This is a genomic window from Paenibacillus sp. J22P218 (assembly GCF_056269195.1).
Window position 1 is genome coordinate 980,415 of record NZ_JBWDNL010000002.1, and the last position, 57,671, is coordinate 1,038,085.

The following is a 57,671-nucleotide window of genomic DNA, read 5'->3' on the forward strand; positions in this document are numbered from 1 at the left end:
CCTTCGTGAATCCGAAGGATTCAGGCGTTGCCCCCAGGCCATGAACGATGGGATCAATCAACGGGATGCCGACGGCCATCACGATAAGACCGAGAACTAAACTGCTGTAAAAGGCGAATGAAGACACATGCTTAAGATCATCATATTTTTTCTCACCTAATAAACGGGAGATGAATGTGCCGCTTCCCATGCCAATCAAGTTGCCTAGCGCCATAATGATCGCGAATAACGGCAAGGTTAATGCGAGTGCGGTTAACATAGCCGTATTGTGGAGTGTGCCAAGGAAAAAGGCATTCAAGATCGAATAGATGACACTCATTGACGTGCCTAGCATCATCGGTACTGCGAAGTGAGCTACGGCTTTTGCGACCGGTGCTTTTTCAAAGTAATGGAGGTTTTCTGTATCCATGCGGGTCACCACTTTCTTCATTTATTTCGGCGCAATCTAACGGTGTTAGATTGAACCTTACAGTGTTAGATGATATCATGATCTTATGAACCTGTAAAGTACAAACTTACACTGTTAGATAAAAGGGCGGATAACGATGAAAAAGCAGCAGCCTCAGATCTCGGAGGATAAGATTTTAGAAGCTTCGTGGGAGCTTCTAGGGGAGGATGGTATCGAGAAATTCAGCCTGAGAAGATTGGCCGACCGTTTGGGAATTCAGGCTCCCTCTCTTTATTGGTACTTCAAGAGTAAGCAGAATCTTTACTACCGTCTGGCCAATCAGGTATCGAAAATGATCTTGGAGGAGTTCCGCTCCGAAGGGGACTGGAAGGAGCAGATGACGGGTCTTGCGGTAACCGTTCGGAGTGTGCTCACCCGGTATCCCTGCTCCACGCAGCTCATGATGATGACTTTGCCCCATGAACCTGACATTATCCGTTTCACCAACCGAATGCTGCTTTGCGTGGAATCGACGCCGCTTGAGCAAGAGCAGAAATTACAAGCGGTTCTTACGCTTGTGAACTATGTCTTCTACTTCGTTCTGGACGATTATCAGCATCAACGCAATGTCTCCGACATCCTTAAGGAGCAGGGAGTGCCTACAGACGGGGAGATGATGCGCCTTCTGGATTCCATGAGCGAAACGGACGCGGGACTATTCCGCAGGATGTTCAAGAGCGGTCTGTTCGATCTGATGGGAACCGACGGGGCTTTTGAGTTCGGAGTGAAGCTGATTCTTTTGGGGATTGAGCAGGTGATTAAGGAGCAGGAGAAGTAGAATGTAAAACTTCTCCTCGTTAATTAAACTAAATTGACAGATCGCTTTTTACCTGAATTATGATTGACAAGGTAATATTTGGAGGTATATACTTTGACTTGTATTTAAAATGATTTAACTAGAAGGAGTGAGGACAATGAAAAAAATCAAACTAACTATCAACAACTTCATATTGGGTCCTCGCGGTGTTATTTTTTAATTAATTCGCTATGTCGAAATAAGCCCTGAGGATATCTATCCTCAGGGCTTTATATGTGTGAAGAACTACTCTGAAATATAGAGTGATTCCTCGAGCTTAAGCCACTGGTATGTTTGCAGTGGCTTTTTTTGTTTCGATTTCGACACAGTGAGAAAAGGGAAAAGGAGATGGTTGTTTTCAACAGAGTCAGAATTTGGTATCAGAAAGAGATTGAACAACTTAAGCCGTTGGTGCGCGATGCTTATCAAAAAATTTATAGGTACCAGTTTGAAAGGACGTCACGGTTTGAGTTACAGATGCGCGAAGCCATTGCACAAATAACGCCGATATTAGAAGTGTTTATTGAGCATATTCCCGCGTATAAAAGCAGCTATATAAAAGTTCTTGCCGTGCAGGAGCAACTCGCGGCGTCCGATTTGATATTGTGTTTTGACCGGGCAATGTATGAACTGCATTTGTATGCAACCTTAGGCAAAGAAATCGGAAAATACGCCAATGAGGCGCCTTGGAGCAAGGAGCTTCGCGCACTCTTGAACGAAAGACAAGTTATAGAACCTGTAAGTAACAGTACATCTGATGAAGAGTTATTTCTTGCGAGTGGTAAAGTTGCCAGTTCCGGTCATGCCGAAGGAATAGCCGTAGTCATAATGCACAAGGATGAGCTTGTGAACGTAAGGAACGGAGACATTCTAGTGACAACGATGACGACTCCAGATTTCATCGAGGTTGCTCCATTAATATCAGGACTTGTGACGGATCGGGGAGGTATTGTTTGCCATGCTGCCATTTTGGCGAGGGAGTTTAACATTCCATGTATCGTTGGTTGTAGAAATGCAACAGAAGTTGTTAAAAGTGGTGAAAAAATTCGTATAGATGCGATCTCTGGCATCGTTATGGGATGTGGTAATGCATGAAATTAATACATTTATATGAGGCAATCGAAGTTGAGTTATATGGTCGTAAAGCGGTGAATTTGGGTGTGGCGATTAAACACCGTTTGCCGGTGCCTAAGGGCTATGTGCTGCCGGCTACTATCGTTGCGCAATTTGTGCAAGGAGAGCTTAATATTGATGGTGAAATTCGTTCTATGTTAGACTCACTAGGTTCCGTTTCCGTCAGATCGTCCGCTATTCAAGAAGATGGTGAACAGTCCAGTTATGCTGGACTGTTTCATTCTTGCTTAAACGTTACAACCGTAAAGGGTATTGAGCGTGCGATTCGTTGCATTTGGGAGTCGGCACAGTCTAAACGTTTGCAAGGCTACATGAGTCGAGCAGAGGGAGCGACAACGACAAATAACGGCGACCAAACTGTACAAATAGCAGTCATCGTTCAACAAATGATCAATTCCGATGTGTCGGGAATAATGTTTACACGGAACCCTGTTACGTATGAGGATGAAAGAGTAATAGAGGCAACATGGGGACTTGGCGAAGCGGTTGCTTCTGGATATGTAACGCCTGATTACTTCAGAATGAACCGAAATGGGGAAATGAAGGAATCAACAGCTAGTTTGAAGGAGATTGCGGTTCGATTCGGCCAATGTGAAGGTACCATCGAACATAAGCTTGACGACAATACCGTGAACTCACTATGCCTGACCGCTACGCAGTGCAGTCAATTGAACGGTCTCGCTATAAAGTGCGAGCAAACCTTTGGTCCAAACATCGATATTGAATGGACTTTCGCAGACGGCAAGCTATGGCTGCTCCAATGCCGACGGATAACCGGGTTAAAGCTATCTTCTGACTGATGAATCATCTTGAAAAGCAATAAGGTAGAGTCTATATATCAAATGATCTTAAAAGCTGGTGATGTGCATGTCAAAGAACAGTCGCCTTACGAGTTCACAAGCCCTGGCCATTCAGTATATAAAACAGTATGCCAGTAGCCGAGGGGGAGCTGCACAATCATCTATCCGAGAAATTCTCCAGTTGTCGAATATCCCTTTTGGTCTATTTGAGGATGCTGTCTCTAAACTGCGATCACATGCCAGAGTTGCGTTACATTTCCACCCTGACCGTCCACTAGCAGACATGAAAAGTGTGGCACAAGCATTACATGAGCAAGGGATCTATAAGAGTCAGTTTGAAACGCAGATTTCTAATGGCAGCGTGTCTGCATTCCCAGGTGGTGCTCGAGACATTTGGGAGATGGGACTGTTTGGAGGAGTTTATCAGTTGGAGGGAGTCAGCAATATGGAGAGGCCAAAATACGGTGCTTTAGATTTAATGTTACATTCTGATGGTCCGTCACCGAGGTTTGGGTCATGCTATTTCCTTCTTTATCCACAGGTATCCTATCGTAGCACGTATACTTACGGTGGCTCCCAGGATGATCCTGCAGAAAAAGAACTTATGAAGAGGTACTCCAAGAATTAAAATTCATGTGGCACGTACTGGTAAGGTTCGGCAATCCTATTGAATGACAACGGATTATAATAAGGGATCGACGCTACAAAGCGCAAACAGGTGACGATAGTTAAGTTCGATAATAATATGGAGGCAATCGGTCACAACGATCGGCTGCCTATTTTAATTAAAGATGCTATGCCGAATACATAGAAAAGAAGTCGACCAACTCGTTGGGCGACCTCTAAATATTCTATTGCGCGGTCAGGATCCGTGGACCTTCAGACGTAATGGCGATCGTATGCTCGTATTGGGCGGCGAGCTTGTGGTCCAGCGTCCGCGCGGTCCAGTCGTCCGCATCGATTGTCATGTAGTAAGTGCCTTCGGTAATCATGGGCTCGATCGTGAAAACCATGCCTTCTTTGATGCGGAGGCCTTTGCCTGGCTTGCCGACATGCATATAGTTCGGCGCCTCGTGCAGGTCTCGGCCGATGCCATGCGCGAGAAGGTCGCGTACGACGCCGAAACCGTTCGATTCGGCATGCCGCTGAATCGCGCTCGTCACGTCGCCGAGCCGATTGCCAGGCTGCGCCTGTGCGATGCCGAGATCAAGACATTCCTTCGTGACGCGCATCAGTTTCTCGGCTGTCGGCGAGATCTTCCCGACCGCATAGGTCCAGGCCGAATCGCCGAGCCAGCCGTCGAGCTCCGCGACCGTGTCGATCGTCACGATATCACCTTCCTCAAGAGGCTTATCGCTAGGGAATCCATGGGCGATCACATCGTTGACGGAAGCGCAGGTCGCATATTGATAGTCCTTATAGCCCTTCGTGTATGGCTTGGCCCCGTGCTTCAAGATAATGTCCTCGAAGATTCGCTCAATCTCGTTCGTCGTGATGCCCGGTTGGATGAGCGGGGCGATCGTGCGATGGCATTCGGCTACCACTTGACATGCCTTGTGGATGGCCTCGATTTCATGCATGCTTTTTAAGATGACCATGTTCGTATTAGGACTCCTTCGTAATGGCTTTCATCGCGAGCTGGGTGATACGATCGATGTCCAGCTCGGAATTGCCTGCATAGTAGTACAGCCCGCAGCAGCCGACCAGAACGGCAAGCATATGGTCGACGCTGTCGTCTTCGCATTGGGCGATCGATTGGAGCGGTACGTATAGCCGTTCCATGAATTGTCTCTTAGCGGCGTGCCGGTCTTTCTCAGGCAAGCCTGCATAATGCTCCGCCGCCATTTTGTAGACAAGATAGGTGCGGGCGTCCGTCTGCCACAGCCGGAGCAGCGCCTTGCAATACGTCAACAGCTGCCTGTCCTTCGGGGTTACGCCACGGATGTTCGCCCATTCTGCCAGGGCTAGCTCGCATCGCTCGAAGCCGCTGCCCAGCACATCTTCTATCAATAAATGTCGGTTGGGGTAATAATGGTACACCGTGCCGTAACCGAGCTCGGCCTCGCGGGCAACGTCACGAATATCAAAGCTGCCGCCGGTACGGAAGTAGGCGCGCGCGGTGGCGTCAAGGATCTGTTCTCTACGCTGCATGCGGATGAGCTCATTTTGTTCTTTGGTACGGGGGCACATTGGCGTGTGAACCTCCTTTTTATAGACCTGCAAATTTGTCGATATAAAGATTGTAACGTATTTGGCGGGGATATGCAAATTATCTGTTGGTGTATGAGTAAGGATGGTCAGATATTAAAATAGAGGAGGTAAATGGTTATCCAAGCAACATTCAGGACTTTTTGAACTTCGTAGCTGTCGACGTATTAGAGGGATTTGATGTAATATATGTAAATGAAGAGGAGGTGGAAGTGGATGCGAGAAGGTGTAATCATTCTTCTTATCCTTTCGCTTGGAATAAATGGATTTTTGTTTCTGAATGGGAAGTCGAAGCAAAAAGAACTTGAATCTGCAATCCTTATGAATGAGTTTGTTGATAGGGAGAAAGAATTGAGGATCTTCAAAGCATTTATCGATGAAATGACAGACAATGACGATGTTTTCCCTTACTTTAATGAAGAAGAATCTGGTTTATATTGGATACTTGAACAACCCTATTATTCTGTAATGCCAAAAGTGACTCGTGACATAAGGAACGCAGATTTGGAATTGTATAATACCTATTCGGATTTTCTTATCGAATTTGATTCAGCATGTAACAGAATCGTAAAAAGTCTTAAAATTAAATTGCCTCTTATGGATAAAGAGCAGTTAGTAACGCTTTCTAATCGCTTAGATACGATTTACAATTCGTTTACGAATAGTCTAAAGGGGTGGTCGGTCCATTCCAGTGTCAACAAGTTCGATGTTCAATTCGAACCACAAAGAGAACTGCTTGACGACGTACTAAAAGAGTTAGAGGCGGTATTTGAAGAACTCGAGAGGTGAATGGAGTCGTTGGGGATACGAATGACGATAAAATGAAAAGAGATGATGCCACAAAGACATCATCCCTACGTACCATGAAACAAGCAAACTCAAAATTCCTTACTCCTGCGGGATCGCACTTTCATCCATAAAGCCGATTTCCCATTGATGACCGTCTAGGTCTAGGAAGCTTCTCTGATACATGAAGCCGAGATCTTGAGTGTCATTTGCAATATTGCCGCCTGCTGCAATCGCACTGTTCACTAACTTGTCCACTTTTTCGCGGCTCTCGACCATTAATGCAATTAAGACTTCGGTCGTTTTGGATGCATCAGAAATCTCTTTCTTGGTAAAGGTCTTGAAATACTCTTCAACCAACAACATGGAGTAAATGTTTTCTCCGATGACCATACAAGTTGCATTGTCGTCAGTAAAGTTTGGGTTGAATTCAAAGCCTACTGTGGTGAAAAACTCCACAGATTTCTTCAGGTCTTTTACTGGTAAATTAACAAACATACTCTTGGCTGTTTCTGCCATTTCGATCACCTCAAGTATACAGTAGCATTATGATAAATTGGATGTCAAACTACATTGAAGTAGGGCTTTCAAGTTGTATGGGAGCCCAATTACGACAGGAGGTTGAAACACAGTTAATTCGGGGCTACCGATATGAAAATTACATATTTTAGTTTGAGGGGCAACTTGTTGGATTCTATTGCATGGTTACCAGTTAGGCCACGAATTAGTTTTTTAAAAGGAGTCGAGTCTAATGCTTTATATTTTTAGCGGGTTACCAGGCACGGGGAAGTCCACGTTGTCATCAGCTTTGGCTAAAGATTTAAGGGCAACGTATCTCCGCGTCGATGTCGTGGAACAGGCTATGCAGGATGCAGGAACGAAGGTTGACGGACCAGAGGGCTACATGGTGTGTTATGCGATAGCATCGGAAAATCTCCGGTTGGGTCTAGACGTAATTGCAGATACAGTAAATCCTATCCAAGTAACGCGCCAAGCTTGGCGCAACGTGGCGGAATCGCTTGAAGTTCCGTTTGTGGAAATTGAAGTTGTTTGTTCAGATTACCCTGAGCACAGGCAGCGAATCGAAACGCGTACAGCTGATATTCCCGGATTTGTTCTCCCGACGTGGGAACAGGTCAGGAATAGACAGTACGATATTTGGGACCGAGATCCTATCGTCATCGACACTGCTAATCAAACGGTGTCCGAAAGCCTGACGTTATTATACGAAAAATTGAATAGTGAGCGTTGAATGCTCAACGAGGATTGCGTGGAACGTTTCATGCGCTCAAGCGTGATAATATTTAGGGGAGATTATGGTTAAAAATAAGAGAATGCAGGTGAGAGATTGAGCTTTGTTTTCATTAAAAGATTTTTAATAGTAGTAGCAAGTCTTTTCATCTGGTTTCTCATTCACACTACTTTTGTAATAATAGACGGGTTGAATGATGAATTGAAACCTGCTGATGTAGCTGTAGTATTAGGAAATAAAGTAGAAGTTAATGGTCAGCCTTCTAATCGGTTAATGGCAAGATTAGACACGTCTGTAGAACTTTATAATGGGGGCTATTTTACTTTTATTATTGTAAGTGGTGGTATAGGCAAGGAAGGTTTCGATGAGGCAAGAGTTATGAAATCTTATTTAGTAGATAAAGGGATACCGGAAGATAAAATTATAGAGGATAATAATGGGTACAACTCATATATGACCGCCCAAAATACCAGCAAGATTATTGATGATTTAGAATTAGACTCCGTCATGGTTATTACTCAATATTTTCATGTATCTAGGACAAAATTAGCTTTTAGAAAAATGGATATTAAAGAAGTGTACGCAGCTCATGCCAAAATCTTTGAGTTTAGAGATATATACTCAATAATACGAGAATTCCCAGCATATTATAAATATTTCTTTAAATACTGACTCAATAAGACGTTACGGCAGCCGACCTCATGATCGGCTGCCGTTGTTCGTTGGTGAAACGGTTATTTTATTAAGGCTTTACATTTTGCCACAGTAACACATCCGCCTCGCCTACAATATGATGAGTCTAGAAACCTAAAGAGGTGAGCCAATGGCAGTCGTAAAAGCTAGGCAACAGGATATCGATATGTTGGCAAGATTGCTTCGGGCTGAAGCTGAGACCGAAGGCGAAATGGGCATGCTCCTTGTTGGGAATGTCGGCATTAACCGAATAAGAGCGAATTGCTCCGATTTTAAAGATATACGAACAATTCCCCAAATGATCAACCAGCCGCACGCGTTCGAAGCTTTGCAGCATGGTATGTATTATCAAAGTGCAAGAGACAGGGAGCGCCGTCTGGCGCAACGGACTGTGAACGGGGAGCGGAATTGGCCAGCCAAATACTCCCTATGGTACTTCCGTCCAGGATCGTTCGAAAATCCCGGCCCATGTCCGCCAACTTGGTATAACCAACCAATCGCAGGACGATGGAAGAAGCACTGTTTTTATGAACCGACCGCGGAAGAGTGTGAAAATGTATATAATACGTTTTAATTTTTGTGTCGGTTGACAAAAACTTTATCTCACTAAGTGCCGCGTAAATCGCGGCTTTTTTGAGTTTAGTTGATTGTAGAGGTTGTTATAGAAAGGACATGGGGATTGAGCTAACTGGCAGGTTAACTTGAAAAGAAATTGAAAGAGGCTGCTCCGCTTAGGAACAGCCACAGATAATTTATTTTTTAAATTTCTTTAAAATATCCAGTGCTTTGTTATAAACAAATCTTTCCCATCTCGCGAATAAGCTATTTCCATTATCCCCGTTCTCGATATTTGTAGCGTGACGTTTATGAAACTCTGCTACTCTTTGATTATGTTTATTGTGAAATGCGTTGAAACGTTGGTGGCGAAGGTTTGTTTTTGCGTTCATCGTTTATCCCTTCTTTCCATTTTTTTTATTATATCATGCATGATGATTTACCCACAACAAGTTCATCGTTACGCCAAAGGGGAACGTTTTCTGAATAACTACACCGAGGGTAATATAACGGTAGTCTCTTTAAGCTGGAGGGCAGGATTGTTCAATCGTTTCTCGAATACTTTCTGAGTTGGATAATTTTATAAACTTTGTGAATATAACATTATCTGAAAGATACGCAAATCTTATATGTGAGGGTGACTCGTTTGAAGCAAGGAATCATTGTGTTGATGAACGGAACTTCAAGTTCAGGTAAGACTAGTATTTCTAATGAACTGATAAATCAGAAAGAGATTCTTTTTCATCATTTATCAGTAGACGATTTTATCAAGGATTTTTTTAAAAATAAATTTACAGATATTGAACCTACAAGAGAAGTAGATGACCAAACTGTAGCACAAATCATGTTTGATTCCTTAAACTCACTGTACTATTCGACAATTAAGTTGTATTCAGAAATGGGTTTGAATGTAATCGTTGATACCGTAATCGAAAATGACAATTGGTTTAATGAGTGTCTTGATGTATTTTCTGATCAGCCTACATTATTTATAGGTGTAATATGCTCGAAAGAAGAACTCATAAGAAGAGAGCAAACAAGAGGAGATCGAAATATTGGACTAGCAGCTTCACAGTTCAGCAAAGTATATTGCATTGATGAATATGACCTCGAAGTAAATACGGAAGAGATGAATCCAATAGAATGTGCCGAGAAGATATTAAGTTTTATTAAGTCCAATAAGGAATACTCGGTATTTAAGAGATTAAGTAAAAGAAATGTTAGTGTTTCTTAGATGGCGTAACCATCAGATAAAACCATAGTTTAATCAGATCAGGGAGTAGGCGCATTGAGGAGTGTCTCTTTCTATAAATTTTACCGGTTCGAATATGTATTTTACTAATTGTATTTAAACCTGCGGTATTAGTTGGTAAAGGTTGCACTCCAAAAGAAAAAGGAACATCTGTTGTTTTTGATTTAGACGGTAAGTTTCTGAAAAGAAGATTAAGCTAAACAGTGATTTTCCTTAGTCAACCCACCATAATCAATGAGAGGTAATAAGATGAAGATCAACTTGGACGATTTAGAAATGCAAGAGTTTTTAGCCTTTCGGCTAACGAATGAACAGCGGCCTTATTTCGGCTTAGATGCGGTGCGTGACGAGTGGGAAGAGGTGGAAGTTAAACCAGGAACGACCGTTTATTACGATCAAGAGGACATTATACGAAAAGTGATCAAGTTTGATCCGTTTTTTCGGTTTCACTATACTGAGTTCGATACAGTCATGGCTACGAGGAAACGGACCACCATTCTACCGAAAACGGAAAAAGGCAAGGAAAAGAAAATCACGCCGACTAATATTATTGCTCCAACCCCATCTGGATGTACAGTTAACTTCCGTCTGACAAGCGAAAGGTTAGGATCTGGCATACATGTGTATAATCCTAGAAATCACATCAGCCTGCCGATTGATTCGGACGATAATCTTCATAGCCTCGATGAGCTTCGGCATTGGATTACACATTATATTGAAACCTGTCCGCCTGATTATTTCAATAAAGTGGACCGGATGAGATCTATGCCGCATCGAACGATCAAATACAAGGCCGGGGATATCTTCAGATTCGAGATTGATCGCGTGCATTATGGATTCGCTTTAATCATAGGTGAGATGAAGAAATTGTCACCATTATTACCTGCTGGACACAACTGGAACTCTCTGATGACAGTACCGATACTCTTTCGATTCTACGAACTAAAGACGACAGATAAAGATTTAACCATTGAAGAGATTTGCTCTTACCCATTACTGCGTGCAGAATTTATGTCTGATGGTGATATTATTTGGGGAACACATGACATTGTGGGCCATAAGCAGTTGAAAGTGAAAGATATTGATTTTCCCATGCATTTGAGTTTCTTAAGAGAAAATAATGGTCCTCACGTATTGCGCTTCTCATGGGGACTCGGCACAGCAATCGCGGACAAGTCCTTAGATATAGAAGAAGTTAGAACAACTATAGCGGATACGCCGCAGCGCGATTTTAGCAACCGCGGGGTAGCATTAAGTCTTCCAATGTATGAGTTGTTATTGGTGCTTAATAGTAACTCCCAATATGGGGAGTGGCGTGACCTGTTGCACCCAAACAATTTACAGAAGAGACAAAAGGTTTATGAATGGTTTGAATTCCCGGTAGAGATGGACATCGATACTTTTAATCAGCAGCACAATGGCTATACTCGGCAACAATATATCGATTTGGTTGTTGGAAATTACAAGTTGCTTTAGATAGAGGCTTCCTGTGATCCGGAAATAAACCTTGATTGAAACGATAATACGACGGGTATGATACTTTAACTACGACATGACAGCAGCCGGAAAGAACCGAAACGGCTGCTTTTTCGTTGAGCTGTCGGAGGATAGCTTGATTATAAAAGTTCTCTACAATACCAAATTCTGGGTGCAAATGTTATACTAAACTATACCTCGAATTGAACAGGAGTTGTGCACACATGGAATTGCAAATAACTAATGAGACCAATGATAGTGCCAAGTCATATGTCGTAAACAAAATGATTGAGTATAATTTGAGGCATTTCCCAGACGATTTGAAAGGAAGGTATCAAGTCGTTAACCTGTATTTGCAAGACGCCAATGGGAATGTTTACGGTGGGCTAGTGGGAGAAATATGCTGGAATTGGTTAGAGGTACAGTATCTTTTTGTCGATGACGCCTATCGAAAATTAGGATATGGGAAGAAGCTCCTCTCGGAAGCTGAACAAATTGCGAAAGATAAAAACTGTGATTTTATAAAGTTAGATACCTTGAGCTTTCAAGCGGTAGATTTTTACAAGGAACAAGGCTTTGAAGTGTTTGGAGCAATACAAAACGCTGGTAGGTACACTCATTACTATCTGAAAAAAGACATCCATTAAAGCTAGTTTATTAAGCTAATGGAACGGTTAGTTTCATCAATCACTTGTTTTGGTAGAAGGCGAGGAGTTTTTATGTACTATTCACTTAAAGATCTACAACTTGCTTATGAGTCCGGGGAGAAGATTAAGTTTCTTTTCTTCTGGGGCCATACACCTATGAAAGATGGCAATATAAGTGCTAGCTGTTTAAGCCAATGGTGGGACAGCTCATTTAGAGTGGAAGGGGAGCAATACAGCTGCGCCGAGCAGTATATGATGGCTGAAAAGGCAAGGCTTTTTGATGACGAAGAAATGCTTGAGGCAATAATGAAGGCGAAGCACCCGAAAGAAATGAAAAATTACGGACGTGCGGTTAAAGGTTTTGATGTAGAGATTTGGGAAAGTCGTTGCTATGATATCGTGCTTCAAGGAAACCTAGCCAAGTTCGGACAAAACCCAGAACTTTTGAACTTTATGAAGAGTAGTAAAAACCGGGTTTTTGTAGAAGCTAGTCCAGTGGATCGGATTTGGGGGATTGGACTTTCAAAAGATCATCCCGACGTAAATAATCCTTTGTTATGGCAAGGTAAGAATTTACTTGGCTTCGCATTAACCGAAGTTCGTGATCGTTTGAATTTAGCTAAAGTGGAACTATAGCTCAACAGGACATAACGGCAGCCCGCTTCAGAATCGGCTGCCGTTGTTCGTTGAAGTAACTGGCAGGATAGTACCAATATGTGGTATTAAATGTATTGGTGACAAAACTGCAGCCAAATTTGGAGAGAGTCTAAATGTTAGGTGATACGCTCAATAACTCTTGTTGCTCTAATCTTTCCATCTCATCATCATGTATAGCTGCTCGACGCATTAGGAGTTCATATGTCTCGCTCCACTCGTCAGGATATCTTGTCCATTGAATTCGCTTATTTAGCTCTTTAAGGGCATGTTCTACTCTATTTCTAAATTGTTTCCATACCATCTTAGCTTTGTAATATTCACTGTTATTACGAGTAGCATTCATTACATCATAACAAAGTTTGTCTTTTTTGGAAATCTCCATACTGATCTCATCGACTTTAAAAAGAATTTCTTTTTTGAGTTTGGCGTCATTCTCCATAGTTGCGATCATTTCGGACATAATAGATATTATAGTGTGATGATTTTGAGCAGAGTGATTAATACTTTCAGCGAGTTGGATAGTCATAGATTTTTCCCTCCTAGTAACGGGATAGTTTTATAAAAAGCTGATACCATTCAAGTTTTATATAATACTGTTCGTTAGAAGGAACTTTTTTTAGTCACTATGCAAGTAATAAAGAAGTAACTCATTTCTGAATTACGTTGTGTGTAATCAATTAACGAGGAGCGATAGTTCAATAAAAACACGGAAGCAGCCGACCAGAAAGATCGGCTGTTCATTATGCTAACGGGCAGTTTAGCGCGGTAAGATGGAAATTAATCAGTTATAAGTGGAGGGATTGTATGAGCTATAAATTTTCGGTTGTTAACGATAAAGATGATTCAGTATTGGGTTTCTGTCAGGAGACAGAGATATTAGCTTCAAATGATGAAGGTTATTCAGTGTTGACTTTACATGGCTTTAAATTAACAAATGGCGTTAAGGAGACTTCTACATTGGCCATTTCAAACTTGTACCTCAACTTTCTATCTAAGGAAGGAAAGAGTTTAGGTGGATATTTTTTCGTTCCTATTAAGGATATTAAGATAAAAACATTGGAGTTTTCCGAGCAAAGTCCATTTGAAATTATAGGTCATTTCCCTGAAAAACCGTTGCCTTTCGCTTTTGATATTTGGGACAAATTACGTGAGAATTCTAACGAACTTAGCCAATGGACGGATTCCTCTTTAGAAGAAAAACGAGCATGGTTACAGGTTATACGATTAAGGCATGTATCAAGTATGGATAGGAGAGAACAAGTTATCACAATTGATGGAGAGATTATTCATGATATACCATCTTTTTATATTGCAATAGGAGAAGCCATAAATGGCCCTTTCGGTTATTTTGGAGCAAGCCTGGATGGACTTGATAACTGTTTGGATGGTGGCTTCGGATTGATTCCACCGTTCATGTTAGAGTGGAAAGCCTTTAATAAGTCCTTTCTTGAGGGATCAGTAAATCATGATGGATTTGTCCAACAGTTAATTGAAATACTGACAAATAGGAGTTGCGAAATACATTTATCAACTTAAACTAATGGGTAGTTAAGTGCCGAAATATGGTGAAATAATTTCTGCAAGACTAATAATTTTACACGGGCAAACCCAGGTGATTTTCATGAGCTTAACCCACGAATTTTTTCTACTTAACGGCGATTTTGATTTGAATGAAACATATGAATGGTACCGAGCTAATCGTTATACATGGATTGAGAAGTCTGTAGTATCATATGAAATTATTCAATATATGAAGGACTTTTTGAACTGGTTGCCTTCATTTGATCCCGAAACAAAAGAAAGTCAAAGAGGCTTAAACTACTATGGGGTAAGCGTTATTAACAAGCAGGGAGCAGAGAAGTTAATAAAGATATTAGATAAATGGCTTAAACTAATCGAAGAAGCACCTGATACATTTAGTTTAAGAGGAGACACCGTTTGGAAAGAAGAAGAGAATGAAGATGGTTACTGGGAACAAACGAGAAATTGGTTGAAGCGAGAAACAATGCAGAGTGAATTAGAAGTATTAATAAACTTAGCTGTCAAAGCTTCAGGTAAAAACCAACTGATCCTTCATTTTGGAATCTGAATTTATACAGCAAGAAATTGAACTTACGTGGAACGATAGTGTGACCCTGGAGAGGAATGAAGTAGCCTGAAGGACATAGAGGAATTATTACGACTGATTGCAAGCTTACCTAACTGCAGAGTTAATTCGCCATCAGGTTTGCCAAGAACGGATGGGCATAAGCTTCCTCCAGATATTAAAAGGTTTTATGAGCTTTGTGGAGGCGTGCTACTATTTGAAAACAAAGAGTACCACTGCAAGATCGTCCCTCCTAAAGAGTTCGTTTTGGCCAACCCGGTCATCGTGGGAGAACTTATTGATGAAGACATATCCTCTAATTGGTTTATAGTTGGTCATGACGGAAATGCTGACTACATTTCAATTGATTTACATCAAAAGCGATTAGGAAAATGTTACGATAGTTTTTGGGATCGACATGGAGTTGTAGGAGAATGCCCTGTAGTAGCAAGGTCATTTACTGAGTTGCTGAATCAGTTAGTACTAAATAACGGTGAACGATGGTACTGGCTTAAGGAGGATTTTGTATCACTCGGAGATGCTTACGATGATATCAACGATGTATCGTTCAACTAATGGGAGATGTTAGCTGAATAACTACACCAAGGCAGCCGTCCATACGATCGGTTGCCTTTTAGATGAGCTAATGGGTCAGTTACTTGAATAGGTTGAATGAATTGGCGAATAATAGTTGAGTTAAAAATATGATTATTTAGATAATAGTTCTTGGGGGAATGAATCAATGCAAATTCGTGAAATTGAGGAAAAGGACAATCAAACAATAGAGCGAATTATTAAGCGTTCATGGGAATCATTTAATCTAAACATTCCGGGAACGGCCTATTTTGACCCTCAATTGAGCAAGCTGGCACAATATTACAAAGAACAATCAAATGCTAAGTATTGGGTAGCGGTGAATGAACAAAATGAAGTGGTAGGCGGTGTGGGAATTGCATCATTCGGGCAGCAGTCGGGAATTTGCGAGTTGCAAAAGCTATACATTACACCTGAAGCTCAAGGTATGGGTCTGTCGAAAGAGCTTATGAAAGTAGCACTCGAATTCGCGAAGGAACACTATACACATTGTTACTTAGAAACATTGAAGAAACTTGAAGCAGCAAATCTCCTTTACATGAAAATAGGTTTCCAACAACTTGAAAGACCACTAGATGGTTCAGAGCACAATGCTACGGACGCTTGGTTTATAAAAGAATTATCGCTTTAGGAAGAAGGGGTTATTTTATGGAGGTGTGGCTTAATTGTATTTCAATAGGACTAAAACATTGTCGAATTTATTGATTGTCGCAGGAATTTTAATAATTTTTCTTGGGTTATGGCAATACATGCCCAAATCATTTTCATCTGATACTCCAGAAAGCGTGTTTATGTCGATTACTACGAGAAGAGTTATGTTTCCGATATTAGGTCTCATACTTAGTATAATCGGTTACATCTTAAAAAGGTTTGTTCGTGAGGTTGAATATGAAGTACACTCGTTAAGAAATGAAATAAGTCTTTTAGCCAAAAAGCTAGAAGAGAATACCGAGAAGAGTCGTGAAATTTGACTGAAGTTCTACGCTAACGGTCGTAAACAGATAAGGGGAAATATATGCCAAATGATTACGTATGGGGAATTTTCGTTGCAGATGGTTCAACTGGTTTTCCGAATTTCTTTCCAATAGGTATTTACACTACACGTGAGTTAGCCATCAAAGAAGTCGATGCATTGCCTAAAGATTGCAATTATCAAATACTTCGGATGCCACTAAATAATAACTTTGCGTTTTACCATAAAACGAATGGTAAGTTGGTTGGAATGGATTCAATCTATCATGAACATTTTCATTTCAAAGATGAAAGTTAAATCAATGGGTTGTAACGCCAACGGAGCTAGTCGAAACTCCTGAGGACCACCTCGATAGACTAAGACTAGCTTAGTGATAATATACATTCAGTATATTGGACGGTTTATCTGTCGGACGAGGAGCGTTGGCTCATTATGAATATAGCTGAGCTTAAGCGGTTTATCCTATCAATCGAGATTCAAGCCTTGGAGAAAACATTAGTAAATGGAGAGGGGGAGAGTCAGTTCTCCCTATTGATTCGAGACAGAATCGAAAACCTCAAACGAGAAGGAAAGTGGATTCATCAGTTTGATAATGGTATGGCGATATCTCCAACCGCAACGTCTGACATCGTCATTCGGAGAGCAGTCACGGGCGATGTCGATACGATTCGTGACGTGTATCGCCGAGCTTCGCTGACAAACGAAGCCGACCACGACCTAATCGCCGCTCATCCTGAGTGGCTCGCCTGGGATGACGCGATGCTGCCTTTCGCGCTTGTTGCTGTTGTTGACGGGCGGGTCGTCGGCTTCGCATCGGCGCGTCCGGTCGACGACTTCCTCGAACTCGAAGATCTGTTCACTGATCCTAACTGGATGCGGAAAGGCGTTGCGAGTGCACTGATTGCCGACATTGCGCGTCGCGGTTTGCGTATAGAGGTATCCGCCAATCACGCCAAGTCGTTTTACGAATCGGTCGGGTTCGTCGTCATCGGCGTCGCCAACTCACCGGGCGGACCGTTGCTGCGGATGCACCTCGATGTTACGCGTGTTCAACCTTGACGAGATGGATAGGGTCGTCAATATGTAAGTAGGCGGTCATACGATTTAAAATAAGGACCTCAATATTCCACAAGTGCGTGGAGTATGAGGTCCTATCTCTCTATATAAGCTGATTACCTCAGTGCTTCCCGTAAATACCGTCCGGTATGCGAGGCGTCGACTTGGGCCACGTCTTCCGGTGTTCCTTGGGCAATTACTTCGCCGCCTTCATGTCCTCCCTCTGGACCGATGTCGATAATCCAGTCGCATTCTCGGATGACATCGAGATTATGTTCGACGACGATTACGCTGTTGCCTGCGTCGACAAGCTTACCAAGCAGCAGAAGCAACTGCTTCGTATCCCGCGGGTGCAATCCGGTAGATGGTTCGTCGAGCAAGTACAGCGTATGCTGCTTTGACTTGCCGCTAAGTTCCTTCGCCAGTCGAATTCGCTGGCCTTCGCCGCCAGATAACGTCACGATGGATTGACCCCAATGCAAGTAGCCAAGACCGACCTCATTCAAGAGCGAGATCGGCGCATCCATTTTGCCCTGCCCTTCGAGCAACGGCAAGCTTTCTTGAACAGTAAGGTCAAGGAGATCCGAAATGGATAGACCTTTGTAGGTGATGCGAAGCACCTCTTCCTTGAACCGCTTACCGCGGCATACAGGACAACGAACCTCAAGCCCAGGAAGGAAGAACATATCCATCGGTACGGCACCTAGCCCTTGGCAATGCTCGCATCGCCCGCCTGGCGTGTTAAAGGAGAAATGCTTGGATGTAAGTCCCGCTTTCTTCGCCTCGGGCAACCCGGCATATAGGTTGCGCATTGATGTGAATACATCGGTATACGTTGCTACGTTGGAGCGGCTCATCCTGCCAAGAGGCGATTGGTCGACCGTTACGATGTTGCCGATTGCCTCGAAGCCAGTTATGCTGCCACATCCATTACGCTTCAGATCATCACTGCCTCCGGCAGCAACGAGGTCGAACAGCAGCGTTGATTTTCCCGATCCTGACACGCCAGTTAAGGCAACAAGGCGTCCAAGCGGGAACGAAACATCGATATGTTTCAAATTGCGTTCGTAGGCGTCGTGAACCGTAAGCCATTTCCCATTTCCAATACGTCTTGTCATCTTCCCGCTCATCTTGGCGGACTCTCGCAGGAATGAGCCTGTTACCGAATGCTCGTTGTTGATTAGCTGTTCCAATGTGCCTTCGCCAACGACGCTGCCTCCGAAGCTGCCGGCACCTGGCCCCATGTCGATGACATGATCGGCAGCTTTCATCATTTCCACGTCGTGTTCTATGACAAGCACCGTATTACCCAAATCTCGGAGCTGCCCGAGCACCTGAATCAATCCGGCGGTATCCTTCGGATGAAGTCCCGCGGTAGGTTCGTCCAAAATATAGAGCACGCCCGTCAAGCCTGAACCGAGGATAGAAGCGAGCCGAAGCCGCTGAGCTTCACCGCCCGAGAGAGTTACCGACTGTCGATTGAGTGTGAGATAGCCGAGTCCGACGTTAACGATACGTTTGGTCCGAACGGTTAGGTCATGCAGCATCGATTCGACCTGCTCCTTATCATCCGTTCCGAGCTGACTCATCAGCCCATCCAGCCACGACACGGTGTCTTGCAGTGCCCAGCCTGCGATATCGGAGATGGAGGAGCCGCCTACGGTTACGTCCCGAATCTCTTTCTTGAGCTTAGCTCCATGACAGTCGACGCAGAGCTGTTCCCGAAATAAAGCTCCTTCGCCCGATTCGCCGCCTTTCTCCTTGTAGCGGCGCCATATTCCCGTTACAACGCCTTCGAACTTGCCTCCGTTCACCGTCTTTGGCGGCTTCATATCCGGGAAGTGACGAATGAACGCATCGCTCTCGACGCCGTAATACAACAGATCCCGCTGAGCTTCGCTGTATTCTTTTAGGAGCTGCTCTGGATCATAGGGTAATCCATAATGCGTTGCGGCTGCTTTCAGAACGGAAGTATGGTAGTTGGCCAACATCTCGAACCATATCGATACGCCGCCTCCGAGAACGCTTTTCTCCTGATCGAATACGGCATCGAGATCTAAGCTCACCGTATGCCCAAGGCCGCCGCAGGTATCGCAAGCGCCGTCGGGTGTATTATAGGAGAAGTGTCTCCGCGTCCAACGCTCCATCTCTCCTTGGCAATGCGGACATCGAACAGAGGCCATACTTGCCGTCTCATCGTCTTCGTTCTTAGAAGCTTCCGCTTCCGCAGAAGGACGCGGGATGAACCTTGAACCGCAATGTACGCAAGAACGTTCCCCAAGCTTCTCATAAATAATGCGTAAATACGTGTAAATATCAGTTACGGTTCCCACTGTCGATCTCGGGTTTCGATTCGTCACATGCTGCCCGACGCTAATCGAAGGGGAGAGACCTATTATGGCATCGACCTTCGGCTTAGCGAGCGATTCCGAGGTCATCCCCATGGATTCCATATACTGACGTTGGCACTCGCGCTGCAGCGTATCCATGGCGAGCGTTGATTTGCCAGAGCCTGAGGGACCTGTAAGGACGACCAGCTTGTACTTTGGAATTTGAAGCGTAACGTTCTTGAGGTTGTTTTCACGCGCACCTCGTATTTCAATGAAGTCGTTCAAAGCAGTACCTCCATCAGATAGAATAGGATTAAATTAAACTTGCTCCTCCTTCGTTCCTTTGATACCTTAATCTTATAATATTAATGCAAGTGATAAGGTTGAGCTTGATTTCATCTTACTACTCATGCATTCGTGCTTTGAAAGTTTATTATTGCTATTTAAGGTTATAGATGAACCTTCCTTCTTTCAAAATAATCAAACTTGCCCCTCTAGGAGGCGTGCTTTTTATGAGACCGATCGACATTGCCAAGAAATTGAATATTAGTACGAGTGCGCTCAGGCATTACGAATCATGGGGCGTTCTGCCGCCGGTAGAGAGGAGCGACAACGGATACCGGAATTATTCGGAGCTTCATTTCGCTTACTTTGAATGCATCCGCGCAATGGGCGAAGGGTTCGGGATGATGAAAACGGTAGAAGTATTAAAGCTGCTGCTGAACAATAACACCGATGAAGCGTTATGGGTTGTGAACGAGTCGCAAGCATCTTTGCAGCGCGATAAACAGATGGCTGAGAAAACGATCGAAGCATTGGATTCCAAAGAGCTCGATCATCTTGACCAATGGGGAAGACGGAAGTGGATGTCCATTGGCGAAGTTTCGAAAGCCACATCGGTGCCGGCATCGGCGATTCGTCATTGGGAGAAGATGGGCTTAATAACGGTTTCTCGCAATGAAGAGAATGGATACCGCGTGTTCAGGCCGACGCAGATCAGACAAATACTTATAATTGGAACGTTGCGAACGGCTGTATGGTCACTAGATACGATCAGGAAGGTTATTGAAGAGCTTGATCATAACAATATCGAGCAGGCTAGACGTATCGCGAAGGAATCGTTGCAGTTTCTAAACCAAATAAACCGTAACCGAATGAGAGGAATCAAGTATTTGTACCGTTTAATAGAGCAGGAAGAAATGGGAGATCTCAAGCCATAAATACGAGACTGCGGCCGCAGTCTTTTTTTGGTTGTTAGCATTGAAATTTTTTGCGAATAGGTAAAAAATGTAACAATAGTTCACTAAAGTCCGAATTGTACGATTTCCACATCAAAAAGACAGGCCTATAATCAATAATGTAAGCGCTTTACAAATCCAAACCATGAAGGGAGATTTGATGATGTTGGTTGAACGGTTGAACACGCGTAACAAAATGTTTCTGTGTATGCTGTTGCTGGTATTGCTTGCAGGTTCGCTAGGCTTGTCTCAATTCCCAACTGTTGCGGAAGCGGCAAACGTAAATGTGACGAGTGGCGTTCAGTTTACAGACACAAACGGAAATGTCGTACACGCGCATGGCGGCGGCATGCTGAGGCATGGTAACTATTATTATTGGTTAGGCGAAAATCGCGATGGAACAAATCTGGTATCCCTTTATCGCTCGACTGATCTGAAAAACTGGGAATTCCGCGCCCATTTGCTAAGCAAAAGTATGGGTGGAGAGCTCGCCACCGCTAATATTGAGCGACCTAAGCTGCTATACAACAGCTCGACAGGCAAGTTTGTCATGTGGATGCATAAGGAAAATGGAGTGGATTACGGGGAAGGGAGAGTTGCTGTAGCATCATCGTCTTCGATTGAAGGGCCGTATACGTATCACGGCAGCTTCCGTCCTCTCGATAAGGATTCGAGAGATATGACCGTGTACAACGACAATGGTACGGCGTATCTGATCTCTTCCACGAGAGTGAACGCGGATATGAACATTTTCCGATTAACGTCTGACTTCCTTGGCGTAGATGCGCTCGTTCATACGCTTTGGATCGGAGCCTACCGGGAAGCTCCTGCCATCTTCAAGCGCGGCTCGACCTATTTCTTAATTACTTCGGGAGCAACGGGCTGGAACCCGAACCAAGCCAAATACGCTACCGCATCCAGTATCGAAGGGACATGGACGAATCCGGTTAACTTCGGCGATTCCGTCACCTACAGTTCACAATCCACTTACGTCATTCCGGTCGTTGGCAGTCAAACGACGTCATATCTGTTCATGGGCGATCGTTGGGCTGGCGCCTGGGGCGAAGCGGTCAATAATTCGCAATACGTATGGCTGCCGCTTACTTTCCCGACGAGCACAACGCTGCAGATGGATTGGTATCCGAGCGTAGATATCGACGCGGCGACGGGCGTTATCGCAGGGAACACGGGCGGAGGAATCTTCGATCCCGCCAAGAAATATAAGATCGTTAACGTAAGCAGCGGCAGGGTGCTTGATGTAGCAGGGCAGTCAACCGCTAACAACGCAGCAGTCCAGATATACGACAACTGGGGCGGCAACAACCAGAAGTGGAACATTCAGGCCGCGGGAAATTACTTCAAGATTGTGAATGTGAACAGCGGGAAGGCGGCCGATGTAGCCAACGCTTCAACTGCCAATAACGGAACCGTCATTCAATACACGTATTCGGGCGGGAACAATCAGCAATGGACATTCACCTATGTCGGCAACAATTCATACCGGATTATTAACCGCAATAGCGGCAAATCGCTGGATGCAAGCGGTACAGCCAATAATTCGGCGGTCATCCAATACGACTATTGGGGCGGGGCAAATCAGAAGTGGCAGATTATTGAAGTGAATTAAGATGAATCGGAAGAGGGCGGCCAGGAGGGCCGCCCTTTTTTTGCGTTCACGCGATTGATACAATGAATCAAACATATTTACGATTAGGATCGTACAAATGAACCCGACTGTAGTCGATTTGTCCGATATAATGATAGTACTGACAATGAAATTTGACAGGATGAAAGGCTTAGGTGAACCGTTTTGTTGATGAGCTCCAGCATTCAGCGTAAAATGACGCTTCTTATTTTTATATGTGCGCTTATACCGCTCCTTGCCCTTAGTATTCTTTCTTATTCGAAGTCGGCCAATATCGTAAACGATCAGCTCCAGGATTACAATCGGTATGCAATGAAGCAGCTTGTGACCGTTACGGATATGCATTTGAAGGAAATGGATGCGTTGTCGAGAGACATTCAAGGTTATTTGCTCGCTCCCGGCAAAAAAATAATGACAAATCCGAAGTCCTATCACGAATATTTGGAGCTGAACAGCTTCATCGATTTTCTTTCCTTTCACGTATCTCCGATCGTTGAAGGGCTATTCGTCATTACGCCGGACGGCGAAATACTTGGCAGCCGGAATGTGAATTCTGCTTCGTTGCTCACAACAAATTGGTGGAGCGGGTCTCAGCCTCATCAGGCTTGGCAATGGACCGGCTTTCATTCAGGCGGCTATTACAGCTCGCCTCAACCGAACGGACCGCTTATTAGTCTAATCGTACCGCTTCATTTGCAAGCAGCGGCCGTACCAGTGGGCAGCCGAATTCTCGTTGACGTGAATGCGAAGGCGATGACGAGTCTGTTCCAATCCTTCGAGCAGGATACGAGGTCTTATTTACAAATAAGCGACGCCAGCGGCCAGTTGATCTACGAATCGGCGGAAAAACCTGCGTTTTCGGGCAAAGACTATGTATTCACGGAAACATTGGCTATAAATGATTGGACGATAACAGCCAGGCTGCCGCAAAGCGAGATCAATAAGTCTTCCGGAGTCATCCGCAATTACGGTTATTTAATCGGACTTCTGTCTTTGATCGCCGCTTTAATAATGGCTCGCGTATTGTCGGGCAATTTCACGGGGCGGATCGTCTCGCTCCACAAGTCGATGCTGGAGTTCAGCAGAGGGAAGCTCGATGCCGCGGTCGAGGTGAAGGGCATGGACGAGCTGTCCAGGCTTGGCGCTCGCTTCAACTTCATGACAGAGCAAATTCGGTCCTTAATTACCAATATTACGCGGACCGAGAAGCTGAAGAACGAGGCGGAGCTTAGAGCGCTTCATTATCAGATCAATCCGCATCTCATCATCAATACATTAAATGCAATCCAATGGCGGGCGAGGATGGCGGGAAGAAGCGATATCGACCGTATGATCTATCATTTAGCCGCCCTGCTGTCGGAAAATCTCGATATTAGCCATGAGCTTGTTCCGCTAGAGGAAGAGCTGGAGACGATTGGCCACTATATTAAGATCCAATATTATCGATATGGCGATTCATTCACCTATACCGAGGATATAGAGCCGGGATTGGAACGTGCTTGGATTCCGCGCATGACGTTGCAGCCGCTGTACGAAAATATTTTTTATCACGCGTTCGACGACGGTACGGGTTCGATTGCCCTTGAAGTGTACCGCGATCGGCAGCAGATCGTGCTGAGCATCTATGACGACGGCAAAGGGATTGAATCGCCTAGCGACGTCATCAAGCCTGCCCCTCCGCGCAAAGGAAGAGGCGGACTCGGGATGTATAACGTCGACCAGAAGATCAAGCTGCACTTCGGCGAGCAATACGGTATTCGCATACTGCCGAATGCGGAGAAGGGCACGATCATCGAGATCAGATGGCCGTATCAGGAAGAGGAGAATGTACGTGACGAAGATTAGAAAAGTCATTATCGCCGATGACGAACGGCTCGTTCGTGTCGGTCTTATGCATACAGTCGATTGGAAACGCTGGGACATGGAAGTGGTAGGCAACGCGCCGAACGGCGAGATTGCTTGGGAGATGTATGAAGAACTTCAACCTGATCTCGTCATCACCGACATTGTTATGCCGCAGATGGACGGCATTCAGCTTGCAACGAAGATTAAAGCTGCGAACCCCGAAGCCAAAATATTATTTCTCAGCTGCCACTCGGACTTCGCTTATGCGCAGCAAGGGATGGAGCTTGGCGCATCCGGCTATTTGCTTAAGACGGCGATGGACGCCGAAACGGTGGACCGCTATCTGATGAAGATTACAGAGGAATGGAATCGGTCGAGCGCGCCAAGCACAGAAGATACCAATGCCATGTATCGAACCTGGTATACGGAAGGGCGGAATAGCGAGCAGCTTAACGCGTTCATCGGTCAGTATATAGAGAAACACTCGTTTGAAGGAGTTGTTTTGTTTAGTCTGTTCGGTCTTGACGCCAAGGAACGGCTAACCATTGTTCATAGGCTGGAGGAGCAGACTGCTTCAGATATGGACGGTCAGGATCTGCCGGTTGTACACCTTCATGCGGAAGGCGCTCCGCTAATAATCATCACGCCGGCTCGCGATGCAGAACGGCTAAAGCTGCTGTTGCTTGAATGCTCGAATACGGCGGAAACAGATATGACTTGGAAGAAGTCGGATGTTCAGACGAAGCAGTCTGATTTCATGGAAGCGATTAGCCGGACGATGAAGACGGCGGAGCTGGAGAAGCAATACGAGTTCAGAACAGACGCCGTATCGACGCCGATTATGAAGGCTGTTGCCTATATCGATGAACATCTCGATGAACCGATCGTTTCTTCGCAGCTAGCGGAGAGCATCGGGCTTAGCCGCAGCCATTTCAGCACCTTATTCAAGAAGGAGCTTGGTGTTAGCTTTCTTGAATTTCTTCATCGAAGAAGGCTGCGCAAGGCGTCCGAGCTGCTTGTGCAGACGGATTGGCGCATTAACCTAATCGGCGAGAAGGTTGGAATGGAAGACAACAAACATTTCAGCAAGTGGTTCAAGGGTTATACCGGAATGACGCCATCAGAATATCGCGAGAACAAATTAACGACTAAATCAAACAAATAGCAACCTGCCCGCTGCAGCCGAACAAAATAACGACGAAGGTCAAACCGATTTCCGTTTTAAGCCCGGACGATAACCGATATGCTGTTCATGCACACATTAAAAGGAGGGTACACACAAGTATGAAACAGAGATGGAAATCGTCCTTATTTCTGCTTATGGCTGTTATTTTGCTGCTGAGCGCTTGCTCTTCGGGCGGTAATAACAACAATGGCGCAAACGGAGAAAGCAAAGATGAGAAGGTTAAGCTAGTCGTGTGGATTTGGGATGCGGCGAAAATCGGTCTTGACGCTAACATGGAAGCGTTCAAAGCAGAGAACCCGAACATCGAAATTGAATATCAACTCATGGGTCAAACGGACCTTTATCAAAAATACTTGATCGCAGCGAACACAGGCGACAAAGTGCCTGATATTATCGCGGTTGAATCAAGCAACCTGGCTCAAATGGTCAACATCGATTCTTTGTACGATCTTAGCGACAAAGTGGCGCCATACAAAGACAAGATCGTTCCGTTCAAGTGGGAAGACGCAACGAAAGACGGCAAAGTGTACGCGATGCCTTGGGACAGCGGTCCTGTAGTGATGTACTATCGTAAAGATATCTTCGAAGCGGCTGGTTTGCCATCCGATCCTGAAGCGGTTGCTGACCGCATCAAGACGTTCGAGGATTACAAGGAAGTCGGCAACATCATCAAGGAGAAAACAGGAAACTTCATGTTCCAGGATTCGAAGACGCGTTCGAACAACCGTTTCTTCGAAACGATGATGTGGCAGCGCGGTCTATGGTACTTCGATAAGGACGGCAACGTATCGCTAGACGATCCTAAAGTTATTGAAACAGCGGAATTCTATGCAGGCATGGTGAATGACGGCATCGTGAACGACGCCGAAGCTTTCTCCGAAAGCTGGTTGAATGCGTTCGCGGACGGCAAAGTAGCGACGATCGTAGGCGCTGCATGGTACGAAGGTTTGCTTGAAAATATGATCGATCCAGACAGCGCTGGCAAATGGGGCGTAGCACCGATGCCGAAATGGTCGGCTGACGACCAATATGCAAGCGCGAATGACGGCGGTTCGAACCTCGCGATCAACGCGAACTCGAAGCACACGGAAGAGGCTTGGAAGTTCATTGAATTTATGCTTGGCAAAGAAGAATCCCAAGTGACGATGATGAAGGATGCAGGTTCCTTGCCATCGCTTACGACGACTTACGAGGATGCCGTATTCTCCGAACCGGTAGAATACTTCGGCGGTCAACCCGTGAGACAAGTGTATACGCAAGCGCTCGAGCAGATCGCTCCGCAATCGTATACGGTGGATTTCCCAGTTGCCAATCAATTGACGAAGAACGCTTTCGCGGAAGTTTTCCTTAACAAAGCATCGGTAGCCGATACGCTTAAGAAAACAGCGGACGAGCTCCGCAGCCGTACAAGCCGTAAATAGCAAATCAATGACAAGGGCCCGGCGAGGGCCCTTGATTTATGGAGGATGAGGCACTATGGCTTCCAAATGGTGGAGATGGCAGCAGAAATCCGCGCCTTACTTGTTTATATCGCCATTTTTTATCCTGTTCGGCGTATTTCTGTTTTATCCGTTTCTGTACTCTTTCTACTTAAGTATGGTGGAGTGGAACGGCGGCAAAACGAAAACATTTGTCGGCATGGACAATTTCTCGCGTGTCATACAGGACGATGTGTTCTGGCTGACGATCGCGAACGGTTTAATTATTATGGTCATTTACGTGCCGCTCATGCTGCTATTGGCTACGCTCGTAGCGGTCTTGCTTAATTCGAGTTGGGTGAAAGGGAAGGGCTTCTTCCGTATGTCGCTGTTCACCCCGAACATTATGGCGGTCGTTGCCGTCGCGTTCGTATTCTCGATCATGCTGAATGGCGACAACGGCCTTATTAACGTGATTTTGAAGCAATTGGGTCTCATTGACGCGTCGATTTTGTGGCTCGATTCGCCTGTATGGGCGCGCGTGTCGGTAGCGGCAATGGTATTTTACCGCTGGATGGGCTATAACATGATTCTTATTTTGGCTGGTCTGCAGAACATACCGAAAGACATCTATGAATCGGCATACGTCGACGGTGCGACGCCTTTCCAAGTGCTTATTCGCATTACGCTGCCGCTGCTCAAAAAAATTCTCGTTTTTTGCGTCATTTTATCCACGCTCGGTTCGTTCGGCTTGTTCACGGAACCGCTCGTATTGACCAAAGGCGGCCCGCTTAATTCGACGACGACGCCGGTATTGCTCATCTATCAAGAAAGCTTTACGAACTTGAATTTCGGATATGCATCCGCGATTGCCATAATGTTCTTCTTCCTGATGATGATATTTACGTTCATTCAAATGCGCGTAACGAGAGATAACGATTAAGACTTCTGGAGGGGATTCCCTTGTCTTCCGCAACGATAACTGCGACAACATCGCCCAAGAAATCGCTTAAACCACGCGATTTGATCAACAAAGGGCTTGCTTATTTCATGCTGATCATCATAACGTTTGCTTCATTATTCCCATTGCTCTGGATGATCAGCTCCTCGCTGAAGGAGCGAAGAGATATCTTCCTAAATCCGCCGATGTGGATTCCGACCAATCCGCAATGGAATAACTTCACATTGCTGTTCAAGGAACGGGCTTTCGATACCGTCCTTTACAACAGCTTCTTTATCGCCATACTTCATACCGCGCTTGCCCTGTTTTTCTGTACGCTTGCCGGTTATGCGTTTGCGAAGTATACATTCAAATTCCAAGGTATTTTGTTCGGCATCGTACTCGCTTCCATGATGGTGCCTTCGGAGACGACGATTATTCCGATGTTCGAAATTTATCGCGCCTTCGGCTTGATCGACAATCCATGGGGCGTTATCGTAGCCAATGTGGCCAGCGCCTTCGGTATTTTCTTCATGCGTCAGTACAGCTCGGGCATTCATACGGAAATGCTTGAGGCATCCCGAATCGACGGCTGCTCCGAGTTCAGAATATTTACGTCGATCGTGCTGCCGAACCTAAGACCGGCGCTTGCCAGCCTAGGCATTATCACTTTCGTCAATCAATGGAATAACTTCTTGTGGCCGTTAATCGTTCTTCGTTCGCCGAGCGAGCAAACGATATCGCTTGCGATTCGGACGCTGGAATCTGGCGCTAGAACGCCATATGAGCTTATTATGGCAGGTTCGGTCATCAGTATTATTCCGCTGTTGATCATCGTGCTGTTGTTCCAAAAGCAACTGATCGGCGGTTTGATGGACGGCGCGGTCAAAGGTTAAGTTATATCGGTCAAATAAGGAAAGGTGGCGATCGTTCGCCGCCTTTTTTTGTGTTTCCTTTTATCGAGCATTGTTTCATTCGGCTTGAACTAGGGAATAATTTGGAGATATTGGCTAGAGAAAGCGGTGCAGATGTGAAACGGCTGACGACCATGCTTAAGAGACGGATGGCAAACCAACACAACGGTGGCACGGAAGCAGAACGAACCTTATTGACGGAGCAAATGAAAAATAATGTGAATGCGATTCATTCCTTGCTGCATTCGCCGGGCGATTTGATAACGAAGGAAATCGATATCGGTCAATCGGGACGTTATTGCATCATCGTTAACATTGATGGATTGATTGACAAAACCTTGATACATGAACATCTCATGAGACCGCTCATCAACTACAAGCCGAATAAAGCTGAAGCGGCTCTGAAAGAGATGAATGGCGATGAGCTAATCGGCCGGTTGAAAGACGATGTCCTCCCTTTGCAAGAAATTCAGTTGATCGACTGCCTGGACGAGGCCGTATTCTCAATTCTGTCGGGAGATACTTGCTTGTTTATCGACGGTACGCAGCGGGCGCTCATCATTGGAAGCAAGGGCTGGATGAGGAGAGCGATCGAAGAGCCGCAAACGGAATCGCTCATTCGCGGGCCTAAGGATGGATTCACGGAAGACATTCGAACCAACAGTGCCTTGATTCGCAGAAGGTTGCGTGACCCTGGCTTGAGAATGGATTCCTATTTGCTTGGCACAAGGTCGAAGAAGGAAGTTATCGTTACCTATATCGAAGGGATTGCCAATCCGGAGCTCGTGAAGGAGGTCAAGCGGCGCCTGCTGACGATTGAAATGGACGACCCGGAGGGTTCGGGTTATATCGAACAGTGGATATCGGACAGCTTCCTGTCTCCTTTCCCGCAAATTTTGAATACGGAGAGGCCTGACCGTGTGTCCTCCTCGCTGCTGCAAGGGCGCATTGCCATATTAGTAGACGGCACGCCATTTAATCTGATCATGCCGATCACGATAGCCTTCGCCCTTAATTCGCCTGAGGATTATTATCAGCCTTGGCTGCTCTCATCTTTGGTGCGATTTTTGAGGTTTGTTTCGGCCTTTTTGGCAACGTTTCTGCCGGCCTTTTATATTGCGCTTGCGGAATTCCATCATGGCATGATTCCGTCCAACATCGCGTTTTCGATCGCGGCGGCACGGGAAGGGGTTCCTTTTCCGGCGGTGATCGAAGCGCTGTTAATGGAAGTTACACTCGAAATTTTGCGCGAAGCGGGCGTTCGTCTGCCGAAGCCGATCGGCCAAACGATTGGTATCGTAGGCGGTCTCGTTATTGGTGAAGCTGCGGTAGCTGCCGGTATCGTAAGCCCGATTATGGTTATTGTCGTTGCCGTTACGGCGATCGCTTCTTTCACGCTGCCATCGTACTCTTTCGGGATCATTACCCGGATTTTACGTTTTTTCGTCATGCTGGCGGCTTCCGTGTTCGGATTGTTCGGCATCATCCTTGCGTTTCTGTTGATATGCATCCACGTCGTAAATCTGAAGAGCTTCGGTATTCCGTATTCTACGCCGGTATCGCCTATGTTCCTTAAGGATTGGAATGACTTTATTTGGAGGGCACCGGTTTCTTTCTTAAAGGACCGACCACAAATGCTGCGTACCGAAGACAGAAAAAGAATGAAAAAGAAATAGGACATTGGATCATGATCCTAGAACAGGGGGAGGTATACCAGGTGGGAACGAATAACTGGGAATATGGCGATCAACAAATTGATGAGAAGGAACTCATGTTCACGATTGGTTCACTAATCATTGGAGTCGGCATATTAACGCTGCCTCGTTCTGTAGCGAAAGCTACGGGTTCTCCTGATGGATGGCTATCGATATTGATAGCTGGCTGCGCGGCGCTCATCGTAGCTTGGGTGCTGTCGCGGTTAGCGCTGCGTTTCAAAGGAAGACCATTCCTGGAGTATGTAGCATCCACTGCTTCGAAACCTGTAGCCTATTGCGTTGCGATCGTCTATGCGTCGTATTTTCTCCTGTTCACAGCGTATATAACTCGATCAGTGGCTGAGCTATCGAAACAATTTCTGTTCGATAAAACACCGCTAGAAGTCATTTCCTTAGCGTTCCTTCTTGTCGTCATATATGCTGTGTCCGGTTCGAGAACCGGTCTTGTAAGGCTAACGGTCGTTTTCCTGCCGTTCGTTCTGATCGTCACGTCTGGTTTTCTTCTGTTAGGCATCAAAATATTCGATTTCAACAATCTGAAGCCTTTTTTCTACACGAGTCCGGCCAAGTTGATCGATGGCTCGATAGAATCGTTGTTTTCCTTCTTGGGTTTCGAAGCCGTATTGTTCTACAGCAACTTGATGAGGCATCCCGAAAAAGCGCCTAAATATACGGTGTTTGCCGTTCTCATTTCCACCGTCACCTATTTATTGATTTTCATTGCCGTAATCGGCATCTTCTCCGTGGAGGTTACTCAGAACATTTTGTATCCGACGCTTGAGCTGGCTAGGGAAGTAAGTGTACCCGGGGAGTTTTTCGAAAGGCTGGAATCGCTGTTTCTCATCTTTTGGGTGGTTTCCATCTTCACTACGACTTCGATAGCGCTCGATATAACCGTGCAATCATCCAGCTTCTTAATGAAGACGGAGAAAAGGAAGCTGATGTATGTGCTGACGCCAATTATTTTTTTATTGTCGATGGTTCCCGAAAATATTGTTGAGCTCAGCCGACTGGGCATGCTTGTGAGCTATATTGGCATTATGACCTCGTTCGTTATTCCAATCCTATTATTCGCTTTCGTAAAGATGCGGGAGGGGCGAGCAAATGGTTAGAGTTATGGGGCTCATATGCTGTTTGGCGATGTCGACGGTACTAATGACTGGCTGCTGGGATCGAATTGAGTTGGAGCAGCGCGGTTTTGTTGTCGGTGTTGCGATAGATGAATTAACTAACAAACAGGAGGAACAACAAACGCAACCGAACGGCCATCAGGAGTTCAAGATTACGTTCCAAGTCGTCATCCCCGCGGGATTAAAGCAATCCGATCAGATGGGAGCATCGGGAATGGGCAAAGCGTATTTCAATGTACATGTTCACGGAAGAACGATGCAGGACGTGTTAGCCAAGCTCGCCTCACAATTAAGCCGCCAGCCTTTCCTTGAGCATTTGAAGCTCATTATTATTTCGGAGAATGTGGCTAGAACCGAATACGGATTTGCCAACGTACTCGATTATTTTCTTAGGAATAACGATGCTAGGCGCAATGTGTCCGTTATGATTGCCAAGGGAGAAGCATCAAGAGCGATGGAGATTTTACCCAAGGGAGAGCGTACTCCAGTCATATTCATTGATAATATCGCACGTAATGGCAGGGAGCTCATGCGCATCCATAAAGATACGAGAATCGGCGATGTCCACGAATTTCTATTGAGACGCGAGAGCTTCACGCTGCAAAAGCTAACGGTTAGGGATCGCGATGCGTCGCTGATAGGCGCATCGGTCATGGATAGCACGACGAACAGCCTTGTAGGTTTCCTGAACGACCGTGAAACGACAGGACTTAACTATTTGACCGGCAGCAATAGCCGCGGTCTGCTTGAGGTTCAAGTCGGGGATAGTTTGGTCGTATTTGATGTCGAACGCGCTCAGCGGAATATCGTATCAGACGTCACTAATCCGAAACATATTCGCTTTGTTTTCTCCTTGGCGATGGAGGGAAGTATTGCAGAGGCATTCGAGAGGCAAGATTATCTAAACGAAAATACAATCGACAGTTTGCAAAAAAAAGTCGAAGAAGAGATTGTCAAGCTTACCAAAGAAACGATCGCCAAGACGCAAGGCGTCTACAAAAAGGATGTCATCGGGCTCGCCTCCTATCTGAGTGAGAACAAGCCCAAAATCTGGTCGCAAGTAGTCAGCAATTGGGATAGTGGCATTAATTATTTCTCGCGAAGTGAGATAGAGGTAAGGGCAGACGTTAAAATTCGCAGGATCGGATCGGTGAATCAAACCGAAGAGAGAGGGTAGAAGTTATGTTCAATAAACTAGGAAATATTCCATCTGGATTAAGTTTCGTTTGCGCGCTGCTTAGCATTGCCATACCCTATTTGGTTAACAAGGTGAACCAAAAGCTGCATGATATCGGAGATCCGCCATGGAAGAAGAAATAAGCGATCGGGATTCATATGGACATCGAATAAGAAGAAATGGATAATAGAGGTAACCAAAGTTCAGCTAACAACATGGGAGGGGAGCTACGACTTATGTACGAGCCGAAAACGAAAGAAACCGACCACAGTGTCATCGAGTTTATCGAGCAGATTGAAAATATGAAGAAACGTGAAGATGCTTATCGATTACTTGATATTTTTACGGAAACGACGGGGTTCGAAGCGAAAATGTGGGGGCCAAGCATTATTGGATTTGGTTCTTATCACTACAAATATGCGACAGGTCACGAAGGGGATGCACCGCTTGCGGGATTTTCTCCCCGGAAAGCAAAGATAAGCTTATACTTTGAACCAGGGGATCCAGGACGGGAAGAGCTCCTATCACGGTTAGGAAAGCATACATCTGCGAAATCATGTGTCTACGTCAATAAATTGGCAGATATAGATATCGATGTTTTAAAGGTATTAATTAAACAATCTATGGTGATTACGCAAGCAATGTATCCGGATGCGAAATGACTAATCATCCTTTTATTTCGTCATTGCTTAACGGACAAGCTCTAATTCCTGAAGGCTCTAAGCTAGTAATGGCGGAGTGGTCGGCTAGCGGTACTCCGCTAGGCAGCGATCCGGAACGAATTGCACCCCTGCATCTTCATCATCATGATGACGAGGCTTGGTATGTTCTCGCAGGGAAGCTAGGCTTCCAAATCGGAGCCGAAATGACGATTGCTGTCGCTAATCAAGCTGTTATTGTGCCGCGCGGCACACCGCATACGTATTGGAATGCCGGCTCTGTAGAAGCTCGTTATTTGATCATTATGACCTCCACCATCCAATCCTTGATTGAAGCCATTCATGGGACAAATCAACGTGACATGGAGTCGATGAAACTTCTTTTTCAAACCTTTGACTCGGAATTACTGGAATAGTGTGCTGTCTGCTATGTTGGATTTCTGCAGGGCAAAGACTTTCTGTGTTTTGCTCCTTGTATAAAGGTTTGCACATAGCTCCTACAATGGGCGCACTTTCAATTGAAAATTACATAGCTGATCATCTTAATAAATAAGAGCTGTACCGATGCCGACTGTGGCTTCCGGTACAGCTCTTATTCTTATTTCATTCGAAGCATCATGGTCCAAAGATCGGCGCTTTCGTAGCCGAGTCTCCAAGCCGCGACGCCTGCTAGATCGTATTTGGTTGCTAGCGCGACGCGTGCTTTAGTTGTTTCAGTAGTCTCGGCCCAGAACAGGTAGGTGAAGCTGTCCTTCACATACTTGTATTTTATTTGCCCGGACGCAGCATCCGGAACGCCTGTTGCTTTGTTATCCGCGATGAGCGCCGGAATATCTTTCATAAGAACGGCACGATTGCCGACCAGCTTGCCAGCGGCGTCCAGCTTCCACTCGCGTACGTAGAACGGAATGCCTAGCATAAGCTTGCTTCGCGGGATGCCGTAACCGAGAAACTGTTTGATGCCTTCCTCTACCCAGGTAAGACCTGCTACGGATCCCGGCGTATCACTGCCGCTCCAATGCTCGTCGTACGCCATAATGATTATCGTATCTACAATGGCAGATAATGCCGCATGATCGTAGGCGGTAAGATGATTCCAGCTTAAGCTGCCTCTCGGCAAGTCGATGGATACGTTCAAACCCTTGGCATGAGCTGCTTTCGTAAGCTCCTTAACGAAGGCAGTGTAGCTGGCACGATCTGCGCCGGCTACTTCTTCGAAGTCGAGATTAAGGCCAAATGCCTTAATTTCAGATAAACGTCCAACGAGCTTGCTAATGAAAGCCTGCTGTGCTGCCTTATCCTGCAGGAATGCTGTGGTCATCTTCCGGTTGAACTGATTATGGACAAGCGGTGCAACGCGGATGCCTTGCTCCTTAAGCGTCTTCACTAGCTCGGCATCGGATGTATCGTTGATCGATCCATCGGCGGCGGTGAGTTCGAACCAGGTTGGCGAGTCGATCGACAAGCCTTGCGTGTTCGCAACATGGCTTAATACGGTGCCGCTAGATGCGCTGCCATTCCAAGCTAAGTAGACGAGCGACTTCGCGTTGTTCCATACGCTGCGACCGTCTGACGTACGGACATAGGCGTTTGCGTATTTTTTAGCAAAATCGATCGCGCCCGAACGAGTGTTGAACGAACGCAGTTTCTTGTCGCCTTGGAATACAGTAAGATACGGAACACCCGACCACCATACATTGTCTTTGTACATGACCTCGGCATTCGGCGTTTTCTTTGCCAGTGCAACTGCGTCATCGAGGTTAATAAAAGCACCGATAAGCTTGCCGTTCTGAATAACCTCGTAGGCAAGCGCGTTGGAATGGAGCACGATGCCTGTCGCGGTATTTACGACTTCACTTCCTACAATTGCAGACGAACTTTTGATGGCGTCATAGAGGAAGCCGTACAACTTGCCGTTGTTCGCTGGAACACCGTCAACGCTAATTTGATAGACGGCTGCTGCGGCGCGCTGATCCTTCTTCTGGGCGGCGGTTAAGTTGTCCCATACCCAAGCGTTTTTCGTTAAATCGACAATATGTGCGTTACTCCACTTCTTTGCTTCCTGGATCGCTGCCTCAATGGTCGTGAACGTCCATATCGGCTGTGTCTTGTCACCTTGATACAATCTGAACTTGGCGTGATTCGCATACTTCCAGCCAATGTTCTCCAAATCGCGAATATGTACGTTTCTTTGTGTCTTAGCGAATGCCAGCGCCTGCTCATATGTCCGGTATTCCCATGCGCTTGACGAGATGCCGTTTTTGTACACTTTGTAGCGAGGGAGATTGTCCCACACCCAGGTACGTCCAGTAATGGTTTCTACATGGCTGTAGCTGACGTTTTTCGCATAGGCAATCGCTTTGCTCTCTGTCGGGAATTCCCGCAGTGCTTGGTCGTTCTGATAGACGCGGTATTTCGTTACGAGACTTGCAGAAGCCTCAGCAACGCCGCTCCCCGAAGTTCCAGCCAGCAGCGAACTGCTCAGCAGCAGCAACGTAACTGCAGCGATCAGCTTCTTTTTTAACACTCTATTTGCCACACTCCTCTCAGTTGTCCGTTTAGTTAGACGCTGGAAGAGGAGGGGAGTTGCTCCTAATCTATGAAAAGTTTGGCGGTAATTATTGCTAGTTGATCATGAAAGAAAAAAACAGAGCGGATTCGCTCTGTTCTGAATTCAGCTATACCATTACTAATCTGCAATATCGACCCAAAATTCCTCGTCCGCATCCAGTTTTATATCGGATCGGAACACGCGACGATGATATTGCTTATACATGTATTGCTCGATTGCTTCAATAATGTTCGCTTCAAGAATGTATTGGCTTCGGCCCTTGACCCACACCTCGGCTGTAAATCCGTATTGCTCCTCCCATGAGAGCTGAACCTCCACGTCCGTAGGGCTAACCCCTCTGCGATCGGCATAATGGAGGCAGACAGCATTTAAAATCTCGTCCGTATAAAGACGCACGCGCTAGTAACGACTCCTATCGTCAGGCCGCCTGCGATTATGTCGGAAATTGTTCCATATAGCGCGAATAATCATAACGACGGCGATAATCGCGATTACGTTAATGAGCAATCCGAGCAGATTGCCGAAGGCGCCCCAACCGCTGAACAAACTGCCGAACAGCAGTCCGGCAATTCCGCCGACCATTAATCCTCGGAAGAAGCTGCCACCGCTCCAAAATCCCGTTCGCCCCGCTCCGGTCGCAGCTCCGGAACGCGCTCCGTTATTCGTCTGGCTCGTATTGTCCTTTTTCTTTGGGGTCTCCGTATAACTTTGCCTTGGAGATTTGATGCTCCGTCTTGGTTTAGCGTCAGCAGTTGAATGGAAGCCGACTGTCATAACGAGCGACAGGGCCATGAGCATCAGTATTCCTTTTTTCATATCAAGTTCTCCTTAGATGCGATTTTTGGTACGGCGCCAAAGCGACGACGTGAGCAAGTTAAACACGAAGCACATTGCTAACATAAGCAATTACAGCTAATATATACGGAGGTTGCTTGTCATTATTACTGATCGCTTATGCAGGAGGTTCGAATGAATACGATTCCTGATTCCTATGTTTCCTATTTGGTTGAGTTTCATGCAACAAGGGATTATTTTGAATGCCATGAACTGCTAGAAGAGTATTGGAAAGAACACCCGAACGACGGCATGTCGGATATATGGGTCGGCTTAATTCAATTAGCAGTGGGTCTTTACCATGAAAGAAGAGGCAATCGCAAGGGAGCATGGATGATGCTGGAGCAATCCCGTCTGCGATTAGCGGGATCTGATTTGCTTCCGCTTGGTCTAAGTCGCGAGCCGTTGATTGGAATGATTGACGACCGGCTTAGTGGGTTAGGAGAGCAGAGCTTTGTTCATGTCTATGCGGACATGGACTTACCGATTGCGTCGGAAGAGGTAACTAGGCTTTGTGAAGAAGAATGCGCAAAGCGCGGGGTGAGATGGGGAGAACCAAGTCCATTATCGAACGAAGCCCTTATTCATCGCCATAAGCTTCGTGACCGGAGCGAGGTTATTCTAGCCCGGGAGATTTCGCTGCAAGCGAAACAAAAAGAGCGCAGAGGCTAGTCCGTATTGGACAGCCGCTGCGCTCGCTTTTACTCTTTATCTTTCGGCAAGCCTTCCGTTACGAGCTCAAGCGCACCCGTCTCAGGATCGATGATGAGTCCGTGGACGAGTACGGCTCTAGGCATAAGCGGGTGGTTGCGAATAATGTTAACGCTGTTAATGACGCTGTCCTTCACGTTGTCGAAGCCAGTCAGCCAGCGCATGAGGTTAAGACCGGAATGCTTCAGCGTATTGATGGTGTCCATCGGTATCCCGCGGTCAACCATATGCTGAATGATTTCTTCGGGGTTGATGCCTGTCATACCGCAGTTATGATGCCCAATGACGAATACTTCATCGGCTTGCAGCTCGTAGACTGCGACGATGATTGATCGCATAATGTTGCCGAACGGCTGAGTGACGATAGCGCCGGCATTTTTAATGATTTTCGAATCGCCATTTTTCAGATTCATCGACTTAGGCAGCAGCTCGGTCAGTCTAGCGTCCATACAGGTAAGAATAACCATTCTTTTGTCGGGAAAACGGCTCGTCGCGTATTGCTCGTATTCCTTGTTCGCAACGAAGCTGCCGTTAAAATCTAAAATGGATTCGAGCTTATTCATCGTGTTGCCTCCAATTAGCTGTGTATTATGTGCTGCTCTTCAAAAACCGCAGGTTTGTCGTATAAATCTGATTGTCGCTCTTCAAGCTGAAGCTGTCTCGGATCGGGTCGTAATCGACACGCAGCTTCGGCTCGTAGAACACTTCATGGCGAGGCTCGAACCAGTAGGGAAGGGGATCTCCTTGCTCCTGGCGGTCGTCGACACTTGGGCTATCTATGAGCTGGAGGGCCGGTACGCCGCTAACGACGCAGCCGCAGCCTTCCGTATCGTGGAGCAGCTTAAGCTGCTTCGTACCGTCGGATAAATAGGGGCCGAGCTTATCGGCAGCAGACTTCGAGAATGTAATATGCATATGATGACCTCACTTCCTATCTATTGCTTGCATTTTATGTAGGTTTAAGTTGATTATAAAGATAGGAATAAGTAAGATCAAGTTAAGTTCCGATTAATGGAATCCAAGTTCAATATTGGGCAGAGAGGCGGTAATCTGATGTCAATATCAACCAAAGAAGCGCTAACCGGCTTTAAAGAAAGAATTCATAAGCTCAAGAGCTATGAAGAGGCGCTAGGCGTCCTCTACTGGGATTTGCGCACGGGCGCGCCCCGCAAAGGAATGGATACGCGCTCCGAAGTGATTGGCGCATTATCTGGGGATATGTTCAAGCTGGCTACTTCGCCTGAGCTTGGTGAATGGCTGTCTGTACTAGAGCAGAATGAGGCATATGCCGAATTGAATGAGATTGAACAGAAGCTTGTGACGGAGACGCGCAAGGATTACGACCGCAGTGTAAAAATTCCTCCGCAGCTGTATCAGGAATATGTCATTATTTCATCGCAAGCCGAGTCCAAGTGGGAGGAATCGAAAGCGGATAATGATTATGCCGGCTTCCAGCCCTACTTGGAGAAGGTGATTTCGTATACGAATCAATTCATCGATCTATGGGGAGCGAAGGATACTCGGTATGACACGCTGCTGGATCAATACGAGCCCGGCATGACGGTCAAGGAGCTGGATCACGTATTCGGCGGCCTTAGAGAACAGCTCGTACCGCTTGCGGCAGCGATCGCCGCTTCGCCTCATCAGCCTAATACATCGTTCTTGCGTCAGCAGTTCGATAAGTCCGCTCAGAAGTCGTTCAGCCAGTACATATTGAAGCAGATGGGCTTCAGCTTCGAGGCCGGCCGACTCGACGAGAGCGCTCACCCGTTCGCAACGGGTCTTAATCCCGGCGACGTTCGCATCACGACGCGTTACTTAGAGGATGATGTGCTAAGCGCGTTGTTTGGCACGATTCATGAAGGCGGTCATGCGCTCTATGAGCAAAATATTATGCCGGAGCTTATCGGAACGACGCTCTGCACTGGGACGTCGATGGGCATCCATGAATCGCAATCCCGCTTCTGGGAGAACATTATCGGACGCAGCCGGCCGTTCTGGGAACAGAACTTCAACCAGCTGCAGAAGCAGTTCCCTGGACAACTGGATGTGTCGGTAGATGAATTCTACCGCGCTAACAACGTCGTTCAGCCTTCTCTCATAAGGATTGAGGCGGATGAGCTGACGTATAACCTGCATATTATTATCCGCTACGAGATCGAGAAGCTTATCTTCAATGAAGGGGCGAAGGCGGCTGATCTGCCTGCGATCTGGAACGAGAAGTATAAGCAGTATCTCGGCATTACGCCTCCGAGCAATGCCGAAGGTGTGCTGCAGGACGTCCACTGGTCCGGTGGCGCATTCGGTTATTTCCCTTCCTATTCGCTAGGCAATATGTACGCTGCGCAAATCGCCGATACGATGGAGAAGGAGCTGGACGGCTTCTGGTCGCTTGTGGGCAAGGGCGAGCTGCTGCCAATCAAGGAGTGGTTGACCGAGCGAATCTACAAATACGGCAAGCTGCGTACCCCATCGGAGCTCATTCAGAGCGTAACGGGCAAGCCGCTTGATCCGCAGCATCTTGTTCGTTACTTAACGAACAAGTATACGGAAGTCTATAAGCTCTAACGAACACGTTCATATAGAAGACCACAAACAAAGATGGTGGTTCAAGGATAATCTCCTTGGACCGCCATCTTTGTTTAATGTTAGACCGATTCACCGCCCAGAGTATTTCTGCATAGGCTGATGTACATCTACTAACGAGAATGAAGGCGGAGGGATTGGTATGAAGAGACGCATTATAACAGCGCTAATGCTAGCTGTCGTGCTTACGATAACGGCTGTGCTTGCGGGCTGCGGCAAAGGAGATTCGGAGAAAACGAAGGTCCGGATCGGCGAGGTAACGCGGTCGCTGTTCTATGCACCGCAATACGTTGCGGTAGAGAAAGGATATTTCACGGAGGAAGGACTTGATGTTGAGCTTACGACTACGCCAGGCGGCGACAAGACGATGACGGCACTGCTGTCGAATGTCATTGACGTTGCGCTTGTCGGCTCGGAAACGTCGATTTATGTGTATCAGCAAGGAACGGATGATCCGGTCATTAACTTCGCGCAATTGACGCAAACCGACGGCACGTTCCTCGTCGCCCGCGAGGCGGATAGCGCATTCGACTGGAATACATTGAAGGGCAAAACATTCCTCGGCCAGAGGAAGGGCGGAATGCCGCAGATGGCTGGCGAATTCGCTCTGAAGAAGCTGGGAATCGATCCTCAAGCGGATTTAGAGCTGATCCAAAACGTTGATTTTGCCAATATTCCGGCTGCATTCGCTTCGGGAACAGGCGATTATGTCCAGCTCTTCGAGCCAACGGCATCGATCTTCGAGAAGGAAGGCAAAGGTCATGTTGTTGCCTCATTCGGCACGGAAAGCGGGCATCTGCCTTACACCGTGTTCATGGCCAAACAAAGCTATATCAAGAAGAACGAGAAAACGATTCAAGCGTTCACGAATGCAATCCATAAAGCGCAGCTGTGGGTGAAGGACAATAGCGCCGAAGCGATTGCCGATGTTGTATTGCCGTACTTTGAAAATGTCGATCGCGACATCCTCATTAGTTCGATCGATCGCTACAAGCAGCAAGGCTCATTCGCGACCGATCCAATCGTCGACGAATCGGAATGGAACAACTTGCTGGACGTTATTACGACGGCAGGCGAGCTCGAGAAGCGCACGGAGCATGATGTGCTCGTCGATACGAGCTTTGCAGAGAAGTCGATCAAATAACCAAAGTGATGTGGATAGCAGAAAGGAGGGATGTTATATGGCGATAGTTCCCGTATTGGAGCTGCAGCAGCTATCTCATGTTTATGTGAACGCGAAAGGAGCTTCGCTTGCGCTGGAGCAGCTGGATCTTCGTGTCGAGCGAGGCGAGTTCGTCAGCCTCGTCGGACCGAGCGGCTGCGGCAAGACGACCGTGCTGAGCCTGCTGGCCGGATTATTCCCGCCGACGAAGGGGCAAGTGCTGCTTGACGGCGAAGCTGTCGCCGGTCCTTCCCCGAAGGTAGGCTATATGCTGCAGCAGGACTTCCTGTTCCCTTGGCGTACGATTCGCGATAATGCGGCTGTCGGTCTTGAGATCAGCGGCCGCAAGACGCCGCAGGCGATGACGCTCGTCGACGAGCTGTTAGCCGAACTAGGGCTGCCGGACTCTGGGCGGCGCTATCCGCATGAATTGTCCGGCGGCATGCGCCAGCGGGTGGCGCTCGCAAGAACGCTGGCCACCGAGCCGGAGGTGCTGCTGCTCGATGAGCCCTTCTCTGCCCTGGATCTGCACATAAAGCTGCAGCTTGAGGATCTTGTGCACGAAACGCTTACGCGCAGAGGAAAGACGGCGGTGCTTGTCACCCATGATCTTGCTGAGGCTGCCGCGATGAGCGATCGCGTCATCGTGCTTGGCCGTAATCCCGGCCATATCAAATGCGAAGTCGTTATTGACGAGGAGCTTCGCTCGATTAGTCCGATGGCGGCAAGAAGACTGCCGAGCTTTCAAGCAACGTTCGAGCAGCTATGGGCGGAATTGGATGCAGTGGAAGACGAGGGAGGAACTCGGAATGGGTGAGCGCGAAACGCGGCAAGCAAGCGGAGCGAATGAGTCCGCCGACGTTCAGATCGCGGGGGTGAAGGAAGATCGGCTGAGCTGGATGGGCGCTCTGCATGCGAACTATCGCATAAGGATGCGTAAGCTGTCAGCAGCGGTAGCCGTAACGCAGGTCGTGCTGCTTGTCTTATTTGTAGGGTTATGGGAAGCGGCGGGGAAAAACAAATGGATCGATCCTCTTTTGTTCAGTTATCCGTCTAAGATGGCTGCACAACTATGGCGTACGATGTCCGATGGCTCGATATGGCCACACGTCGGCATGACAGTAGGCGAGACGGTTGTCGGGTTCGCGCTTGGCACGCTGCTCGGCACGGCGATGGCTGCGGCTCTATGGTGGTTTCCTTTTCTCTCCCGCGTATTCGATCCGTACCTTGTTGTGCTTAATAGTATGCCGAAGGTGGCATTAGGACCGATCTTCATCGTCGGTTTAGGGCCAGGATTCATGTCGATTGTAGCGGTTACGCTGTCGGTGACGGTTATTATTACGACGCTTAATATTTATAACCGGTTCCGCGAGATCGACGCCGGCTTCATTAAGGTCGTCAGGCTGTTCGGCGCTTCGCGCGGCCAGCTGTTCAGGCTCGTCATTCTGCCTGCGTCGTTTCCCGTTATTATCTCGACGCTCAAGGTGAATGTCGGTCTCGCATGGGTTGGCGTTATCGTTGGCGAATTTCTCGTCGCGAAGCTCGGACTCGGTTATTTGATCATATATGGCTTCCAGGTGTTCAACTTCACGCTCGTATTATCGAGTCTTGTCGTGATCGCTGCGGTTGCCACGGTTATGTATCAGCTTGTTGCCGCGCTGGAGAGAAGGTTGACGGCCGGCTGGCGCGAAAGGTAGGATGGAGTCAACATCTTACTAATCGCGAGGAAGTTTACTATGGGCATACGTGTCGTCAAAACAGCGCTAGCCGCTATCGCAGCTATTTACACTGCCGTCTATTTCGGCCTTGAGCCCCCGCTTGGAGCGGGCATTCTGGCTATTCTCGGCGTCGAAGTTACGAGGATGAAAGGGCTGAAAAGCGCAATCGTCCGATTTATTGCTTCGGTTCTGGGACTTTTTTTGGCATCGCTAATCTTCACGCTGTTCGGTTTCCATATCTGGGCGGTTGCGGTCTTCATCTTGATTACTTTTCCGATTCTGTCACGCTTCCAGCTGAAGGATGGAATCGTAACGAGCTCGGTCATCGTCTTCCATCTGTTTAACAGAGAAGAAGTGACGTCAGCCATTATCGGCAACGAAATTATGCTGTTGTTCGCTGGCCTCGGCTGGGCGACCGTGCTCAACTTCGTCTATATGCCGAAGGATGAGAAGCAGTTGACGAGCAATCGGATGGCAATCGAGGACAATTTCAGCGTTATTTTCACGGAGATGGCCCTGACGCTTCGCAATCCGTCCCATGTATGGGGCGGTGAGGAATTGCTGGCTGCATTCCAGGCAATTGAAGACGGCGCGCAGCGCTCGATTCGCAATCGCGAGAATCGGATATGGGGGCAGGAGCATTATTGGTCGACGTACTTCGAGATGAGGCGACAGCAGCTTGATTCCGTGCAGAAGATGCTAGTCGAGCTGGCCTTCGTCTATGAAAAGTGGCCGCAAGGCGTTCTGATTGCCGAGCTGCTCGAGCGGCTTGCCTCCGATGTGAAGTCGGAGGTGTACGAAGGTTCGGTCGAGACTCGCTTGCAGGAGCTGTCGCTGCGATTTCGAGGGATGGAACTTCCGAGAACGCGCGAGGAATTCGAAGTGAGAGCGGCATTGCTGACGTTGCTGCACGAGTTGCAAAGATATTTGGCCATCGCCAAGCGACTCAAGCGTAAACGGCAGTCGCTAAGCACGAACCGTTAGCTGCGTCTTTGCGCAGCTCGGTTCTGTGCCGTCCTTGGAGGCATAAGCTTTCGTTTCGCGGTGAAATAGAGGCGTAAGGATAAGTGTGAAACTTATACCTTCCTATTTTTCAAAAAAAGAAAAGTCATTTTGTCCGAACAGGCGTCATAGCATATAGAGGGAGAAAATTCGTTGCGAGGATCGCGAAGAAATATAAGCCGTTATATAAGAATATCGCTTATATATATCTTATATTTCCGAAAAAGAAACAGTCACCCTAGACGAATGTCCTGCATACACTTTAAATGAATGATTGTATGGAGGAGGTTAAATCAATGACTATTGCAGATAAACAGCTTCAGTGCAGAGAAATCATTACGAAAGCTGTCTGCGGCAAAGGTCGTAAGTTTTCCACTGTAACCCATACCGTAACGCCGCCTCATCATCCGACCAGTATTCTGGGAGCATGGATTATCAACCATCAGTATGAAGCGGTTCGTTCGGGCGACGGTATTGAGGTAATCGGTACTTACGATATCAACATTTGGTATTCGTACAGCAAAAACTCGCAAACAGACGTAGCTAAAGAATCCGTACATTACGTGGAGCATGTCGCTCTCTCTTATGTAGATCCTAAACATAGGGCGGCGACAGAAGAAGTGTCCGCAGACGTGCTGCAAGAGCCTAACTGCATCGAAGCGAACATTTCATCCAACGGCTCAGGCGTCGTTATCCGGGTTGAACGGGAGTTTTCGGTAGAAATGATTGCCGAGACTAAAGTTTGCGTCGCCGTTATTCCAGGCGGTTGCGACGACCTGGACGGCAAAGATTTGGAATTCAGCCTCGGCGGCGATGAGGACTACGAGGATTTGGATCCAGATTTACTGGACGATGAGCTCTAAGTAAGCGGGTAAGGGCTACTGCTACAGTATCATATGCTGCGCGAGCAGTATGTCGAGGGCGAAAGCCCTCTTTTTTTTGAAAAATTATAGGTAAGCGTGGATTTGGGCGGAATCGTGAGCATCCAACCAACTTCCATCCAACACCAACTAACGTCACAAGCCGGCTAATAACGGGAGCAATTCCTGTTATTTTGTAAGGGTAGGAGCTATAGCGCTGGAGTTATGATCAATTATTTGCGGCAAAGGCGGCGAGACGATGGGCTCGACTTGGATATGGCGCGGCAACTACGACCGAATGGAACGGGTAGATACGACCGGTCAGCTGCATCGCTCAGCTGGAGAGCGTGCAGGGAAGCCGCTGTCGGCTCAGGGGTGGACAGCTGTGAAAGAAGGCGACGCCGTCATTGTCTGGAATGACTCGCGGCCCTTCGACGAAAGCCGCTTCAAGCCTATTTGGGTTCTTAATGCCAAAGCCGCTCAAGCTGCGCATATGGGAGAGGCGGATAGGGAGCGCATATGGAAGCGCGCAGGACTAGTTGGCGGTAAGCCGCTGGAGAGCGTGCGCGTATATTTGGTGCGCGTGTATCATCTTGAGGCGGTATCCGTGGAGCGGCAGGGCAGCGGAGGTAAGGTGATCGGCAGTCAGGTCGCGACTGACGATCCGCTCATTCGGCGGGTGGTACGCGCCGCCGTACAGGGGTTGTACGCCCTCGGCCTCGATATTGGCGAGGCCGAGGTGGCGCTTGGCGGAGACGGGCGCACTGCCGTCCGCGCGGTATGGCCGCAGCTGCGGAATGCGCAGCTGGAGGCAGAGGCAGCGCAGCGCTTCGCCGCGTGGTATGCGGCGGAGAGGGCGGCAGTTACGGATCGGCGGCCGCTGCTGATCGGCGCCGATCCGGAGTTTGTGCTGGTGACGCCGGCAGGGCGGGTGGCGGCGGCGTCGCGCTTCTTCGGCGCGGATACGGGCGGCGCGGCCGGCGCGGACGCGATGCTCGTTGGGCGGCGGCTCGTCTATCCCGTCGCCGAGCTGCGTCCTGAGCCGGCCGCTGACCCGGCCGCGCTCACCGCGGGCGTGCGGCGCTTGCTGCTCCGCGCCGCGCAGCGAATCGGCGACCCATCGCTGCGCTGGGCCGCTGGAGCCATGCCCGTGCCGGGGCTCGCGCTCGGCGGGCACATCCACCTCAGCGGAGCGCCGCTTACAACGCGCTTGCTCCGCCTGCTCGACAGCTTCGCGGCATTCCCGCTCGCTCTCATCGAAGACCCCGCCGGGCGAGGCCGCCGTCCCCGTTACGGAACGCTCGGGGACTATCGCCTGCAGCCGCATGGCGGGTTCGAGTACCGCACGCTGCCGAGTTGGCTCGTCTCGCCGGCAGCGGCCAAGGGCGCCTTCGCGCTTGCGCTGCTGTGCGCGCGCGAGGCGTGGACCTTGTCATACATACCCGCTCTGGAGGAGCGGTATGTCGAAGCGTATTACGCCGGCGACCGCGCAGAGCTTGCCGGCTGCCTGGACGGAATCGCCGCGAGCTTGGCCGCCGCGGCGAGCTGGCGCGAGCTCGCGCCCTATATCGAGCCGCTGCTGGATGCGGCCCGACGCGGCGCGAGCTGGAACGAGAAAGCGGACATACGTTTGAAGTGGCGCATTCCTATTAATTAACGTTATATATTATTAACGCCGTATATAATCCTCCCGAAATCGAGCGACCTCCTTCACAACAACCTGTTGCGAAGGAGGTCGTTTTTTTCTCTATCTTCAATCTCAATCTAATTTTTGCTATTCCTTCCTGTACCGTTTCTCTATGCGCATATGGCGTACATCTGTTCCGCTTGGTATAATAAAAGTCTATTGTTCACGCTACTCGGAGAATGGTTCACATTGCCATTGTCCCGCATTGCCCATGAGGAGGCTCGAAATGTCAACCTATACCCCGATGATTCAACAATATCTTGCTGTTAAGGAGCAAGCGAAGGATGCGTTTTTATTTTTTCGCTTAGGCGACTTTTACGAAATGTTTTTCGACGATGCGATTAACGCATCGCGGGAATTGGAAATAACGTTAACCGGCCGCGAAGGCGGCACGGATCAAAAAATACCGATGTGCGGCGTTCCCCATCATTCCGCGGAAAACTACATAAGCAGGCTGGTCGAGAAAGGGTATAAGGTAGCGGTTTGCGAGCAAGTCGAGGACCCTGCGGTTGCCAAAGGCGTTGTGCGGCGTGAGATTGTTCGGATTATTACGCCGGGAACCGTTATGGAGACGAAGTCGCTGGAGGGCAAGTCGAATAACTTTATCGTTGCCGTCGTGCAGTCGGGCGGAATGCTTGGCTTGTCCGCATGCGACTTGTCAACGGGCGAACTATACGTAACCTCTGTACCCGATCAGCTTGAAGCGCTTATCGACGAAATTAACGTATATCAACCAGCCGAGATTGTCGGCGATGCCGTCTTGATGGACAAGCTGCAAGGCGCGGCGGTATGGAATCGCCAATTGCTGCTAACGGCTCGCGAACCGATGGAGCAGGACAAGCTGCAGCAGCAATTCAAGTCTGGTGAGCTGGACAGTCTCTCGCAAGCGCGATTACTAGCTATCAGCGTCCTAACAGGATACCTTGACGAGACCCAGAAGCGCTCGTTAGGCCATGTTCAGAAGATCAGCTCCTACGAGCCGAACCAATATATGATTTTGGATCATTACACCCGCCGCAATCTAGAGCTTACGGAGACGGTGCGAGACCGCGCAAAGAAAGGGTCGCTTCTCTGGCTGCTGGACCGCACGCAGACTTCGATGGGCGCTCGGATGCTTCGCAGATGGATCGATAAGCCGCTTCTAAGCAAGTCGGCTATCGATGCCAGGCTGGATGCAGTGGAGGAGCTCTATCGCAATTTGATTCTAAGGGAAGATATTCGCACTGAACTGCAGCCGATCTACGACCTTGAACGACTTGTCGGCAGAGTGGCGTTCGGCAGCGCGAACGGCCGCGATCTCAATGCGCTTAAGAGCTCGTTGCGCCGCATACCGGGATTAGCCGCATTATGCGATCAATCCGGTTCTAAGGTGCTGCGCGAGCTCGTCGCAGGCGTAGACGATTGCGGCGATTTGGCAGATATGATCGATACGGTTGTGGTTGAAGATCCGCCTGTAACGATTCGTGAAGGCGGCCTTATCCGTGCCGGCTACGACGACTACTTGGATCAATTGCGCGAAGCGAGCACGAACGGAAAGCGCTGGCTGGCTGAGCTGGAGCGTCAGGAACGTGAAGCTACTGGCATCAAGACGCTGAAGATCGGCTACAACAAAGTTTTCGGTTACTTCCTTGAGGTGTCCAAAGCGAATCTCGCCATGCTGCCGGAAGGACGTTATGAGCGGAAGCAAACGCTTGCCAATGCCGAGCGCTTCGTGACGCCGGAGCTTAAGGAGAAGGAACGTCTGATTCTCGAAGCCGAGGACAAAATGGTCGATTTGGAATACGAGAAGTTCATCGAGCTTCGCGACCATCTTTCTTTGCATCTGCACCGGCTTCAACGTGCGGCTGCGATTATCGCAGAGATTGACGCTTATCAATCGCTGGCTCATGTGAGCGCGGAGCGTCGATACGCAAGGCCGCAAATTAACGAGGCTTATGACCTACAGATCGAAGACGGCCGCCATCCCGTTGTAGAAGCGATGATGGACGGTACGCCTTTTATATCGAACGGCACATCGCTGCGCAAGGAGCAGCAATGGATGCTTCTCATTACCGGTCCGAATATGGCCGGCAAAAGCACGTATATGCGCCAAGTTGCGCTTATCTGCATTATGGCCCAGATCGGCTGCTTCGTCCCTGCCAAGTCTGCGGTTATTCCGCTTATCGACCGGATCTTCACCCGAATCGGGGCGGCTGACGACTTAATCGGCGGTCAAAGCACGTTCATGGTCGAGATGAAGGACATTCAGATTATGACCGAGAAAGCGTCGGCAAGCAGCCTTGTCATCATTGACGAGCTTGGTCGCGGCACTTCTACAGGTGAAGGCATGGCTATCGCACAAGCGGTTATCGAGTATGTGCATCATCATCTCGGCTGTAAAGCGTTAGTCTCGACGCATTTCCATGAGCTTGCGCATTTGGAGGATTCGTTGCCGGCGCTTGCGAACGCGCGTATGGCGGTTGAGGAGAGCGGCGACAACGTCACCTTCCTCCGCAAGCTTATATCCGGAGCGGCGAGCACGAGTTACGGTATTTATTGCGCGCAGCTTGCTGGGTTGCCGCAGTCCATTATCGGCCGCGCCTATGAGCTGCTAGATGATACGGAGCATTCGGTACCTCCGACACCAATACCTGCTGCTGGCAAGCCAGTACCATCAATCGAAGCAATGGCCGAATCTGCTGCCGCTTACGAACCGGCTGTCGTTTCGCCAGTTACGACAGACGTCGTACAGCTGTCAATCTTCGACGAGCCTCCGCCAGCGGCTAAGCGCAAAGCGAGCCCGAAGGCGGAGCAGCTTGCCGAGCAGCTGCGCAAGCTGGATTTATTCAACTTAACGCCCATGCAAGCCATGCAATGGCTGAATGATATGAAGAGCAAGCTGAACGACTAATCGCGAAGCGAAGGGAGGTCAACCTGCGTTATGGGAAAAATCAAAATACTGGATGAGCAGCTTGCCAACCAAATCGCTGCCGGCGAAGTTGTTGAACGGCCTGCTGCCGTCATCAAAGAGCTTGTCGAAAACGCCATTGATGCGGGCAGCACGACGGTCGATATCACGATCGAAGAGGGCGGCCTCACCTTAATGCGTGTCGTTGATAACGGTTATGGTATAGAGGCATCCGACATCTTGACCGCTTTTCAACGCCACGCGACCAGCAAAATATCAACGAGCAGCGATTTGTTCAAAATCGCCAGTCTCGGTTTTCGTGGCGAGGCGCTGCCAAGTATCGCGGCGGTATCGCGTTTATCTTGCACGTCAGCCGATACCGACACGGGGCTTGCTAGACAAATCGTCATAGAGGGCGGCAATATTACCGTCAACGAACCGGCCAATGCGCCGCAAGGCACCGATATGATCGTTCGGGATTTATTTTACAACACGCCTGCACGGCTCAAATATATGAAAGCGATCCAAACCGAGTTAGGTCATATTTCCGACTATGTGAATCGGATCGCATTAGCTCATCCGGGTATCGCCTTTACGTTCAAGCATAATGGCAGCACGCTGCTGCAGACCGTTGGCACAGGCGACAGACTGCAAGTCATAGCGGCTATATACGGTACGAATACGGCCAAGGCGATGCTCGCGGTAGAGGCGGAAAGCTCCGATTACGAGCTTCGAGGCTATATCTCCAAGCCGGAGCTGACGAGAGCGAACCGCAACGGTATTACAGCCATTGTGAACGGCCGTTATATTCGAAGTCATGCCATAAATCAAGCGTTACTGCAGGCTTATCATACGCTGCTGCCGATCAACCGTTATCCGCTTGCCGTTATTGAGCTGGGAATGCATCCAAGCTTACTTGATGTGAACGTTCATCCATCCAAGATGGAGGTTCGGTTCAGTAAGGAGGCCGAGCTGCGCACCCTGCTAGAAGAGGCTGTTCGCAAGGTGCTTGGCAAGCAGCGTTACATTCCCGGTCCTGACGCCGGTAAGCAGGAGCGCTCCAAGCCGCTGTTCGTGCAGGATACGATCTCGTTCCATCGGTCCGAGGAGCAGGTATCGACATCGCTGCCGTCCATTGCCGAGATCGCGGCATCAAGCCAGCGTGAGACCAAATCGGCATATGCCAGCCCGAATCGAATTGAAATTCCCGCGTGGCCTAGACCGCAATCGACGTCTGTATCGCGATCGAACCCAAGCCCGAGCGCGTATTCTGCCCCATATTCGGCAAGCGCGGATAAAGAATATGTACCGCCTGATGCAACGAACCGGCTTTATTCGCCCCAAAATATTGATAAGCAAACGAATACTATCATTCGGGAACAAACAGCGCCATGGCATGAGCCGCCGCCGGTTGTCGAGGCTTCCGAACCGGCTATTGAACAGGAGCAGATTGAAAGTCAGAAGCCTGCTTTTCCTGAGCTGCACTGGATTGGACAGCATCATGGTACGTACATTGTTGCGCAAGCGGAGGACGGGCTGTATCTGATTGATCAGCATGCGGCGCATGAGCGAATTAATTACGAATATTATTACCGCAAGTTCGGCAATCCCGAAGCGGCAAGTCAGCAATTGCTCGTTCCGCTGACGCTGGAGTTCACGCCGGGCGAGGCTTCGCAGTTGCGCGAGCAGCTTCATCTATTCGCGGAAGCAGGGGTAGAGGTAGAGCCTTTCGGCTCACAAACCTTCCTTGTTCGCTCCTATCCGGAGTGGATGCCTAGCGGCGAAGAGAAAGCGATCATCGAGGAAATGGCCGAGCTGCTCATGGCGGAGCGAAAGTCGATCGATATCGCAAAGCTTCGCGAGAAGGCGGCAATTATGTGTTCCTGTAAGGCATCGATCAAAGCCAATGATCGGATGAACCGCGAAGAAGGCGATGCCCTGCTCAGTCGTCTTGGCGCATGTGAGCAGCCTTATACTTGTCCGCACGGGCGACCCATTATCGTGCATCTGTCTACTTATCAGCTGGAAAAAATGTTCAAACGGGTGATGTCATGATTGTCACGACAGCGCCTAAGCCATCTGATCGAGCAGCAGCGCAGGCGCAGCGGCTTGCGTTAGAGTTATCGGCGAAGTATATGCTTCGCAGCAATCTAACGGTTCGCAAGCTGGTCGAGCTGAGCAGCGATGGCAGGCTCATCGTTGTAACGGAGAATGAAGTGCGCTATTATGAGGGGCAAAGCGACTCACCGCTGTACTTCCACCCTAGCATGGCGTTCGTTCGGGTGAAGCGGCTTCGCAAAGGCGAGACTGATCCGCTTATCGAGCTTTCACGCTGCCAAGAGGGCGATTTCGTTGTCGATTGCACAGCGGGTTTCGCCGCCGATTCCCTCGTCTTCTCATACGCCGCAGGAGAGAGTGGAAGCGTAGTCGCAATAGAAAGCGAAGCTGTCCTCTGCGCGATCGTACGGGAAGGCTTAGCCGCTTACCGTACGACATTAGAAGATGTTGATGCGGCGATGCGCCGAATTACGATGATCCGCCAAAATCATTTGGATTATTTGAAGTCTTTGCCGGACCGAAGCGTCGACATTGTTTATTTCGATCCGATGTTCAGACAGCCGATCCACGAGTCCAGTTCGATGGAGCCTCTGCGGATGATTGCCAATATGAATGAGCTGTCCGAGCAGTCGGTTGCAGAAGCGAAGCGTGTTGCGCGCAAGACTGTGCTCATGAAGGAGCATCAAGCGAGTGCGGAATTTGGCAGGCTCGGCTTCGAGCGCCGCCATGTCAATACGTCGAAAATCGCATATGGAGTGATACAGATTGATCAATAACACCAGCGAGAAGGAGAGTAATAACGTAGGAGCAGGCAAGCGGAAGCAGCCTCTGCTCGTATTAATCGGCCCGACCGCAGTCGGCAAAACCCGCACGAGTCTCGATATAGCCAAGGCATGGAATGCCGAGATTATATCTGGCGATTCGATGCAAGTATACCGCGGGATGGATATCGGTACAGCGAAGCTTCCGCTCGAAGAAAGGGAAGGCATCCCTCACCATTTGATTGACATTTGCGAGCCCGATTATGCGTATTCGGTTGCCGACTTTCAGACGGAAGCTGTCAAGTGCATAGAGGATATTGCAAGCAGAGGCAAGCTGCCCTTCATCGTTGGCGGCACAGGCTTATACGTGGAGTCGGTCTGTTATCAATATCAGTTCGCCGAGATGGGATCAGATGAGCCATTCCGCCGCGAGATGGAGCTGTTCGCACTGGAGCAAGGTGCCGAGGCGCTTCATGAACGGCTTCGATCGGTCGATCCGCAGACGGCTGATCGGCTCCATCCGAACGATCAGCGGAGAGTCATTCGCGCCCTAGAGGTGTTCCATCTGACGGGACAAACCTTCAGCGAGCAACAAGCGGGGCAAGTGAAAGAGTCCCCTTATGAGCTATGTATCGTTGGGCTTACGCTTGACCGGGCAGAGCTGTACAGCAGAATCGAGCAGCGCGTGGATCTCATGATTGAGCAAGGGCTGGTTGCGGAGGTAGAGTCTCTATTAAATGAGCATCATTTGCCTGCAGGTACGGTATCGATGCAAGGTTTGGGTTACAAGGAAATCGCAGAGTATTTACAGGGTGAATGTACGTTAGAAGCGGCTGTAGAGCGCCTTAAGAGGGACACTAGAAGGTTCGCTAAGCGCCAGCTATCGTGGTTTAGACATATGAAAGACATTCATTGGATCGATATGGGGGAAAATTTTCACAACAATTTGACCTCGATTCATGATATAATAGCAGGAAAGCTTCAAGTCAATCTTGAATATACTTCTAATCAATCTCTTTAAGACGGGGGTAACGTCCAATGAACAAATCAATCAATATTCAAGATACTTTCCTAAACCAACTTCGCAAAGACAGTATACCGGTCACGGTTTTTTTGATGAATGGATTCCAAATTCGGGGCGTTATTAAAGCATTCGATAACTTTACAATCATTATTGACAGCGAAGGCCGTCAACAAATGGTTTATAAGCATGCGATATCGACGTTCACCCCGCAGCGCAACGTATCGCTCATGCAGCAGGATCAAAGCGGCTCTGACGCTTAAGACTCGGCAGTATGTGAAACTTTCTTATTAGGTGTCACGTTTAATTAGATAGCGGCATGCAAGAGCAACCCGCTCGAAGCTGGGTTGCTCTTTTCATTTCGTGGGAAGTATAAAAAACAGAGACAGCATACGGATGGCAGGAGGGGAATCAGCAATGGCTGAACAACCACGAAGAAAAACGGCAACAAAAAAAGGGAAAAAGAATAAAATATCAGGTCGTAAATTGTTTTTTGGATTATTTTTTACAGTCGTAATCGCAATCGTTTGCGGGATTATTGGGTATTTGTTCATTATTTTGAACGGCGAACGATTGTTGGATGAAAATGGAAGCAAGCTCGATTTCGGTGAAGCTTCCATCATTTATGATCAGAACGACAAAGAAATCGCAAGGCTGTACGATCCGGTGCAGACTCGCGACGTAGCGGAATTCTCTGAAATTCCTGAGTTATTGTTTGATGCAATTGTAGCGACGGAGGATCAGCGCTTCTTCGAGCATTCGGGAATCGACTTCTTCGCGATCGGACGGGCCGTTGTGAAGGACGTCATCGCTCGCAGCGCTGTAGAAGGCGGCAGTACGATTACGCAGCAGCTAGCCAAAAACGTGTTCCTGAGCGCGGACAAAACGTTCTTCCGTAAAGCGACGGAAGCATCGATCGCGGTTGCGCTCGAGCAGCAAATGTCCAAACAGGAAATTTTGACGATGTATTTGAACCGAATCTTCTTCGGCGGAAGGATATACGGAGTCAAGCGCGCTTCGGAATATTACTTTGATAAGGATGTTAAAGACTTGGAGCTTTGGGAGGCTGCAACGCTTGCAGCTATGCCGAAGGCGCCTAACAGTTACAATCCGATCAAGCACCCAATTAATTCGAAGGAGCGCAGAGCCGTCGTTCTTAAGCTGATGTACGATCAGAAGTATATTACGCTGGATCAGATGGAGGAAGCTAAGGCCGTAGATTACGTGCCTCCTAAGAAGGTCGAACAAGACCAGCAGGACGTTTATCAGGCTTATGTCGATTACGTTGTTGAAGAAGCGATGGAGAAAACGAAGCTGTCGGAGGAAGAACTTCGGATTGGCGGATATCAAATCTATACGTCTCTTAACCAGCAAGCGCAGAAGTCCGTTGACAAGGCTTTCAACAACGACGACAACTTTGAGCAAAGTCCCGATGAACAGATCTCCCAAGCGGCGATGATCATTATGGATCATCGCGACGGCACGATTCAGGCGATGGCCGGCGGACGCGACTATGTGATTAAGGGAACGAACCGCGTCGTAGCGAAACGCCAAAGCGGTTCGACGATCAAGCCGATCTCGGTATATGGGCCAGCGATAGCTACAGGCAAGTATTTCCCCTGGACAGAGCTTAAGAATGACAAGAAATGTTTCGGCAGCAATTATTGTCCGAGAGACAAGTGGGGACCTGTTCCTGTTACGATGAAGCAGGCGATGAAGGACTCCCGCAACCTGGCGGCTGTATGGACACTGAACGAGATTGGCATAAAGCGCGGCATTTCTTATGCGGAGAAGTTCGGGCTGGAAGTGACGGAAGACAATAACAATCTTGCCATTGCGCTTGGAACGATCGAAGCTACACCGCTTCAGATGGCAACCGCATATAGCGTATTTGCCAATGGCGGCAAGTCTGTCGATCCCCATACGATTCGGAAGATCGAAGGCGGGAAACAAGCTTCTTACACGTATAAAGCTCCTGCAGTCAAGCAATTGATTTCGGAACAGGAAGCATGGTATATGACCGAAATGCTGCAAGCCGTTGTCGAGAAAGGCGGCTCCGGTGTGAAAGCGAACTTCGGACGGGCGCTTGCAGGCAAGACCGGAACGACGCAACACGGTATTCCGGCAAGCGAAGGCTATAAGGGCAACGGTATACGCGACGCTTGGTTCGTCGGCTATACGCCGGAGTGGACAGCGGCGGTATGGATGGGATACGATAAAACAAATGCGACGCATGTCTTGGAGAAGGGAAGCCCGCAGGCGGCTGCTTTCTTCGCTAAGGTGATGGAACCGGCAATGAAAGGCATGTCCAGTTCCAGCTTCAATCAACCGGGAGGCGTGAAGGACGAGAAGCCGCCAGTGGGCATTCAGAACTTCAACGCGGTTTACTTGCCGGAAGAAGCGAAGGTTTATCTTACTTGGGATCAGCCAGAGGAAGAGGGCATGACGTACAAGGTGTACCGCAAGGAAGCTTCGGAAACGGAGTTTATCCATTTCGTTGATTCAGTAAATACGAGTGTCGACGATATGAGCGTTTTCCCGGGCATGACGTACGAGTATTACGTGACGTCGTACGATGCCGAATCGGATCAGGAAGGTACGCCATCGGCTAAAGTATCGGTAGCCATTCCTGAAACGGAAATCGAAATTCCTGATATTCCGATGGAGCCAACGCCAACCGATGATATCGATCCAGGCAATGGAAATAACGGCGGCAACGGTGACGGCGGCACGAACTTGCCGGGAGAACCAACACAACAGCCAGGCAATCCGGATGAAGGAACCGGTGAGCCTACCCCTACCCCAGATTCAGGTGACGGCGGTCAGAATGGCGGCCAAGGTAATAGCAATACGCTTGGAAATACAGGGGAGGACGGGAATACGGCAGAAACGGGTGGGTTGTAATGAGGTTAGGAATGAAAGCCAGCTTTGCCGGTTTGATTGTTTTGCTCGCCGCGGCTCTGACATTGTCAGCCTGCGGCGGGAAATCGAACGGCAAGGATGGCGACCATGCACAGAAGACGATGAGCTGGGACAAGATGCCCGAGATGTCCATTGATCTCAATAAAGAGTACTCAGCTACATTTGTAACAAGCAAAGGCGAGTTCACTGTTAAGCTTTTCGCCAACGAAGCGCCTGTAACGGTTAATAATTTTATTTTTTTAGCCAAAGAACAGTTCTACGACGGACTTAGCTTTCATCGCATTATTGAATCCTACATGATCTTGGCAGGCGATCCGAAAGGTGACGGAACGGGAACGCCGGGCTACACCATTCCCGATGAGCTGGACACGGATTTGAATTACGAGCCTGGCGTGCTTGCAATGATGAATGCCAGCGCTCCTAACACCGGGGGCAGTCAATTTTTTATTTGCACGGGCGATGACGCCGCTAACTTGAACAAAGCACCGAACTATTCGATCTTTGGCAAGGTTGAGAGCGGGATGGATATTGTACAAGCCATTGCGAAATCGCCTGTCAAGGATAACAAACCGGTGGAAACGATACTCATCGAATCGATCACCATTCAAGAATCATAGCAGTTTGCGGAATCGTCGTCCTTTGTGGACGGCGATTTTCGTTTTTTAAATTGAAAGCTTGGTTTATTTTCATAGTCTGCTGGAGAAGAGCGTTAAGATATGGTAATCTTTTTTTATAGTGTAAATTCATTGTTGATGGTCGTATGGTGCGCGCAAGATGGATCATGAGAAAAGAGGAGCATTCGCATTCGTTTGCGGGCTTTTCCCAAATGAACGGAAAGGTACGTTCCGCATGAAGAGAAAATTTTCTGACCGGGCCAACTGGAGGCGCATTTTGCGCAAGAGCTATTCATGCCTAGCGCTGGATGGCGATGAGTTCAAGGGCCTTGTAACGTTTTACCGCATACACGAGCTGCGCGAGCCGCTGTGGAAAGAGTATAACGGCCGTCGTTATTGCTTAGCGGATCGCGGGTATTTGTGGATGCAGCACTTTCCCAAGGGCGAACATTTCGTCGTAACGACGATGTTCGATGATAAGGGCCGAGTCGTGCAATGGTATATCGACGTATGCAAGACGCAAGGATTGACCGATCAACAAGTACCGTGGTTCGATGACCTCTATTTGGACGTCGTTGTCCTGCCAAGCGGAGAGGTTTTCCTCATGGATGAGGATGAGCTGGAGGACGCACATAAATCCGGCGATGTGAACAACAAGGATGTTGC

Annotated in this window: 58 protein-coding genes and 1 pseudogene (2 of these 59 cut by a window edge); 47 read left to right on the plus strand and 12 right to left on the minus strand. The window is 48.0% G+C overall.

Annotated features, from left to right (window positions below; genetic code table 11):
- Positions 1-409, minus strand: the 5' end (the start) of a protein-coding gene (locus tag AC0YN0_RS13435; protein WP_475821660.1) for an MATE family efflux transporter. 944 nt of this gene lie to the left of the window's left edge; the window shows 409 of its 1,353 coding nt (coding positions 1-409); its start codon is at positions 407-409; the stop codon falls past the left edge of the window.
- A gap of 136 nt (positions 410-545) precedes the next feature.
- Between AC0YN0_RS13435 and AC0YN0_RS13440 the strand changes: the two genes are divergently transcribed.
- The 4 genes and pseudogenes from AC0YN0_RS13440 to AC0YN0_RS13455 form a co-directional block, all read left to right on the plus strand.
- Positions 546-1,226 (plus strand): TetR/AcrR family transcriptional regulator, encoded by a 681-nt coding sequence (locus AC0YN0_RS13440; protein ID WP_475821661.1) that lies wholly within the window; start codon positions 546-548, stop codon positions 1,224-1,226.
- Between the two features lie 366 nt (positions 1,227-1,592).
- Positions 1,593-2,339 carry a PEP-utilizing enzyme gene (locus AC0YN0_RS13445; protein ID WP_475821662.1) on the plus strand — a complete coding sequence of 249 codons (747 nt, stop codon included), beginning with the start codon at positions 1,593-1,595 and terminating at the stop codon, positions 2,337-2,339.
- Positions 2,336-3,178 (plus strand): PEP/pyruvate-binding domain-containing protein, encoded by an 843-nt coding sequence (locus AC0YN0_RS13450; RefSeq protein ID WP_475821663.1) that lies wholly within the window; start codon positions 2,336-2,338, stop codon positions 3,176-3,178. Before AC0YN0_RS13445 ends, AC0YN0_RS13450 begins: the two co-directional genes overlap by 4 nt.
- A 67-nt stretch (positions 3,179-3,245) precedes the next feature.
- A pseudogene (locus tag AC0YN0_RS13455) lies at positions 3,246-3,776 on the plus strand (DUF3626 domain-containing protein); the annotation flags it as partial.
- Between the two features lie 253 nt (positions 3,777-4,029).
- Here the strand turns inward: AC0YN0_RS13455 and map are convergent.
- The gene (gene map / locus AC0YN0_RS13460) at positions 4,030-4,776 is read right to left on the minus strand and encodes a type I methionyl aminopeptidase (protein ID WP_475821664.1); all 747 of its coding nucleotides are present in this window, start codon (positions 4,774-4,776) and stop codon (positions 4,030-4,032) included.
- Between the two features lie 7 nt (positions 4,777-4,783).
- Complete coding sequence (locus tag AC0YN0_RS13465) at positions 4,784-5,368, minus strand: TetR/AcrR family transcriptional regulator (RefSeq protein ID WP_475821665.1); 585 nt, start codon at positions 5,366-5,368, stop codon at positions 4,784-4,786.
- 234 nt (positions 5,369-5,602) lie between these two features.
- On the opposite strand from AC0YN0_RS13465, the gene AC0YN0_RS13470 reads away from it, so the two are divergent.
- Positions 5,603-6,175 carry a hypothetical protein gene (locus tag AC0YN0_RS13470; protein ID WP_475821666.1) on the plus strand — a complete coding sequence of 191 codons (573 nt, stop codon included), beginning with the start codon at positions 5,603-5,605 and terminating at the stop codon, positions 6,173-6,175.
- A gap of 99 nt (positions 6,176-6,274) precedes the next feature.
- Here AC0YN0_RS13470 and AC0YN0_RS13475 read toward each other — a convergent pair whose 3' ends face one another.
- Complete coding sequence (locus AC0YN0_RS13475) at positions 6,275-6,691, minus strand: VOC family protein (protein WP_475821667.1); 417 nt, start codon at positions 6,689-6,691, stop codon at positions 6,275-6,277.
- A 232-nt stretch (positions 6,692-6,923) separates the two neighbouring features.
- On the opposite strand from AC0YN0_RS13475, the gene AC0YN0_RS13480 reads away from it, so the two are divergent.
- The 3 genes from AC0YN0_RS13480 (at position 6,924) to AC0YN0_RS13490 (ending at position 8,691) form a co-directional block, all read left to right on the plus strand.
- A complete protein-coding gene (locus AC0YN0_RS13480; RefSeq protein ID WP_475821668.1) occupies positions 6,924-7,424 on the plus strand; it encodes a P-loop nucleotide/nucleoside kinase family protein in 501 nt (166 codons plus the stop codon).
- Between the two features lie 201 nt (positions 7,425-7,625).
- Entirely contained in the window at positions 7,626-8,096 is a 471-nt protein-coding gene (locus AC0YN0_RS13485) for a YdcF family protein (RefSeq protein ID WP_475821669.1), read from the plus strand.
- 151 nt (positions 8,097-8,247) lie between these two features.
- Entirely contained in the window at positions 8,248-8,691 is a 444-nt protein-coding gene (locus AC0YN0_RS13490; protein ID WP_475821670.1) for a cell wall hydrolase, read from the plus strand.
- A 178-nt stretch (positions 8,692-8,869) separates the two neighbouring features.
- On the opposite strand, the gene AC0YN0_RS13495 is transcribed toward AC0YN0_RS13490, so the two are convergent.
- Positions 8,870-9,064 (minus strand): hypothetical protein, encoded by a 195-nt coding sequence (locus AC0YN0_RS13495; RefSeq protein ID WP_475821671.1) that lies wholly within the window; start codon positions 9,062-9,064, stop codon positions 8,870-8,872.
- A 254-nt stretch (positions 9,065-9,318) separates the two neighbouring features.
- On the opposite strand from AC0YN0_RS13495, the gene AC0YN0_RS13500 reads away from it, so the two are divergent.
- The 4 genes from AC0YN0_RS13500 (at position 9,319) to AC0YN0_RS13515 (ending at position 12,683) form a co-directional block, all read left to right on the plus strand.
- Positions 9,319-9,906, plus strand: coding sequence for a chloramphenicol phosphotransferase CPT family protein (locus tag AC0YN0_RS13500; protein WP_475821672.1), 588 nt, complete (start codon positions 9,319-9,321; stop codon positions 9,904-9,906).
- A gap of 267 nt (positions 9,907-10,173) precedes the next feature.
- Entirely contained in the window at positions 10,174-11,400 is a 1,227-nt protein-coding gene (locus AC0YN0_RS13505; protein ID WP_475821673.1) for an immunity 26/phosphotriesterase HocA family protein, read from the plus strand.
- 224 nt (positions 11,401-11,624) lie between these two features.
- A complete protein-coding gene (locus AC0YN0_RS13510) occupies positions 11,625-12,047 on the plus strand; it encodes a GNAT family N-acetyltransferase (protein ID WP_475821674.1) in 423 nt (140 codons plus the stop codon).
- A gap of 72 nt (positions 12,048-12,119) precedes the next feature.
- Complete coding sequence (locus tag AC0YN0_RS13515; RefSeq protein WP_475821675.1) at positions 12,120-12,683, plus strand: NADAR family protein; 564 nt, start codon at positions 12,120-12,122, stop codon at positions 12,681-12,683.
- 130 nt (positions 12,684-12,813) lie between these two features.
- On the opposite strand, the gene AC0YN0_RS13520 is transcribed toward AC0YN0_RS13515, so the two are convergent.
- Positions 12,814-13,230, minus strand: coding sequence for a hypothetical protein (locus tag AC0YN0_RS13520; RefSeq protein ID WP_475821676.1), 417 nt, complete (start codon positions 13,228-13,230; stop codon positions 12,814-12,816).
- Between the two features lie 278 nt (positions 13,231-13,508).
- On the opposite strand from AC0YN0_RS13520, the gene AC0YN0_RS13525 reads away from it, so the two are divergent.
- The 6 genes from AC0YN0_RS13525 to AC0YN0_RS13550 all read left to right on the plus strand — a co-directional run bounded on the left by AC0YN0_RS13525 (position 13,509) and on the right by AC0YN0_RS13550 (position 17,416).
- Positions 13,509-14,240, plus strand: a complete 732-nt coding sequence (locus tag AC0YN0_RS13525) for a barstar family protein (protein WP_475821677.1) — start codon at positions 13,509-13,511, stop codon at positions 14,238-14,240.
- A gap of 85 nt (positions 14,241-14,325) precedes the next feature.
- A complete protein-coding gene (locus AC0YN0_RS13530; protein ID WP_475821678.1) occupies positions 14,326-14,793 on the plus strand; it encodes a hypothetical protein in 468 nt (155 codons plus the stop codon).
- A gap of 66 nt (positions 14,794-14,859) precedes the next feature.
- Positions 14,860-15,366 (plus strand): SMI1/KNR4 family protein, encoded by a 507-nt coding sequence (locus tag AC0YN0_RS13535; RefSeq protein ID WP_475821906.1) that lies wholly within the window; start codon positions 14,860-14,862, stop codon positions 15,364-15,366.
- Between the two features lie 166 nt (positions 15,367-15,532).
- Entirely contained in the window at positions 15,533-16,015 is a 483-nt protein-coding gene (locus tag AC0YN0_RS13540) for a GNAT family N-acetyltransferase (protein WP_475821679.1), read from the plus strand.
- Between the two features lie 384 nt (positions 16,016-16,399).
- Entirely contained in the window at positions 16,400-16,654 is a 255-nt protein-coding gene (locus AC0YN0_RS13545; RefSeq protein ID WP_475821680.1) for a hypothetical protein, read from the plus strand.
- Positions 16,655-16,789: 135 nt separating this feature from the next.
- The gene (locus AC0YN0_RS13550) at positions 16,790-17,416 is read left to right on the plus strand and encodes an N-acetyltransferase family protein (protein WP_475821681.1); all 627 of its coding nucleotides are present in this window, start codon (positions 16,790-16,792) and stop codon (positions 17,414-17,416) included.
- 113 nt (positions 17,417-17,529) lie between these two features.
- On the opposite strand, the gene uvrA is transcribed toward AC0YN0_RS13550, so the two are convergent.
- Positions 17,530-20,028 (minus strand): excinuclease ABC subunit UvrA, encoded by a 2,499-nt coding sequence (gene uvrA / locus AC0YN0_RS13555; protein ID WP_475821682.1) that lies wholly within the window; start codon positions 20,026-20,028, stop codon positions 17,530-17,532.
- A 227-nt stretch (positions 20,029-20,255) separates the two neighbouring features.
- On the opposite strand from uvrA, the gene AC0YN0_RS13560 reads away from it, so the two are divergent.
- The 13 genes from AC0YN0_RS13560 to AC0YN0_RS13620 all read left to right on the plus strand — a co-directional run bounded on the left by AC0YN0_RS13560 (position 20,256) and on the right by AC0YN0_RS13620 (position 34,026).
- Positions 20,256-20,963 (plus strand): MerR family DNA-binding transcriptional regulator, encoded by a 708-nt coding sequence (locus tag AC0YN0_RS13560; protein ID WP_475821683.1) that lies wholly within the window; start codon positions 20,256-20,258, stop codon positions 20,961-20,963.
- A 178-nt stretch (positions 20,964-21,141) separates the two neighbouring features.
- Positions 21,142-22,608, plus strand: coding sequence for an RICIN domain-containing protein (locus tag AC0YN0_RS13565; RefSeq protein ID WP_475821684.1), 1,467 nt, complete (start codon positions 21,142-21,144; stop codon positions 22,606-22,608).
- A 189-nt stretch (positions 22,609-22,797) separates the two neighbouring features.
- Positions 22,798-24,471 (plus strand): sensor histidine kinase, encoded by a 1,674-nt coding sequence (locus tag AC0YN0_RS13570; protein WP_475821685.1) that lies wholly within the window; start codon positions 22,798-22,800, stop codon positions 24,469-24,471.
- Complete coding sequence (locus tag AC0YN0_RS13575) at positions 24,458-25,636, plus strand: response regulator (protein WP_475821686.1); 1,179 nt, start codon at positions 24,458-24,460, stop codon at positions 25,634-25,636. The genes AC0YN0_RS13570 and AC0YN0_RS13575 overlap by 14 nt, the downstream gene beginning before the upstream one ends.
- Positions 25,637-25,755: 119 nt before the next feature.
- Complete coding sequence (locus AC0YN0_RS13580; protein ID WP_475821687.1) at positions 25,756-27,078, plus strand: ABC transporter substrate-binding protein; 1,323 nt, start codon at positions 25,756-25,758, stop codon at positions 27,076-27,078.
- A 55-nt stretch (positions 27,079-27,133) separates the two neighbouring features.
- Entirely contained in the window at positions 27,134-28,018 is an 885-nt protein-coding gene (locus tag AC0YN0_RS13585; RefSeq protein WP_337101483.1) for a carbohydrate ABC transporter permease, read from the plus strand.
- Between the two features lie 20 nt (positions 28,019-28,038).
- Positions 28,039-28,911: a carbohydrate ABC transporter permease gene (locus AC0YN0_RS13590; RefSeq protein ID WP_475821688.1), complete on the plus strand. Its 873-nt coding sequence runs from the start codon at positions 28,039-28,041 to the stop codon at positions 28,909-28,911.
- Positions 28,912-29,021: 110 nt separating this feature from the next.
- The gene (locus AC0YN0_RS13595) at positions 29,022-30,605 is read left to right on the plus strand and encodes a spore germination protein (RefSeq protein ID WP_475821689.1); all 1,584 of its coding nucleotides are present in this window, start codon (positions 29,022-29,024) and stop codon (positions 30,603-30,605) included.
- A 41-nt stretch (positions 30,606-30,646) separates the two neighbouring features.
- A complete protein-coding gene (locus AC0YN0_RS13600) occupies positions 30,647-31,756 on the plus strand; it encodes a GerAB/ArcD/ProY family transporter (RefSeq protein WP_475821690.1) in 1,110 nt (369 codons plus the stop codon).
- Positions 31,749-32,951, plus strand: a complete 1,203-nt coding sequence (locus AC0YN0_RS13605) for a Ger(x)C family spore germination protein (protein WP_475821691.1) — start codon at positions 31,749-31,751, stop codon at positions 32,949-32,951. The genes AC0YN0_RS13600 and AC0YN0_RS13605 overlap by 8 nt, the downstream gene beginning before the upstream one ends.
- 5 nt (positions 32,952-32,956) lie before the next feature.
- The gene (locus AC0YN0_RS13610; protein ID WP_475821692.1) at positions 32,957-33,094 is read left to right on the plus strand and encodes a hypothetical protein; all 138 of its coding nucleotides are present in this window, start codon (positions 32,957-32,959) and stop codon (positions 33,092-33,094) included.
- A 93-nt stretch (positions 33,095-33,187) separates the two neighbouring features.
- Entirely contained in the window at positions 33,188-33,613 is a 426-nt protein-coding gene (locus AC0YN0_RS13615) for a DUF1801 domain-containing protein (protein ID WP_475821693.1), read from the plus strand.
- Positions 33,610-34,026, plus strand: a complete 417-nt coding sequence (locus tag AC0YN0_RS13620; protein ID WP_475821694.1) for a cupin domain-containing protein — start codon at positions 33,610-33,612, stop codon at positions 34,024-34,026. Before AC0YN0_RS13615 ends, AC0YN0_RS13620 begins: the two co-directional genes overlap by 4 nt.
- A gap of 182 nt (positions 34,027-34,208) precedes the next feature.
- Here AC0YN0_RS13620 and AC0YN0_RS13625 read toward each other — a convergent pair whose 3' ends face one another.
- The 3 genes from AC0YN0_RS13625 to AC0YN0_RS13635 form a co-directional block, all read right to left on the minus strand.
- On the minus strand, positions 34,209-36,137 hold the full coding sequence (locus AC0YN0_RS13625) for a glycosyl hydrolase family 18 protein (protein ID WP_475821695.1): 1,929 nt from the start codon (positions 36,135-36,137) through the stop codon (positions 34,209-34,211).
- A gap of 162 nt (positions 36,138-36,299) precedes the next feature.
- On the minus strand, positions 36,300-36,578 hold the full coding sequence (locus tag AC0YN0_RS13630) for a YxcD family protein (protein ID WP_337101446.1): 279 nt from the start codon (positions 36,576-36,578) through the stop codon (positions 36,300-36,302).
- Between the two features lie 3 nt (positions 36,579-36,581).
- Positions 36,582-36,998 (minus strand): hypothetical protein, encoded by a 417-nt coding sequence (locus AC0YN0_RS13635; RefSeq protein WP_475821696.1) that lies wholly within the window; start codon positions 36,996-36,998, stop codon positions 36,582-36,584.
- 153 nt (positions 36,999-37,151) lie between these two features.
- Between AC0YN0_RS13635 and AC0YN0_RS13640 the strand changes: the two genes are divergently transcribed.
- Positions 37,152-37,688 carry a DUF309 domain-containing protein gene (locus tag AC0YN0_RS13640; RefSeq protein WP_475821697.1) on the plus strand — a complete coding sequence of 179 codons (537 nt, stop codon included), beginning with the start codon at positions 37,152-37,154 and terminating at the stop codon, positions 37,686-37,688.
- A 29-nt stretch (positions 37,689-37,717) separates the two neighbouring features.
- On the opposite strand, the gene AC0YN0_RS13645 is transcribed toward AC0YN0_RS13640, so the two are convergent.
- Together AC0YN0_RS13645 and AC0YN0_RS13650 are read right to left on the minus strand one after the other, a co-directional pair.
- The gene (locus AC0YN0_RS13645) at positions 37,718-38,290 is read right to left on the minus strand and encodes a beta-class carbonic anhydrase (protein WP_442052590.1); all 573 of its coding nucleotides are present in this window, start codon (positions 38,288-38,290) and stop codon (positions 37,718-37,720) included.
- A 25-nt stretch (positions 38,291-38,315) separates the two neighbouring features.
- Positions 38,316-38,642, minus strand: coding sequence for an iron-sulfur cluster biosynthesis family protein (locus tag AC0YN0_RS13650; RefSeq protein ID WP_475821698.1), 327 nt, complete (start codon positions 38,640-38,642; stop codon positions 38,316-38,318).
- A gap of 138 nt (positions 38,643-38,780) precedes the next feature.
- Here AC0YN0_RS13650 and AC0YN0_RS13655 point away from each other — a divergent pair, with 138 nt between their 5' ends.
- The 15 genes from AC0YN0_RS13655 to AC0YN0_RS13725 all read left to right on the plus strand — a co-directional run.
- Positions 38,781-40,295 (plus strand): carboxypeptidase M32, encoded by a 1,515-nt coding sequence (locus AC0YN0_RS13655; RefSeq protein ID WP_475821699.1) that lies wholly within the window; start codon positions 38,781-38,783, stop codon positions 40,293-40,295.
- A 160-nt stretch (positions 40,296-40,455) separates the two neighbouring features.
- Positions 40,456-41,457, plus strand: coding sequence for an ABC transporter substrate-binding protein (locus AC0YN0_RS13660; protein ID WP_475821700.1), 1,002 nt, complete (start codon positions 40,456-40,458; stop codon positions 41,455-41,457).
- 37 nt (positions 41,458-41,494) lie between these two features.
- The gene (locus tag AC0YN0_RS13665) at positions 41,495-42,292 is read left to right on the plus strand and encodes an ABC transporter ATP-binding protein (RefSeq protein ID WP_475821701.1); all 798 of its coding nucleotides are present in this window, start codon (positions 41,495-41,497) and stop codon (positions 42,290-42,292) included.
- Positions 42,293-42,374: 82 nt separating this feature from the next.
- Positions 42,375-43,172: an ABC transporter permease gene (locus tag AC0YN0_RS13670; RefSeq protein ID WP_475821907.1), complete on the plus strand. Its 798-nt coding sequence runs from the start codon at positions 42,375-42,377 to the stop codon at positions 43,170-43,172.
- A gap of 39 nt (positions 43,173-43,211) precedes the next feature.
- Complete coding sequence (locus tag AC0YN0_RS13675; protein WP_475821702.1) at positions 43,212-44,177, plus strand: aromatic acid exporter family protein; 966 nt, start codon at positions 43,212-43,214, stop codon at positions 44,175-44,177.
- Positions 44,178-44,491: 314 nt separating this feature from the next.
- Positions 44,492-45,058: an outer spore coat protein CotE gene (locus AC0YN0_RS13680; protein WP_337101436.1), complete on the plus strand. Its 567-nt coding sequence runs from the start codon at positions 44,492-44,494 to the stop codon at positions 45,056-45,058.
- A 382-nt stretch (positions 45,059-45,440) separates the two neighbouring features.
- Positions 45,441-46,712 (plus strand): putative amidoligase domain-containing protein, encoded by a 1,272-nt coding sequence (locus tag AC0YN0_RS13685; RefSeq protein WP_475821703.1) that lies wholly within the window; start codon positions 45,441-45,443, stop codon positions 46,710-46,712.
- 256 nt (positions 46,713-46,968) lie between these two features.
- Positions 46,969-49,632: a DNA mismatch repair protein MutS gene (gene mutS, locus AC0YN0_RS13690; RefSeq protein WP_475821704.1), complete on the plus strand. Its 2,664-nt coding sequence runs from the start codon at positions 46,969-46,971 to the stop codon at positions 49,630-49,632.
- Positions 49,633-49,662: 30 nt separating this feature from the next.
- Positions 49,663-51,684, plus strand: coding sequence for a DNA mismatch repair endonuclease MutL (gene mutL, locus AC0YN0_RS13695; protein ID WP_475821705.1), 2,022 nt, complete (start codon positions 49,663-49,665; stop codon positions 51,682-51,684).
- A complete protein-coding gene (locus AC0YN0_RS13700) occupies positions 51,681-52,463 on the plus strand; it encodes a class I SAM-dependent methyltransferase (protein ID WP_475821706.1) in 783 nt (260 codons plus the stop codon). Before mutL ends, AC0YN0_RS13700 begins: the two co-directional genes overlap by 4 nt.
- Positions 52,453-53,469, plus strand: a complete 1,017-nt coding sequence (gene miaA / locus AC0YN0_RS13705; RefSeq protein ID WP_475821707.1) for a tRNA (adenosine(37)-N6)-dimethylallyltransferase MiaA — start codon at positions 52,453-52,455, stop codon at positions 53,467-53,469. The genes AC0YN0_RS13700 and miaA overlap by 11 nt, the downstream gene beginning before the upstream one ends.
- Positions 53,470-53,486: 17 nt before the next feature.
- The gene (gene hfq, locus AC0YN0_RS13710; RefSeq protein ID WP_307201349.1) at positions 53,487-53,732 is read left to right on the plus strand and encodes an RNA chaperone Hfq; all 246 of its coding nucleotides are present in this window, start codon (positions 53,487-53,489) and stop codon (positions 53,730-53,732) included.
- A 154-nt stretch (positions 53,733-53,886) separates the two neighbouring features.
- Positions 53,887-56,373, plus strand: a complete 2,487-nt coding sequence (locus tag AC0YN0_RS13715) for a transglycosylase domain-containing protein (RefSeq protein ID WP_475821708.1) — start codon at positions 53,887-53,889, stop codon at positions 56,371-56,373.
- A gap of 11 nt (positions 56,374-56,384) precedes the next feature.
- On the plus strand, positions 56,385-57,008 hold the full coding sequence (locus tag AC0YN0_RS13720) for a peptidylprolyl isomerase (protein WP_475821709.1): 624 nt from the start codon (positions 56,385-56,387) through the stop codon (positions 57,006-57,008).
- Positions 57,009-57,240: 232 nt separating this feature from the next.
- A protein-coding gene (locus tag AC0YN0_RS13725; RefSeq protein ID WP_337101429.1) for a ribonuclease FAU-1 family protein crosses the window boundary here: on the plus strand, positions 57,241-57,671 show its 5' portion. Its footprint extends 127 nt past the window's final position; the window shows 431 of its 558 coding nt (coding positions 1-431); it begins with the start codon at positions 57,241-57,243; its stop codon lies beyond the right edge, outside the window.

Coding starts and splice junctions, on each gene's coding strand:
- AC0YN0_RS13605 (WP_475821691.1), top strand. CDS start 31,749: ATGGTTAGAGTTATGGGGCTCATATGCTGTTTGGCGATGTCGACGGTA.
- AC0YN0_RS13610 (WP_475821692.1), top strand. CDS start 32,957: ATGTTCAATAAACTAGGAAATATTCCATCTGGATTAAGTTTCGTTTGC.
- hfq (WP_307201349.1), top strand. CDS start 53,487: ATGAACAAATCAATCAATATTCAAGATACTTTCCTAAACCAACTTCGC.
- AC0YN0_RS13540 (WP_475821679.1), top strand. CDS start 15,533: ATGCAAATTCGTGAAATTGAGGAAAAGGACAATCAAACAATAGAGCGA.
- AC0YN0_RS13665 (WP_475821701.1), top strand. CDS start 41,495: ATGGCGATAGTTCCCGTATTGGAGCTGCAGCAGCTATCTCATGTTTAT.
- AC0YN0_RS13515 (WP_475821675.1), top strand. CDS start 12,120: ATGTACTATTCACTTAAAGATCTACAACTTGCTTATGAGTCCGGGGAG.
- mutS (WP_475821704.1), top strand. CDS start 46,969: ATGTCAACCTATACCCCGATGATTCAACAATATCTTGCTGTTAAGGAG.
- AC0YN0_RS13505 (WP_475821673.1), top strand. CDS start 10,174: ATGAAGATCAACTTGGACGATTTAGAAATGCAAGAGTTTTTAGCCTTT.
- AC0YN0_RS13680 (WP_337101436.1), top strand. CDS start 44,492: ATGACTATTGCAGATAAACAGCTTCAGTGCAGAGAAATCATTACGAAA.
- AC0YN0_RS13545 (WP_475821680.1), top strand. CDS start 16,400: ATGCCAAATGATTACGTATGGGGAATTTTCGTTGCAGATGGTTCAACT.
- AC0YN0_RS13525 (WP_475821677.1), top strand. CDS start 13,509: ATGAGCTATAAATTTTCGGTTGTTAACGATAAAGATGATTCAGTATTG.
- AC0YN0_RS13445 (WP_475821662.1), top strand. CDS start 1,593: ATGGTTGTTTTCAACAGAGTCAGAATTTGGTATCAGAAAGAGATTGAA.
- AC0YN0_RS13650 (WP_475821698.1), bottom strand. CDS start 38,642: ATGCATATTACATTCTCGAAGTCTGCTGCCGATAAGCTCGGCCCCTAT.
- AC0YN0_RS13720 (WP_475821709.1), top strand. CDS start 56,385: ATGAAAGCCAGCTTTGCCGGTTTGATTGTTTTGCTCGCCGCGGCTCTG.
- AC0YN0_RS13715 (WP_475821708.1), top strand. CDS start 53,887: ATGGCTGAACAACCACGAAGAAAAACGGCAACAAAAAAAGGGAAAAAG.
- AC0YN0_RS13520 (WP_475821676.1), bottom strand. CDS start 13,230: ATGACTATCCAACTCGCTGAAAGTATTAATCACTCTGCTCAAAATCAT.
- AC0YN0_RS13585 (WP_337101483.1), top strand. CDS start 27,134: ATGGCTTCCAAATGGTGGAGATGGCAGCAGAAATCCGCGCCTTACTTG.
- AC0YN0_RS13465 (WP_475821665.1), bottom strand. CDS start 5,368: ATGTGCCCCCGTACCAAAGAACAAAATGAGCTCATCCGCATGCAGCGT.
- AC0YN0_RS13570 (WP_475821685.1), top strand. CDS start 22,798: ATGAGCTCCAGCATTCAGCGTAAAATGACGCTTCTTATTTTTATATGT.
- AC0YN0_RS13450 (WP_475821663.1), top strand. CDS start 2,336: ATGAAATTAATACATTTATATGAGGCAATCGAAGTTGAGTTATATGGT.
- AC0YN0_RS13550 (WP_475821681.1), top strand. CDS start 16,790: ATGAATATAGCTGAGCTTAAGCGGTTTATCCTATCAATCGAGATTCAA.
- AC0YN0_RS13480 (WP_475821668.1), top strand. CDS start 6,924: ATGCTTTATATTTTTAGCGGGTTACCAGGCACGGGGAAGTCCACGTTG.
- AC0YN0_RS13655 (WP_475821699.1), top strand. CDS start 38,781: ATGTCAATATCAACCAAAGAAGCGCTAACCGGCTTTAAAGAAAGAATT.
- AC0YN0_RS13615 (WP_475821693.1), top strand. CDS start 33,188: ATGTACGAGCCGAAAACGAAAGAAACCGACCACAGTGTCATCGAGTTT.
- mutL (WP_475821705.1), top strand. CDS start 49,663: ATGGGAAAAATCAAAATACTGGATGAGCAGCTTGCCAACCAAATCGCT.
- AC0YN0_RS13640 (WP_475821697.1), top strand. CDS start 37,152: ATGAATACGATTCCTGATTCCTATGTTTCCTATTTGGTTGAGTTTCAT.
- AC0YN0_RS13675 (WP_475821702.1), top strand. CDS start 43,212: ATGGGCATACGTGTCGTCAAAACAGCGCTAGCCGCTATCGCAGCTATT.
- AC0YN0_RS13660 (WP_475821700.1), top strand. CDS start 40,456: ATGAAGAGACGCATTATAACAGCGCTAATGCTAGCTGTCGTGCTTACG.
- AC0YN0_RS13560 (WP_475821683.1), top strand. CDS start 20,256: ATGAGACCGATCGACATTGCCAAGAAATTGAATATTAGTACGAGTGCG.
- AC0YN0_RS13440 (WP_475821661.1), top strand. CDS start 546: ATGAAAAAGCAGCAGCCTCAGATCTCGGAGGATAAGATTTTAGAAGCT.
- AC0YN0_RS13495 (WP_475821671.1), bottom strand. CDS start 9,064: ATGAACGCAAAAACAAACCTTCGCCACCAACGTTTCAACGCATTTCAC.
- AC0YN0_RS13670 (WP_475821907.1), top strand. CDS start 42,375: ATGGGCGCTCTGCATGCGAACTATCGCATAAGGATGCGTAAGCTGTCA.
- AC0YN0_RS13530 (WP_475821678.1), top strand. CDS start 14,326: ATGAGCTTAACCCACGAATTTTTTCTACTTAACGGCGATTTTGATTTG.
- AC0YN0_RS13700 (WP_475821706.1), top strand. CDS start 51,681: ATGATTGTCACGACAGCGCCTAAGCCATCTGATCGAGCAGCAGCGCAG.
- AC0YN0_RS13565 (WP_475821684.1), top strand. CDS start 21,142: ATGATGTTGGTTGAACGGTTGAACACGCGTAACAAAATGTTTCTGTGT.
- AC0YN0_RS13620 (WP_475821694.1), top strand. CDS start 33,610: ATGACTAATCATCCTTTTATTTCGTCATTGCTTAACGGACAAGCTCTA.
- AC0YN0_RS13475 (WP_475821667.1), bottom strand. CDS start 6,691: ATGGCAGAAACAGCCAAGAGTATGTTTGTTAATTTACCAGTAAAAGAC.
- AC0YN0_RS13645 (WP_442052590.1), bottom strand. CDS start 38,290: ATGAATAAGCTCGAATCCATTTTAGATTTTAACGGCAGCTTCGTTGCG.
- AC0YN0_RS13490 (WP_475821670.1), top strand. CDS start 8,248: ATGGCAGTCGTAAAAGCTAGGCAACAGGATATCGATATGTTGGCAAGA.
- AC0YN0_RS13510 (WP_475821674.1), top strand. CDS start 11,625: ATGGAATTGCAAATAACTAATGAGACCAATGATAGTGCCAAGTCATAT.
- AC0YN0_RS13470 (WP_475821666.1), top strand. CDS start 5,603: ATGCGAGAAGGTGTAATCATTCTTCTTATCCTTTCGCTTGGAATAAAT.
- AC0YN0_RS13580 (WP_475821687.1), top strand. CDS start 25,756: ATGAAACAGAGATGGAAATCGTCCTTATTTCTGCTTATGGCTGTTATT.
- map (WP_475821664.1), bottom strand. CDS start 4,776: ATGGTCATCTTAAAAAGCATGCATGAAATCGAGGCCATCCACAAGGCA.
- AC0YN0_RS13635 (WP_475821696.1), bottom strand. CDS start 36,998: ATGAAAAAAGGAATACTGATGCTCATGGCCCTGTCGCTCGTTATGACA.